The sequence below is a fragment of the Salinicola sp. DM10 genome (assembly GCF_017306975.2).
Lineage (GTDB): Bacteria > Pseudomonadota > Gammaproteobacteria > Pseudomonadales > Halomonadaceae > Salinicola.
Window position 1 is genome coordinate 283,374 of sequence record NZ_JAFLEN020000003.1, and the last position, 57,671, is coordinate 341,044.

The 57,671-nt window shown below is 66.2% G+C and carries 51 protein-coding genes (1 of these 51 only partly in view); 36 read left to right on the forward strand and 15 right to left on the reverse strand.

All coding sequences use genetic code 11. The features are described from left to right. The 3 genes from recF to dnaA form a co-directional block, all read right to left on the reverse strand. Positions 1-629, reverse strand: partial view of a DNA replication/repair protein RecF gene (recF, locus tag J0A90_RS12875; RefSeq protein WP_207036527.1) — the 5' portion only. 457 nt of this gene lie to the left of the window's left edge; 629 of the gene's 1,086 nt are visible here — the first part of the coding sequence; its start codon is at positions 627-629; its stop codon lies off the left edge, out of view. A 220-nt stretch (positions 630-849) separates the two neighbouring features. Further along, positions 850-1,953: a DNA polymerase III subunit beta gene (gene dnaN, locus J0A90_RS12880; protein ID WP_035474961.1), complete on the reverse strand. Its 1,104-nt coding sequence runs from the start codon at positions 1,951-1,953 to the stop codon at positions 850-852. 130 nt (positions 1,954-2,083) lie between these two features. Then, the gene (gene dnaA, locus J0A90_RS12885; RefSeq protein WP_207036528.1) at positions 2,084-3,562 is read right to left on the reverse strand and encodes a chromosomal replication initiator protein DnaA; all 1,479 of its coding nucleotides are present in this window, start codon (positions 3,560-3,562) and stop codon (positions 2,084-2,086) included. 624 nt (positions 3,563-4,186) lie between these two features. Here dnaA and rpmH point away from each other — a divergent pair. The 5 genes from rpmH (at position 4,187) to J0A90_RS12910 (ending at position 8,769) form a co-directional block, all read left to right on the forward strand. Next, on the forward strand, positions 4,187-4,321 hold the full coding sequence (rpmH, locus tag J0A90_RS12890; protein ID WP_035473559.1) for a 50S ribosomal protein L34: 135 nt from the start codon (positions 4,187-4,189) through the stop codon (positions 4,319-4,321). 11 nt (positions 4,322-4,332) lie between these two features. Then, complete coding sequence (rnpA, locus tag J0A90_RS12895; RefSeq protein WP_081919335.1) at positions 4,333-4,716, forward strand: ribonuclease P protein component; 384 nt, start codon at positions 4,333-4,335, stop codon at positions 4,714-4,716. A 105-nt stretch (positions 4,717-4,821) separates the two neighbouring features. Next, the gene (gene yidC / locus J0A90_RS12900) at positions 4,822-6,507 is read left to right on the forward strand and encodes a membrane protein insertase YidC (RefSeq protein WP_207036529.1); all 1,686 of its coding nucleotides are present in this window, start codon (positions 4,822-4,824) and stop codon (positions 6,505-6,507) included. 127 nt (positions 6,508-6,634) lie between these two features. Then, positions 6,635-8,005, forward strand: coding sequence for a tRNA uridine-5-carboxymethylaminomethyl(34) synthesis GTPase MnmE (mnmE, locus tag J0A90_RS12905; protein WP_207036530.1), 1,371 nt, complete (start codon positions 6,635-6,637; stop codon positions 8,003-8,005). Positions 8,006-8,121: 116 nt separating this feature from the next. After that, positions 8,122-8,769, forward strand: coding sequence for an SGNH/GDSL hydrolase family protein (locus tag J0A90_RS12910; protein WP_035473550.1), 648 nt, complete (start codon positions 8,122-8,124; stop codon positions 8,767-8,769). A gap of 49 nt (positions 8,770-8,818) precedes the next feature. Here the strand turns inward: J0A90_RS12910 and J0A90_RS12915 are convergent, their stop codons facing one another. Next, on the reverse strand, positions 8,819-10,261 hold the full coding sequence (locus J0A90_RS12915; protein ID WP_207036531.1) for a PLP-dependent aminotransferase family protein: 1,443 nt from the start codon (positions 10,259-10,261) through the stop codon (positions 8,819-8,821). 209 nt (positions 10,262-10,470) lie between these two features. Between J0A90_RS12915 and J0A90_RS12920 the strand changes: the two genes are divergently transcribed. From J0A90_RS12920 to ggpS, 4 genes are all read left to right on the forward strand, one after another. Next, positions 10,471-10,701, forward strand: coding sequence for a DUF1127 domain-containing protein (locus J0A90_RS12920; protein ID WP_233076757.1), 231 nt, complete (start codon positions 10,471-10,473; stop codon positions 10,699-10,701). Between the two features lie 41 nt (positions 10,702-10,742). Beyond that, positions 10,743-11,675, forward strand: a complete 933-nt coding sequence (locus tag J0A90_RS12925; RefSeq protein ID WP_207036532.1) for a PhzF family phenazine biosynthesis protein — start codon at positions 10,743-10,745, stop codon at positions 11,673-11,675. Positions 11,676-11,880: 205 nt separating this feature from the next. Further along, on the forward strand, positions 11,881-13,176 hold the full coding sequence (locus J0A90_RS12930; RefSeq protein WP_207036533.1) for an MFS transporter: 1,296 nt from the start codon (positions 11,881-11,883) through the stop codon (positions 13,174-13,176). A 61-nt stretch (positions 13,177-13,237) separates the two neighbouring features. Beyond that, the gene (gene ggpS, locus J0A90_RS12935; protein WP_207036534.1) at positions 13,238-15,493 is read left to right on the forward strand and encodes a glucosylglycerol-phosphate synthase; all 2,256 of its coding nucleotides are present in this window, start codon (positions 13,238-13,240) and stop codon (positions 15,491-15,493) included. Between the two features lie 187 nt (positions 15,494-15,680). On the opposite strand, the gene J0A90_RS12940 is transcribed toward ggpS, so the two are convergent. The 4 genes from J0A90_RS12940 to rdgB form a co-directional block, all read right to left on the reverse strand. Continuing rightward, positions 15,681-16,529, reverse strand: coding sequence for a 23S rRNA (adenine(2030)-N(6))-methyltransferase RlmJ (locus J0A90_RS12940; RefSeq protein WP_207036535.1), 849 nt, complete (start codon positions 16,527-16,529; stop codon positions 15,681-15,683). 142 nt (positions 16,530-16,671) lie between these two features. Further along, the gene (locus J0A90_RS12945) at positions 16,672-17,370 is read right to left on the reverse strand and encodes an OmpA family protein (protein WP_233076758.1); all 699 of its coding nucleotides are present in this window, start codon (positions 17,368-17,370) and stop codon (positions 16,672-16,674) included. Positions 17,371-17,446: 76 nt separating this feature from the next. Beyond that, on the reverse strand, positions 17,447-18,640 hold the full coding sequence (gene hemW / locus J0A90_RS12950; protein WP_233076759.1) for a radical SAM family heme chaperone HemW: 1,194 nt from the start codon (positions 18,638-18,640) through the stop codon (positions 17,447-17,449). Positions 18,641-18,642: 2 nt separating this feature from the next. Next, on the reverse strand, positions 18,643-19,245 hold the full coding sequence (rdgB, locus tag J0A90_RS12955) for an RdgB/HAM1 family non-canonical purine NTP pyrophosphatase (RefSeq protein ID WP_207036536.1): 603 nt from the start codon (positions 19,243-19,245) through the stop codon (positions 18,643-18,645). Positions 19,246-19,694: 449 nt separating this feature from the next. Between rdgB and J0A90_RS12960 the strand changes: the two genes are divergently transcribed. Then, positions 19,695-20,372, forward strand: a complete 678-nt coding sequence (locus J0A90_RS12960) for a LuxR C-terminal-related transcriptional regulator (RefSeq protein WP_207036537.1) — start codon at positions 19,695-19,697, stop codon at positions 20,370-20,372. 73 nt (positions 20,373-20,445) lie between these two features. On the opposite strand, the gene J0A90_RS12965 is transcribed toward J0A90_RS12960, so the two are convergent. From J0A90_RS12965 to J0A90_RS12985, 5 genes are all read right to left on the reverse strand, one after another. Beyond that, positions 20,446-22,023, reverse strand: coding sequence for a bifunctional aminoglycoside phosphotransferase/ATP-binding protein (locus J0A90_RS12965; protein WP_207036538.1), 1,578 nt, complete (start codon positions 22,021-22,023; stop codon positions 20,446-20,448). Between the two features lie 34 nt (positions 22,024-22,057). Then, on the reverse strand, positions 22,058-23,344 hold the full coding sequence (hemL, locus tag J0A90_RS12970) for a glutamate-1-semialdehyde 2,1-aminomutase (protein ID WP_233076760.1): 1,287 nt from the start codon (positions 23,342-23,344) through the stop codon (positions 22,058-22,060). 17 nt (positions 23,345-23,361) lie between these two features. After that, entirely contained in the window at positions 23,362-24,048 is a 687-nt protein-coding gene (thiE, locus tag J0A90_RS12975) for a thiamine phosphate synthase (protein WP_207036542.1), read from the reverse strand. 2 nt (positions 24,049-24,050) lie between these two features. Continuing rightward, complete coding sequence (locus J0A90_RS12980; protein ID WP_370635791.1) at positions 24,051-24,875, reverse strand: hydroxymethylpyrimidine/phosphomethylpyrimidine kinase; 825 nt, start codon at positions 24,873-24,875, stop codon at positions 24,051-24,053. Between the two features lie 139 nt (positions 24,876-25,014). Continuing rightward, positions 25,015-26,769 carry a chloride channel protein gene (locus J0A90_RS12985; protein WP_035473528.1) on the reverse strand — a complete coding sequence of 585 codons (1,755 nt, stop codon included), beginning with the start codon at positions 26,767-26,769 and terminating at the stop codon, positions 25,015-25,017. Between the two features lie 295 nt (positions 26,770-27,064). On the opposite strand from J0A90_RS12985, the gene erpA reads away from it, so the two are divergent. From erpA to glmU, 18 genes are all read left to right on the forward strand, one after another. Then, positions 27,065-27,418 carry an iron-sulfur cluster insertion protein ErpA gene (erpA, locus tag J0A90_RS12990; protein WP_035473526.1) on the forward strand — a complete coding sequence of 118 codons (354 nt, stop codon included), beginning with the start codon at positions 27,065-27,067 and terminating at the stop codon, positions 27,416-27,418. Between the two features lie 112 nt (positions 27,419-27,530). Continuing rightward, positions 27,531-28,304 carry a transporter substrate-binding domain-containing protein gene (locus J0A90_RS12995; RefSeq protein ID WP_207036544.1) on the forward strand — a complete coding sequence of 258 codons (774 nt, stop codon included), beginning with the start codon at positions 27,531-27,533 and terminating at the stop codon, positions 28,302-28,304. A 115-nt stretch (positions 28,305-28,419) separates the two neighbouring features. Next, entirely contained in the window at positions 28,420-29,088 is a 669-nt protein-coding gene (locus J0A90_RS13000) for an amino acid ABC transporter permease (RefSeq protein ID WP_035473524.1), read from the forward strand. After that, the gene (locus J0A90_RS13005) at positions 29,085-29,861 is read left to right on the forward strand and encodes an amino acid ABC transporter ATP-binding protein (RefSeq protein WP_304618301.1); all 777 of its coding nucleotides are present in this window, start codon (positions 29,085-29,087) and stop codon (positions 29,859-29,861) included. Before J0A90_RS13000 ends, J0A90_RS13005 begins: the two co-directional genes overlap by 4 nt. 947 nt (positions 29,862-30,808) lie before the next feature. After that, positions 30,809-32,704 carry a tRNA uridine-5-carboxymethylaminomethyl(34) synthesis enzyme MnmG gene (gene mnmG, locus J0A90_RS13010; RefSeq protein WP_207036546.1) on the forward strand — a complete coding sequence of 632 codons (1,896 nt, stop codon included), beginning with the start codon at positions 30,809-30,811 and terminating at the stop codon, positions 32,702-32,704. Beyond that, entirely contained in the window at positions 32,701-33,342 is a 642-nt protein-coding gene (gene rsmG, locus J0A90_RS13015; RefSeq protein WP_207036548.1) for a 16S rRNA (guanine(527)-N(7))-methyltransferase RsmG, read from the forward strand. Before mnmG ends, rsmG begins: the two co-directional genes overlap by 4 nt. A 48-nt stretch (positions 33,343-33,390) precedes the next feature. Then, positions 33,391-34,158, forward strand: a complete 768-nt coding sequence (locus tag J0A90_RS13020; RefSeq protein ID WP_035473520.1) for a ParA family protein — start codon at positions 33,391-33,393, stop codon at positions 34,156-34,158. 25 nt (positions 34,159-34,183) lie between these two features. Continuing rightward, entirely contained in the window at positions 34,184-35,095 is a 912-nt protein-coding gene (locus J0A90_RS13025) for a ParB/RepB/Spo0J family partition protein (RefSeq protein WP_207036550.1), read from the forward strand. Between the two features lie 56 nt (positions 35,096-35,151). Beyond that, complete coding sequence (locus J0A90_RS13030) at positions 35,152-35,727, forward strand: F0F1 ATP synthase subunit I (RefSeq protein ID WP_233076761.1); 576 nt, start codon at positions 35,152-35,154, stop codon at positions 35,725-35,727. A gap of 3 nt (positions 35,728-35,730) precedes the next feature. Beyond that, the gene (gene atpB, locus J0A90_RS13035; protein ID WP_035470106.1) at positions 35,731-36,597 is read left to right on the forward strand and encodes a F0F1 ATP synthase subunit A; all 867 of its coding nucleotides are present in this window, start codon (positions 35,731-35,733) and stop codon (positions 36,595-36,597) included. A gap of 67 nt (positions 36,598-36,664) precedes the next feature. Further along, positions 36,665-36,913, forward strand: coding sequence for a F0F1 ATP synthase subunit C (gene atpE, locus J0A90_RS13040; protein WP_011508579.1), 249 nt, complete (start codon positions 36,665-36,667; stop codon positions 36,911-36,913). A 69-nt stretch (positions 36,914-36,982) separates the two neighbouring features. Beyond that, positions 36,983-37,453 (forward strand): F0F1 ATP synthase subunit B, encoded by a 471-nt coding sequence (locus J0A90_RS13045; protein WP_110673744.1) that lies wholly within the window; start codon positions 36,983-36,985, stop codon positions 37,451-37,453. Positions 37,454-37,464: 11 nt separating this feature from the next. After that, positions 37,465-38,013: a F0F1 ATP synthase subunit delta gene (locus J0A90_RS13050; protein WP_207036551.1), complete on the forward strand. Its 549-nt coding sequence runs from the start codon at positions 37,465-37,467 to the stop codon at positions 38,011-38,013. Positions 38,014-38,029: 16 nt separating this feature from the next. After that, a complete protein-coding gene (gene atpA, locus J0A90_RS13055) occupies positions 38,030-39,574 on the forward strand; it encodes a F0F1 ATP synthase subunit alpha (protein ID WP_035470101.1) in 1,545 nt (514 codons plus the stop codon). Positions 39,575-39,645: 71 nt separating this feature from the next. Next, positions 39,646-40,536 carry a F0F1 ATP synthase subunit gamma gene (gene atpG, locus J0A90_RS13060; protein WP_106418975.1) on the forward strand — a complete coding sequence of 297 codons (891 nt, stop codon included), beginning with the start codon at positions 39,646-39,648 and terminating at the stop codon, positions 40,534-40,536. 78 nt (positions 40,537-40,614) lie between these two features. Next, complete coding sequence (gene atpD, locus J0A90_RS13065; protein ID WP_035470099.1) at positions 40,615-42,006, forward strand: F0F1 ATP synthase subunit beta; 1,392 nt, start codon at positions 40,615-40,617, stop codon at positions 42,004-42,006. Positions 42,007-42,063: 57 nt separating this feature from the next. Next, positions 42,064-42,489 carry a F0F1 ATP synthase subunit epsilon gene (locus J0A90_RS13070; protein ID WP_035470097.1) on the forward strand — a complete coding sequence of 142 codons (426 nt, stop codon included), beginning with the start codon at positions 42,064-42,066 and terminating at the stop codon, positions 42,487-42,489. 135 nt (positions 42,490-42,624) lie between these two features. Then, a complete protein-coding gene (gene glmU / locus J0A90_RS13075; RefSeq protein WP_207036552.1) occupies positions 42,625-43,992 on the forward strand; it encodes a bifunctional UDP-N-acetylglucosamine diphosphorylase/glucosamine-1-phosphate N-acetyltransferase GlmU in 1,368 nt (455 codons plus the stop codon). Positions 43,993-44,308: 316 nt separating this feature from the next. On the opposite strand, the gene J0A90_RS13080 is transcribed toward glmU, so the two are convergent. Then, the gene (locus J0A90_RS13080) at positions 44,309-45,397 is read right to left on the reverse strand and encodes a DUF1615 domain-containing protein (protein WP_233076762.1); all 1,089 of its coding nucleotides are present in this window, start codon (positions 45,395-45,397) and stop codon (positions 44,309-44,311) included. Positions 45,398-45,655: 258 nt separating this feature from the next. Between J0A90_RS13080 and J0A90_RS18770 the strand changes: the two genes are divergently transcribed. The 6 genes from J0A90_RS18770 to J0A90_RS13105 all read left to right on the forward strand — a co-directional run bounded on the left by J0A90_RS18770 (position 45,656) and on the right by J0A90_RS13105 (position 53,680). After that, positions 45,656-45,724 carry a potassium-transporting ATPase subunit F gene (locus J0A90_RS18770; RefSeq protein ID WP_370635792.1) on the forward strand — a complete coding sequence of 23 codons (69 nt, stop codon included), beginning with the start codon at positions 45,656-45,658 and terminating at the stop codon, positions 45,722-45,724. 1 nt (position 45,725) lies between these two features. Continuing rightward, positions 45,726-47,420: a potassium-transporting ATPase subunit KdpA gene (gene kdpA / locus J0A90_RS13085; RefSeq protein WP_207036553.1), complete on the forward strand. Its 1,695-nt coding sequence runs from the start codon at positions 45,726-45,728 to the stop codon at positions 47,418-47,420. Positions 47,421-47,450: 30 nt separating this feature from the next. Next, positions 47,451-49,481 carry a potassium-transporting ATPase subunit KdpB gene (gene kdpB, locus J0A90_RS13090; protein ID WP_207036554.1) on the forward strand — a complete coding sequence of 677 codons (2,031 nt, stop codon included), beginning with the start codon at positions 47,451-47,453 and terminating at the stop codon, positions 49,479-49,481. A gap of 72 nt (positions 49,482-49,553) precedes the next feature. Continuing rightward, positions 49,554-50,210 carry a potassium-transporting ATPase subunit KdpC gene (gene kdpC / locus J0A90_RS13095; RefSeq protein ID WP_233076764.1) on the forward strand — a complete coding sequence of 219 codons (657 nt, stop codon included), beginning with the start codon at positions 49,554-49,556 and terminating at the stop codon, positions 50,208-50,210. A 52-nt stretch (positions 50,211-50,262) separates the two neighbouring features. Then, a complete protein-coding gene (locus J0A90_RS13100; protein WP_233076765.1) occupies positions 50,263-52,983 on the forward strand; it encodes a sensor histidine kinase KdpD in 2,721 nt (906 codons plus the stop codon). Further along, entirely contained in the window at positions 52,976-53,680 is a 705-nt protein-coding gene (locus J0A90_RS13105; RefSeq protein ID WP_207036556.1) for a response regulator, read from the forward strand. Before J0A90_RS13100 ends, J0A90_RS13105 begins: the two co-directional genes overlap by 8 nt. 22 nt (positions 53,681-53,702) lie before the next feature. On the opposite strand, the gene J0A90_RS13110 is transcribed toward J0A90_RS13105, so the two are convergent. Then, the gene (locus J0A90_RS13110; protein ID WP_207036557.1) at positions 53,703-54,773 is read right to left on the reverse strand and encodes an FAD:protein FMN transferase; all 1,071 of its coding nucleotides are present in this window, start codon (positions 54,771-54,773) and stop codon (positions 53,703-53,705) included. Positions 54,774-54,938: 165 nt separating this feature from the next. On the opposite strand from J0A90_RS13110, the gene J0A90_RS13115 reads away from it, so the two are divergent. Together J0A90_RS13115 and glmS are read left to right on the forward strand one after the other, a co-directional pair. Next, on the forward strand, positions 54,939-55,709 hold the full coding sequence (locus J0A90_RS13115; RefSeq protein ID WP_035475430.1) for a DeoR/GlpR family DNA-binding transcription regulator: 771 nt from the start codon (positions 54,939-54,941) through the stop codon (positions 55,707-55,709). A gap of 17 nt (positions 55,710-55,726) precedes the next feature. Beyond that, a complete protein-coding gene (gene glmS / locus J0A90_RS13120) occupies positions 55,727-57,568 on the forward strand; it encodes a glutamine--fructose-6-phosphate transaminase (isomerizing) (protein ID WP_207036559.1) in 1,842 nt (613 codons plus the stop codon). Positions 57,569-57,671: the final 103 nt, after the last annotated feature.

Sequence of the window (57,671 nt, forward strand, 5' to 3'; positions counted from 1 at the left end):
GCCGCCAGGGTCTCCTCGAACACCGGCAGGAAGCGCGTCATGTAGCCGTCGCGCAGCGCGTCCAGCCGCTCGCTCCAGTGGGCCAGTTCCTGCTCCCAGACGCCTATCGACGCGCGGTCGATTCTATCATGCCTGAGCAGGGCGTTCCGATGTTTCAGCGCACGCCGCACGCGCTTCCAGGCGTCGAGGAACACCGGCTCGGCATGGAATACCCCCCAGTCGAGAAACTCGCGTCGCGCCGCCGGCGAGCCCTCCAGCAGGCGGAACGCATCCGGGTTGATCAGCTGCAGCGGCAGCGCCTCGGCGAGCTGGGTCACGCGTGCCGCGCGCTCCCCGCCGATACGGATCTCAAGCTCCTGGGCATCGCGTCGCCGGCGCACCCCCAGCGGGCGCGGCGGGTCGCCGTCGAGGCGCCCGAACAGGGTCATCTCCTCGGCATCGTGGGTGATCAGCGCCTTGAGCTTCTGGGTACGAAAGGAGCGCGCCATGCCCAGCACGTGGAGCCCTTCGAGCAGCGAGGTCTTGCCGCTGCCGTTGGCCCCGCTGATCACATTGATGTGCGGCCCCGGCGTCATCTCGAACGGATGCAGATTGCGCAGGCCGTGAAAACTCAACCGATCGAGCGGCATGGCAGGTAAAGACTCATGACGAGAGACGAGAGGAAACGCCCGGACTGCGGGCAGCGTGGAAAGAAGCACCCGAACATTTAACCGCCGAGATGGAATAAGTTGGCGAGCGACGATCAGGCGCGGCAAAAATCGGCGAACCAGGGGAGCTTATGTGGGTATAAGTGAGCAAGGTTCGCCGGTTTTCAACAAAGCATGATCGAGCGCAGCCACTTCCCTGCACTCAAAGGCGCATCGGCATGACCACGTAACGGGCATCCCCACCGCCCGGCTCTTCCATCAGCGCCGAACTGTTGGCATCCGACAGCGTCATCTGCATGCGATCGGCGTCGAGCACGTTGAGCACATCGATCAGATAGCCGACGTTGAAGCCGATTTCCAGCGCGTCCCCGGCATATTCGATGCCGACGTTCTCCTCGGCCTCTTCCTGCTCGGGGTTGTTGGCCATCACCTTGAGGTTGTTCTCCTCGAGCTGCAGGCGCACGCCGCGATACTTCTCGTTGGAGAGGATGGCGGTACGCGCCAGGATCTGACGCAGCTCGCCGCGCTCGGCGATGAAGGTCTTGTCGCCGCCCTTGGGAATGACCCGGTCGTAGTCGGGGAACTTGCCGTCGACCAGCTTGGAAGTGAAGGTGAATTCGCCGGTATTGGCACGGATATGATTGGCGCCCAGCGCCAGCTCCACCGGCTCCTCGCTGCCGTCGAGCAGCCGCGACAGCTCCAGCACACCCTTGCGCGGGATGATCAGCTTGCGCGAATCGGTAAGTTCGATCTCGGCGCTACGCTCGCATACCGCCAGACGGTGGCCATCGGTGGCCACGGTGCGCACCAAGTGGTTGGCCAGCTCCAGCAGCATGCCGTTCAAGTAGTAGCGCACGTCCTGCTGCGCCATGGCGAAGGAGGTGGCGTCGATCAGATACTTGAGCGTGCCCCGCGGCAGCGACAGCGTGGTGTCGTTTTGACCATCCTCGATATTGGGAAACTCGGCCACCGGCAGGGTGGAAAGGGTGAAGCGCGAGCGTCCGGCGCGCAGCACCACGCGGCCATCCTCCAGGGTGAAGCTGATCTGCGACTGATCCGGCAGCGACTTGCAGATATCCATCAGCTTACGCGCCGGCACGGTGACGGAGCCCGGCTCGTCGACCAGGTCAGCGGTCGCGCGGCCGATCAATTCCACCTCGAGATCGGTGCCGGTCAGCGAGATACCGCCGTCCTGGACTTCGATCAGCACATTGGAGAGCACCGGCAGGGTCTGACGGCGCTCGACCACGCCGGCCACCAGCGTCAGCGGGCGCAGCAGGGCTTCGCGGGAGATGGAAAATTTCATGGGAGCTCCGTGGTTGAATTCGATCCTGAAAGAAACGTCGGCGCCGCGGCGACGCTGCCGGCTGGGGTTCATTCTTGCTGCCCGGGGCGCTACGGGCAATCCCTCCGGCAACAGCCACCGCCAGCCGGGGTCAGCTGGTCAGCAGCCGCATCAGATTCTTGTAGTCCTCGCGGATGTCCGCGCTCTCCTCCTTCAGCGCCACCACCTTGCGGCAGGCATGCAGCACGGTGGTGTGGTCGCGTCCGCCGAAGGCGTCGCCGATCTCGGGCAAGCTGTGGTTGGTCAGCTCCTTGGCCAGCGCCATGGCGACCTGGCGCGGCCGCGCCACCGAGCGCGAGCGGCGCTTGGAGAGTAGATCGGCCATCTTGATCTTGTAGTACTCCGCCACCGTGCGCTGGATGTTCTCGATGCCGACCTGCTTGTCCTGCAGTGCCAGCAGATCCTTGAGCGACTCGCGGATGAAGTCCTGGGTGATCGGCTTGCCCATGAAGTGGGAGTCAGCGATCACCTTCTTCAGCGCCCCCTCCAGCTCGCGCACGTTGGAGCGGATCTTCTGGGCGATGAAGAAGGCGGCGTCATGCGGCAAGTCGACCTTGGCCTGATCGGCCTTCTTCATCAGGATCGCCACCCGGGTCTCCAGCTCCGGCGGCTCGATCGCCACCGTCAGCCCCCAGCCGAAGCGCGACTTGAGACGCTCCTCCACCCCGCTGATCTCCTTGGGATAGCGGTCGGAAGTGAGGATCATCTGCTGGCCGCCCTCGAGCAGGGCGTTGAAGGTGTGGAAGAACTCCTCCTGGGAGCGCTCCTTGCCGGCAAAGAACTGGATATCGTCGATCAGCAGCGCATCGACGCTGCGGTAGAAGCGCTTGAAGTCGTTGATCGCGTTGAGCTGCAGCGCCTTGACCATGTCGGCGACGAAGCGCTCTGAGTGCAGATAGACCACCTTGGCGTTGTCGCGCAGGCCGGCCAGATGATTGCCCACCGCGTGCATCAGGTGGGTCTTGCCCAGCCCCACGCCGCCGTAGAGGAACAGCGGGTTGTAGGCGCCACCGGGGTTTTCCGAGACCTGGCGTGAGGCGGCTCGCGCCAGCTGGTTCGACTTGCCCTCGACGAAGGTTTCGAAGGTGAAGTTGGGGTTCAGCCCGCTCTGGTGCTTGAGACTGCCCTCCACCTGCACCTGGCGTTCACCGCCTCGCCGGCCGCCCTCTTCACGCTCGCGGCTCTGGTCGAGCGCCTGCTCCTCGGCCACCTCGGGCGAGCGCGGCGGGGTCTGCACGCTGGGCGCACTGGGGCGCTGCGGCGGCTGGCTGGGGGCCGACACCGGCGCGCCCAGATCGCGCGGCGACACGGCGGCCGCGCGGCGGCTGCCCACCACCAGGCGCACTTTGGGTGGCTTGCTGCTGGATGCCACTTCGCGCAGCAGCTCGTTGATACGCTTCAGGTACTTATCGCTGACCCAGTCGCGCACGAAGCGGTTGGGCGCCAGCAGACAGAGCTCGTCCGTCTCGCCATCCTCCGCCTGCAGGGGGCGGATCCAGGTGTTGAACTGCTGCGAGCTCAACTCATCCTGAAGCGAATTGAGACATTGTTGCCAGAGAGCGACCGACACACGACCTCACGGGAATTTCGGCAGATGAAAAGAAAACGGCCGCACAGTGTAGCGCCGGCCCGACAGGTTATCCACACGTGGTCGCCAGGTCATCTCTCTGTGGATAAGCGGCAGAGAACCCGTTGACAGCCTTGGGAAAACGATCGCGAGATGGCGCTCTGCCATAGACGCCCAACGCCTCGGGAGTTCTCGCCACACGCAGGATTTTCACCTCTCTTACGCATCTTCCCCACAGCCGAGAAAATCCCATAAGCATATGAAAATATAAGTTTAATGTGAGTTACCCACAAACATTATCCCCATCCTTAACCACATGGTGCGATTGACAAGCCGACAGCTTGGGGATAAGCCGCAGACACGCATGGCCGCCCTCGGCTGCCGATCGCTTCGCTACCTAACGGCGTGCGCGCGTGACCGCCGCGGCGATGTGACGCAAGGGTTTCGCCCACAAACGGGTGTGGATAATTCAGAGAAAAATTGCACCCGATCGCCTGATTCACTAGAATTCCCGCTCTTGAGCCGAGTGAGCCCGGTTTCCGTACGCGTGTCGGGCATCCCGTTTCGAACCAGTTTTTCGAGCTAAATCAATAGCTTAATCACTCAACCAATTGGGAAAAAGCCACCATGAAACGTACTTTTCAGCCGAGCGTCCTGAAGCGCAAGCGCGTCCACGGTTTCCGTGCCCGCATGGCGACCAAGAACGGCCGTCAGGTCATCAATCGTCGTCGTGCCAAAGGTCGCAAGCGTCTCAGCGCCTGATCGGACATCGGGTGTCCGATCAAGGTTTCCCCCGGCAGCTTCGGTTGCTCAACGCCGGGGACTACAAGCACGTTTTCGACCACGCTCCCTTCAAGGTCCACGGTAAAGGCATGCTGGTGTTGGCACGCCCCAACGCGCTTGGCCATCCGCGGATCGGGTTGATCTTCAGCAAGAAGAACGTGCGTCGTGCCGTCGACCGCAATCGCCTCAAACGCCTCGTGCGCGAATCCATCCGTCTGCAGCAGCATCGCCTGCCGCCCGTGGATATCGTTCTTCTCGCTCGGCGAGGCGTACACGAGCTGGACAATGCAAGCGTCGCACGCCAGCTCAACGGCATGTGGCGACGCCTGGAAAAGTCCGCGCGTCAGACGCGCCACGACACCTCGTCGACCTGATCGGACATCCCCGCGCTGCTGGCCGGGGAGCTTCGGCGTCCATCGCCGAATGATCGCCGTTGCCCGGCGCCTACCGAACCACTCCCTCACCGGGCAGACCCCTCTATGGATTTCAAACGACTCCTTTTCGTGATTCCGCTGGCCGTGCTCGCCTATCTGCTGATCATGCAGTGGAATCAGGACTACGGTCAGAACGTCGTGAACAACCCGGCACCGGAAGTCGCCTCCGCCGCCAGTGATGGTGGCAACGAGAGCAACGCCCTCTCCGCCCCCGACAGCAGCGGTAAAGGCAAGACCCAGCCGATCGAGGACGACATGCCCGCGGGCAGTGAACCCGCCAAGGGCAGCAACCTGATCCAGGTCCAGAGCGACGTACTCGATCTGCGCATCAACCCCAACGGCGGCGATATCGTCTACGCCGCGCTGTTCGGCCATGACCAGGTCCTCGACTCCGACAAGCCCTTCGTGCTGCTCAGCGACAACAAGGTGCGCAGCTACGTGGCCAAGTCCGGCCTGCAGATCGAGGGGCACAGCGGGCGTATCGATTTCCGCGCCGACAAGTCGAGCTACACCCTCGGCGAAGGCGAGAAGACGCTCAACGTCGACCTGCACGGCAGCGTCAACGGCGTCGATATCATCAAGCGCTTCGTGATCGACCGCGACAGCTACGCGATCAAGGTCGAGTACCTGCTCGACAACGAAAGCCAGCAGCCGGTCACCGCCCGCTTCATCGGCCAGCTCGCCCGCGACCAGAGCGCCGACCCGACCAGCGGCCAGGGTGTTGGCATGCACTCCTTCCTGGGCGCGGCCTTCTCGTCGCCGGAGGAGAAGTACAGCAAGGTCAGCTTCGAGGACATCCGCAAGGGCAACTTCCAGAACCGCGACGTCAAGGGCGGCTGGGTGGCGATGATCCAGCACTACTTCACCTCCGCGTGGGTGCCCAACCCGGATCAGCAGAACCTCTACTACGGCAGCGTCGACAATCGCGATCGCACCGTGGCGGCGTTCGCCGGCCCCAACGAAACCGTCCAGCCGGGCCAGAAAGAGACGCTCGCCGCGACCCTCTACGTCGGACCCAAGGTCCAGTCGGAGCTGGAAAAAGTGGCTCCGCACCTGGAGCTGACGGTCGACTTCGGCTGGCTGTGGTTCCTCGCCAACCCGCTGTTCTGGCTGCTCGACCATATCCACGACATCGTCGGCAACTGGGGCTGGTCGATCGTCCTGCTCACCGTCTGCGTCAAGATCGTGCTCTTCCCGCTGGCAGCCAAGGCCTACAAGTCGATGGCCCGCATGCGCAAGATGGGCCCGGAGATGCAGCGGCTCAAGGAGCAGTACGGCAACGACCGCCAGAAGATGTCGCAGGAGATGATGAAGTTCTACCAGAAGGAGAAAATCAATCCTCTGGGGGGCTGCCTGCCGATGGTGATCCAGATGCCGGTGTTCATCGCGCTCTACTGGATGCTGATGGAGTCGGTGGAGCTGCGCCACGCACCCTTCATCCTGTGGATCCATGACCTCTCGGCCAAGGACCCCTACTTCATCCTGCCGATCATCATGGGCGGCACCATGCTGCTGCAGCAGTTCCTGAACCCGACCCCGCCGGACCCGATGCAGGCGAAGATCATGAAGATGCTGCCGATCGTCTTCACCTTCTTCTTCCTGTGGTTCCCGGCCGGTTTGGTCATCTACTGGATCGTCAACAACTCGATCTCGATCCTGCAGCAGTGGTTCATCACCCAGCGCGTCCTCAAGGACGACAGCGGTGGCGGCAAGGCGCTCAAGAAGAGCTGATCGCCCTCCGCGAACCCTCCCAGACCCCCGCCCCGGCGGGGGTCTGGCGTTTATGTCCCGCCTTCCTGTACAACTACCCGCGCGCGGCCCCGAGTGTCGCCGTTACCCCGTGCCACCGGAGACCATGATGAACGCACCGCTCTATCGTCAGGACACCATCGCCGCCCTGGCCACGCCCCCGGGACGGGGCGGCGTGGGTATCGTGCGAGTCTCCGGGCCCGCCGCCGGCGTCATGGCGGAACATCTGCTGGGCCACCGTCCCCAGCCGCGTCACGCCCACTACGGCCCCTTCCACGCCGAGATGGGCATCATCGACGAGGGCATCGCCCTCTACTTCCCCGGCCCCCACTCGTTCACCGGCGAGGACGTGCTCGAGCTCCAGGGCCACGGTGGCCCGGTGCTCATGGACATGCTGCTGGAGCGCTGCGTGGCGCTGGGCGCGCGCCTGGCACGGCCGGGCGAGTTCTCCGAGCGCGCCTTTCTCAACGACAAGCTCGACCTGGCCCAGGCCGAGGCGATCGCCGATCTGATCGACGCCAGCTCCCGGGCCGCCGCGGAGAACGCCCTGCGCTCGCTGCAGGGCGAGTTCTCCAGCCGTGTCTCGCAGCTGGTCGCCGAGCTGATCGAACTGCGTCTCTACGTCGAAGCGGCCATCGACTTCCCCGAAGAGGAGATCGACTTCCTCGCCGACGGCGTGGTCGCGGCCAAGCTGGCGGCGCTGCGCGAAACCCTGGCCGCGGTGCGCGCCAGCGCCAACCAGGGCGCGCTGATGCGCGAAGGCATGAGCGTGGTGATCGCCGGGCGCCCCAACGCCGGCAAGTCGAGCCTGCTCAATCGTCTTACCGAGCGCGACAGCGCCATCGTCACCGAGATCGAGGGCACCACCCGCGACGTGCTGCGCGAGCATATCCATATCGACGGCATGCCGCTGCACGTGATCGATACCGCCGGCCTGCGCGATACCCCGGATGCGGTGGAGCAGATCGGCGTCGCCCGCGCCTGGGCCGAGATCGAGAAGGCCGACCGCGTGCTGCTGCTGGTCGATGCCCGCACCACCGCCGAGACCGATCCGAGTGCGATCTGGCCCGAATTCGTCGCCCGCCTGCCTCACCCCGAGCGGCTGACGCTGGTGCGCAACAAGATCGACGAGAGCGGCGAGGGCGATGCCGCCGACTTCGATGCCACGCCGCCTGTGATCCGCCTCTCGGCGCATACCGGCGCGGGGGTGGATGAGCTCAAGACCCATCTCAAGGCGGTAATGGGCTTCGATGCCACCACCGAGGGGCGCTTCTCCGCCCGCCGTCGCCACCTGGATGCCCTCGAACGCGCCAGCCAGGCGCTGGTCAGCGGCACGGCCCAGCTCGAGGGCGCCGCCGCCGGCGAGCTGCTCGCCGAGGATCTGCGCGACGCCCAGCAGGCACTCAACGAGATCACCGGCGAATTCACCGCCGACGATCTGCTCGGCGAGATCTTCGGCAGTTTCTGTATCGGCAAGTAAGCTCGCGCGGGCGGTAGGTGGGCAGCGGAAGATACGTCTACGTGCCCCCGCGGGTGATGCCACATTGAGCGCGCGCGGTCATACTGGTGTCTATTACCCGTCCCCGGAGATCCACGATGACCACGCGTACCCTGCTCTGCTACGGCGACTCCAACACCCACGGTACCGAGCCGGTCAGGGCGCTGGGGCCGCTTTCACGCTATCCCTTCGAGACGCGCTGGACCGGAGTGATGGCCGCGGCCCTCGGCAGCGAGTGGCGGGTGATCGAGGAGGGGCTACCGGCACGCACCACGCTGCACGACGACCCCATCGAAGGGGTGCACCTCAACGGCCTGCGCTATCTGCGCCCGTGTCTGCTCAGCCAGCTGCCGCTGGATGTGATGACGCTGATGCTGGGCACCAACGATCTCAAGGCGCGTTTCTCCGTCACCCCCGACGATATTGCCCTGAGCATGCAGCGGCTGCTGTGGGAGATCGACGCCGTCAGCGCTCAGTTCGGCGTGGCTGCCCCCAAGGTGCTGCTGATCGCGCCGGCGCCGATCCGTGAAATCGGCCCCCTGGCCGGCATCTTCGCCGGCGGCGAGCGCAAGTCGCGCCAGCTGGCGAGCCGCTACCGCAAGATGGCGCGGGAGGCGGGGGTCGGCTTCGTCGACGCCGGCACCCTGATCCAGGTCAGTGAAGTCGACGGCGTGCACTTCGAACCCGATCAGCAGCGTCTGCTGGGCGAAGCGATCGCCGCCGAAGTGACTCGCCTGATCGACTGAGCGCCAAGATCGGGCGCGGCAACCGAGCGGCCTGGTCGAGGGCGGTGGATCAAGCCGTCTCCGGCCGCGCGACGCCAGCCCCCTGGGTCAGCAACTCCGTCACACGCTGCCCAACGCGCCTCACCGCATGGGCAATATCGTCATCGAACACGGCGTGGTTCAAGCGCAGGCAGTGGCGGTACTTGCCGGTGGCGGAGAACACCACTCCGGGGGCGATGCGGATGCCCTCTGCCATCAGGCGCTGATTGAGCGCGACGCTGTCGATGCCCTCAGCGCACTCGAGCCAGAGCATGAAGCCCCCAGCCGGATAGCTGACCCGGGTCGAGACGGGGAAGGCGCGGGCGATCACATCGAGCATGCGGTCGCGGTTGCCCTGATACTGGGCCCGCATCCGCCGCAGGTGCGGCTCGTGGTGCCCCTCGCGGATGAACTCGGCCACCGCCATCTGCCCCTGGGTCGCGGTGGAGCCGGTACCGACGTACTTCATGTGCAGGGCGCGCTCGTGATAGCGGCCCGGGGCGATCCAACCGATGCGCAGCCCCGGCGCCAGGGTCTTGGAGAACGAGCTGCACAGCAGCACCCGGCCATCCTCGTCGAACGACTTGATCGTCGGCGGGCGCGGAAAGCCGTAGCTGAGATCGCCATAGACGTCGTCTTCGATGATCGCCACGTCGAAGCGCCGGGCCAGCGCGTAGAGCGAGCGCTTGCGCGCCTCCGAGAGGGTATAGCCGAGCGGGTTGTTGCAGGTCGGGGTGAGCTGGATGGCGCGAATCGGCCACTGCTCCAGGGCCAGCTCCAGCGCCTCCAGGCTGATGCCGGTCTCGGGGTCGGTGGGAATCTCCATCGCCTTCATGCCGTAAGCACGGATCGACTGCAGCGCGCCGTAGAAGCTGGGGGAGTCCACCGCGATGATGCCGCCGGGCTCGCACACTGCGCGCATGGCGATCGAGATTGCCTCGTGGCAGCCGGTGGTGACCACAATGTCATCGGGATGCAGCCGGCAGCCCTGGCCCACCGCTAGCCGGGCGATCTGCTCGCGCAGCTCGGGGCGCCCGTGCAGGGTGTCGTAGTTGAGTCCGATCAGATCCTGGCGCCGGCTGACCCGGGCCAGCGCACGCAGCAGCGGCTTGAGCGTCGGCGCATCGATATCCGGCATGCCGCGGCCCAGGTTGTGCATGCTGGCGTCCGGCAGCACGCAGGTGCCCTCGCGCACATGCTCCCACTGGGACACCTCCACCGGACGCTGGGCGGTACGCGCGACCGGCGGCGCGGGCAGGCGCTCGCGCCGCGGCGAGACGAAGTAGCCCGACTTGGGCCGCGCCTCGATCAGTTGAGCGTCTTCCAGCTGATGGTAGGCGTGCTGCACGGTGGAAAGACTGACCCCGTGCGCCTGCGCCAGCGCACGCACCGAGGGCAGGCGCTCGTGGACCTGATAGAAGCCGGCCTGGATACGCTCGCGCAAATGATCGGCCAGCCGCTCGTAACGGTGCATCCTCCCCTCCTCACATCGCCTCGGGTGTCACGCCGATCATTGTGTATGCTAGCGCCGGGTGCTTCACGTGACAGATCGCGCACAAAACAGGCATACAGCGCGGAAAAGCGCCTGTCTGTGTTCCGGAGATAGTCGTTTTCTGCCTCTGTGTGGCACCCCGGCGGCTGCCTAAGCTGGACGCTCCCTCATCGACCCCGGGAGCCTCCGCCATGCGCTTCATACCCTTGCATCTGTTCGTCACCACGCTGAATACCGTGGACGGTATCCTGTGGGGCGACATACGCCAACGCCGCCGATCGCTGCGGTATGACTCGCCCAACGTATGGCAGCGTCGGCGCACCCGCCGCCAGTTGGCCGAGCTCGATGCGCACCAGTTGCAGGATATCGGTCTGTTGCCTAGTCAGGTATATCGGGAGACCCATCGCCCGTTCTGGCGCTGAGTCGACCATGGAGATAGCCCAGCCAGCCGGAGAATGAAGCGATGAGTGAGTACACACTATCGACCGATAACACGCCAGAGAAGGGTTCTCTTTTGCCGGCTAGCCAAGCTCGTGGACGCCGTGGCTATCGCTACGTGCTGCTGGATGTCTTCACCGCCACGCCCTTCGCGGGCAATCCGCTGGCCGTGTTTCCTGACGCCGCCGCGCTGACGGACGCGCAGATGGCGCAGTTGGCTCGGGAACTGAACCTTTCCGAGAGTGTGTTCATCACCGCGCGCCGGCCCGGACGTCTCAGTCTGCGTATCTTTACCCCCAGTGGCGAACTGCCCTTCGCCGGGCATCCGAGTGTGGGCACCGCCTGGCTAGCGCAGGCACTGGGCTGGCACGACACGGACACGCCACTGATCCTCGCGGAGGGCGTGGGCGACGTGCCGATCCACTTCGCCGGCACTCAGGCGTGGCTGACCACGGCGCAGTCGCTCGAAGTCAGTGAAGACTCACTGTCGATCGAGCAGGCAGCAGAGATCGTGGGGCTCTCCCGCGAGCGGATCGTTGCCCGGCCGCTCAGCGCCTCCTGCGGGGTTCCCTATCAGTTGATCGAACTCGCCGATCTCGATGCGCTGGCTGCGGTGCGTATCGACAGCAGCGCCCTCGCCCATGCCCTGCCCGCTGCCTCCGAGCGCAGTCTCTACCTCTATGTGCGCGACACGCCGCAGCGGCTGCGCACGCGGATGTTCACGGGAGATGCGAGTCTCTACGAAGACCCCGCCACCGGCAGCGCCGCCGCACCGCTGATCGGCTATCTTTCATGCCAGTCGGGCACCCGAACGCGCAACTGGCAGATCGTCCAGGGGGTGGAGATGGGACGACCGAGCCATATCCACGGCCGCGTGACCTGCACCGAAGCGGGCCAGCAGACGATCCAGATCGGCGGCGAGGCGCTTATCGTCGGTGAGGGCATGCTCTATATCTGAGCTCGCCACGGATGCCCAAGCCCGGACTGCGCACCATCGAGGTGCAAAATATTGCTCTTGAGGTGCAGGATGATGATAACTTCTCACTCCGACATTCCCCTTTTCCGATAACACCGCATTATCGATAGGCGTCTTTAAGCGGCCCACGGCCCGAACGGCACGCTTACTGCATGGTAGAGACAGAGCCTTCCTCGGGAGAGATGCCATGTGGTCGCTGCTTCGCCCGCTCCGTGCCCTGCTCGGCAGTGTCGCCCTGCTGCTGCTGGGCAACGGTCTGATCAACACCCTGCTGACCCTGCGCGGCGCCAGCGAAGGGTTCCCGACCGCGCTGATCGGTCTGATCATGTCCGGCTACTTCGTCGGCTTCGTCTGCGGCACCTGGGTCAGCGGGCGCCTGATCCGGCGCATGGGCCATATCCGCACCTTCGCCTTCTGCGCCAGCCTGTGCGCCTCGACCGCCCTGCTGCACCTGATCTTCATCGACCCCTGGGTCTGGCTCGCGCTGCGTGTGCTCTACGGGCTCAGCTTCATCACCGTGATGACCGTGATCGAGAGCTGGCTCAACGCCCAGGCCGCCAGCCACGAGCGCGGCCGTGTCTTCGCCCTCTACATGGTGATCAACCTCGGCGCTCTGACGCTGGCCCAGCAGATGTTGCGGCTGGATACCCCCGAGGGCCATCTGCTGTTCCTGATGACCACCATCTTCATCTGCTGGGCCCTGCTGCCGATCACCATGACCAAGCGCAGCCAGCCGGTGATCACGGCACGCCCCAAGAGCCGGCTCAAGGCGCTGCTCGGCTTCGCCCCGCTGTCGGTGGCCGCCGCCGCGCTCTCGGGGCTGGCGATGGGTGCATTCTGGGCGCTGACGCCGGTTTACGCCCGCGCCCAGGGCTTCGATGTCGGTGGTGTCGGCCTGGTGATGAGCGCGGCGATTCTGGGTGGCGCGCTGTTGCAGATTCCCATCGGGCGCTTCTCCGACCGCCACGATCGCGCTCGGGTGATGACCTGGGTCGTCCTGCTCGCCGCCCTGTGCGCCGCGGTGATGCCTCTGGTGCCTGACCCCAGGGCGCTATTGGGTCTATTCTTTATCTGGGGCGGTTTGGCATTTTCCCTCTATCCCCTGGCGGTGGCGCAGTTGATCGATCAGTTGAACCCCGATGAGATCGTCTCAGGCTCGGCCGACATGCTGGTGGTTCAGGGCGCCGGTAGCGCCCTGGCGCCGATTCTCGCCGGCGCCGTGATGAGCCTGTTCGGCAACCAGGGGCTGCCACTCTATATCGCCGGCGTGCTGGCCCTGCTGGGGCTCTACGCGCTCTATCGCCGCCGCCGCGTCTCGACCCTGGTCAGCGGCGACAGCGCACATTTCGAGCCGATGACACCGACCAGCAGCCAGGCGCTGGAGATGATGTACGACGACGTGCAGCAGGATCTATTCGCCGACCCCAGTTTTTACGCAGAGCACGAACGCCGGCGGATCGTCGACACGGCCGCAAAGGCCTGAGGCGCACCCCGGCCGACGTTGCAGGGAACCACACCCCGGCCATGCCGGGCAGGAGAAGAACATGCTACTCGCGACCGATCTCGACGGTACCTTTCTCGGTGGCGCCCCGGAGGACCGCCTGAGCCTCTACCAGACCATCGCCGCGCATCCGGACATCCAGTTGGCCTACGTCAGCGGGCGCAGCCTCGAGGCGATCCTGCCGCTGCTCTCCGACCCCACGCTGCCGCAGCCCGACTATATCGTCGCCGACGTCGGTGCCAGCCTCTATCACGGCGATACCCTGCAGCCGATCCAGGCGCTGCAGAACCCTATCGACGCGTGCTGGCCGGGTGAGTCGCGCATCGCCAGCGCCATGACCCGCTTCCCCGAGATCGTGCGCCAGGACGAGCCGCAGATCCGGCGCTGCTCCTACTACTGCGCGCCGGAGCAGGCCGAGAGCCCTGAGCTCGCCGCGCTGGCCGACGAGCTCGGCTGCGAGATGCTCTACTCCGCCGGACGCTATCTCGACTTCCTGCCACAGGGCGTCAACAAGGGCTCCAGCCTGCAGAAGCTGGTCGAATGGCTGGGCATCGCCCACGACGAAGTGCTGGTGGCCGGCGACACCATGAACGACCTGGCGATGCTGAGCGCCGGCTTCAAGGCGGTGTGCGTGGGCGACGCCGAGCCCGAACTGCTCGAGCGCACCCGCCAACTGCCCAAGGTGATGCACGCCAGCGCTATCGGCTGCGGCGGCATCATCGAAGCCTTCGCGCACTTCGGCTTCCTGGGCGCGCGCGGGCTGGCGGCGGAGAATCGCCGCGACATCCCCCATGCCGGCAAGGCCGAGCTGGTGATGGTCTACCACCGTCTGCCCTATGAAGAGTATCGCGTCGACGGCAAGATCCGCCGCCGCCGCCCGACCTCGCCCAACGGCATCATCCCGACGCTGCAGAGCTTTTTCGCCAACCAGCGCGGCTCGTGGATCGCCTGGTCGATCTACGAAGGCGACGAGGAGCCCGAGGACTTCGTCACCCATACCAGCGTCGACGCCAAGCAGTATCCGCTGCTCACCGCGGCCCGCGTGGCACTGACCAAGGCGCAGGTGGACATCTTCTACAAGCGCTTCTCCAAGGAGGCGTTCTGGCCCACGCTGCACACCTTCTGGGAGCGTGCCCGCTTCCGCGAGGAGGACTGGGACACCTACTGCGAAGTCAACCGCGCCTTTGCCGAGCGCACCGCCGAGGAGGCCGCCGAGGGCGCGCTGGTCTGGATCCACGACTACAACCTGTGGTTGGTGCCGGCCTATCTGCGCGAGCTGCGCCCGGACCTGCGCATCGCCTTCTTCCACCACACCTACTTCCCCTCCGCGGACGTCTTCAACGTACTGCCGTGGCGACGCGAGATCGTCGGCAGCCTGCTGCAGTGCGACTACGTCGCCTTCCACATTCCGCGCCAGGTGGAGAACTTCGTCGATGTCGCCCGCGGCGTGGTGCCGCTGACCACCCTGTCACGCCAGAATTGCGCCCCGCGTTTCCTCACCTACGGCTGCGCGGTGGGGCTGGAGACCATGACCACGGCGATCGACACCGGCTCACGCGTGGTCAGGCTGGGCGCGCATCCAGTGGGTCTGGATATCGGGCGTATCCGCAACGCGCTGGAACACGACGGCGCCGAGGCGCGCATGGCCGAACTGCGCGACGAATTCGAGGGCATGAAGCTGATCCTCTCGGTCGAACGCCTCGACTACACCAAGGGGGTCCTCGAGAAGCTCAAGGCCTACGAACTGCTGCTCGACGAGAACCCCGAGCTGCGCGGCAAGGTCACGCTGGTCAGCATCTGCGTGCCGGCGGCGCGCGAGATGACCATCTATGACGAGCTGCAGACCCAGATCGAGCAGACCATCGGCCATATCAACGGCCGCTTCGCCGATGTCGGCTGGACCCCAGTGCAGTTCTACTTCCGCGGCTTCCCGTTCGAGGAGCTGATGGCGTGGTACGCCATGGCCGACGTGATGTGGATCACCCCGCTGCGCGACGGGCTCAATCTGGTGGCCAAGGAGTTCGTCGCCACCCAGGGGCTGACCCAGGGCTGCGGCGTACTGGTGCTGTCGGAGTTCACCGGCGCCGCGGCGGAGCTCAAGGGCGCGATCCTGACCAACCCCCACGACCTGCACGATCTGGCACGCACCTGCTATCTGGGGCTCAACCTGCCCCGCGCCGAGGCCCAGGCACGCCTGCGCCAGCTCAACGATATCGTCGAGTACAACGATATCCGGCGCTGGGGCGACGAGTTCATCGCCGCGATCAAGGATGACAGCGAACCCAGCGCCAGCGCTTAAGCACTGCCATCTTGCCGAGCCCGCCGATTGGCGGGCCTGGTGTTTTAGGATCTGTACGAAAAGTCGGCGAGCGAAGGCAAGACAAGGCAAAAATCGACGAAAAAGCGGAGTTTACGAAGTGTAAATGAGCATTTTGAGCCGATTTTTAACGCCGTATTACCGAGCGCAGCCAGTTTTCGTACAGGGCCTAGCGCTCTGCGGTCCACCACTCCCCATGATGCACCGCCCGCTCGGCGAGCAGCGGTGCCAGCGTGGCGAAGGCGTTGTCCAGGGTCTGATCGAGCTGCCACGGCGGGTTGAGCAGTACCAGCCCGCTGCCGTACATACCGCGCTCGGCATTGGCCTCGCGCAGGGTGATCTCGCTGCGCCACAGCTTGGGAATGCGCGCCTCGCGCAGCCCCTCCAGAAGCGTCAGGTGACGCCCGGCCGGCAACAGCGGATACCAAATCATGACCACCGCGTGGCGCACCTTGCGCACCACCTGGACGAGCGTGTCGACCACCTCGCGGTACTCCTCCTTGCGCTCGTAACTGGGGTCGATCAGCGCGCACAGCCGCGGCGTGGGTACCGGCAGCCGCTGACACAGCCCCTTGAGACCGTCGGCATGCAGCCGCTGGGCATTGGCATGGATCGGCGCCTGCGCGTCGAGGTGCTGATGCTCACCGGGGTGCAGCTCATACAGCGTCAGCCGATCCTGCGGGCGCAGCGCGTCGCCGAGCCACCACGGCGAGCCCGGATAGCACTCCAGCACCGGGCCGGCCTGCAGCGTGGCCAGCCGCGCCAGCCAGGCGCCCAGGGCAGGCTCGGCGGCCAGCGCCTGGCGCCGCCGCCACAGCCGCTCGACACCCTCGCGATACTCGGCGAGCTTCTGCGTCTCCGTCGCTGCCAGCGGATAGAGCCCGCGCCCGGCATGGGTGTCGACGAAACTGATCGCAGAGGACTTGCGCGTCAGCGCCTCGAGCAGGTGGAAGAGCCCCAGGTGCTTGTGTACATCGGCGAAGTTGCCGGCATGATAGGCGTGCTGATAGGCCAGCATCGGCGGCTACCCCTCGCAGTGAGACGCTTCGCGGTGAAGCGCCTGGAAATGTAATGTCTGCTGATGAAGCGTTCAGCCGTGAAACGCGCGAACGTGAAACGCGGCCCCGAGAGGCCGCGTCATCCCACCAATCAATACGTGATCAGGACTGTTGCGTCGGCGTCAGCGTGATCTCGACGCGACGGTTCTGAGCCCGCCCGGCATCGGTGTCGTTGCTCGCCACCGGATGGCTCTCGCCATAGCCCACCGCGCTGATGCGCCCGGACTCGACGCCGCCCTGTTCGAGGTAGCTCGCCACCGCCTGGGCGCGGCGCTCGGAGAGCTTCTGGTTATAGCTCTCGGCGCCGGTGCTGTCGGTATAGCCGGCAACACCGATGCGCGTGTCCGGATAAGCACGCAGCACCGCGTTGACGTCGTTGAGCGCCTGACGCGCCGGCGTCTGCAGCTCGCTCGAATCGAAGCCGAAGGTGACACTGCTGGGCATGTTGAGGATCAGGTTGTTGCCGTTACGCTCGACCCCAATACCGGTGCCGTCGAGGCGATTGCGCAGCTCTTTCTCCTGGGAGTCCATGTAAGCGCCGACGCCGCCACCGATCGCGGCACCGGCAGCGGCACCGATCAGCGCACGGTCGCGAGTACTGCTGCCACCGTGACCCGTAAGAGCCCCAGCCACCGCCCCAGCTACGGCACCAATACCCGCGCCGCCCCAGGTGTTGGTGTTGCCGCTCTCCTGCTGGGAAGATTGCTGCTGATAGCCGTCGTTACTGGCACAGCCGCTGACACCCACGGCCACGGCGAGCGGTACGGCCAGCCACCAGGTCTTGTTCATCATCGTTTTCATGCGCGAATCGCTCCTTGCCCTGTGTCGCCGGATCGAACCGACGACGACGTTATGCCGTGACACGGCTCGCGAGGGGTCACGCCTCGTCGAGCAGTGCCAGCAGATCATTCAAGAATAACAGTCCTTGCGGCGTCGCCTGCAGCCGCGACGGCGAGTCCACCAGCAGGCCTCGCTGCCGCGCTACGGCGAGACGCGGCGTCAACTCAGACAGCGCGCGCCCGGTATGGTTTTGCCAGTCGGCGAGATCGACACCTTGCGTCAGCCGCAGCGCGTTCATCAGAAACTCCAGCGGCAGCGTCTCCTCATCGACCGTACGCCCGCCGGCGACGAAGCCGCGCGGGTCGTTGGCTCGGCGCAGATAGGCCTGTGGCTGACGCGTCTTCCAGCGTCGCTCGATCTGCAGCCCGCCATGACCATCAGGCCGGCTCAGCTTGGCGTGGGCGCCGGCGCCGATCCCCAGATAGTCGCCAAAGCGCCAGTAGTTGAGATTGTGCCGTGCTGCGCGCCCGGGCCGCGCATAGGCGGAGATCTCGTAGCGCGAGAAGCCGGCCGCCTCGAGCAGCGCATGGCCAGCATCCTGGATGTCCCACAGCCGCTCCTCGTCGGGCAGCGGCGGCGGCTGCGAGAAGAATTCGGTATTCGGCTCCAGGGTCAGCTGATACCAGGAGAGATGCGTCGGCCCCAGCGCCAGCGCCTGCTCGATGTCGGCCAGCGCCAGCGCGGTGTCCTGCCCCGGCAGCCCGTGCATCAGATCGAGATTGACGTTGTCGAACCCGGCGTCGCGCGCCAGCTGCATCGCCTGTACCGCCTCATCGCCGCTATGGATGCGCCCGAGTGCGGTCAACTGCGCGGGCTGGAAGCTCTGCACACCCAGCGACAGGCGATTGATTCCCGCATCGCGGTAGCCGGCGAAACGCCCGTGCTCGGTGGTCCCGGGGTTGGCCTCGAGGGTGATCTCGATATCCGCGGCAAAAACCAGCCGCTGGCGCAGCCCGGCGAACAGCTGCTGGTAGGCCTCGGGGGAAAACAGGCTGGGGGTACCGCCACCGATGAAGATGCTGACGATCTCGCGCCCCTGCACCCACGCCAGGTCGGCGTCGAGATCCTCGAGCAGCGCAGCCACATAGGCCGCTTCCGGCAGGGCAGCGCCGTAGCCGACCCCGTGCGAGTTGAAATCGCAGTAGGGGCACTTGCGCACGCACCAGGGCACGTGGATATAGAGCGCCAGCGGCGGCAGCCCGCCGGGCGCCGCCGCATCACAGAAATCCAAATTCACGTCTTCAGCCGCGCGATCAGCGCCTGTAGGGCGCGGCCGCGGTGACTCAGGCGGTTTTTCTCCTCGGCGCTCAGCTCGGCGACGCTCGCACCGCACTCCGGCACCCAGAACAGCGGGTCATAGCCGAAACCGCCCTCGCCCCGCGGGTAGGCGAGAATATCTCCCGGCCAATCCTGCTGGACGATGATCGGCACCGGGTCGTCGGCGTGGCGCAGGTAGACCAGTACGCACCAGTAGCGCGCCCCGCGCTGTCCCTCGGGCACTTCGCGCAGCGCGGCCAACAGCTTGTCGTTGTTGGCGCGGTCGCTCTTGGGCTCCCCGGCGTAGCGCGCGGAGTAGATACCCGGGGCGCCGCCCAGCGCATCCACTGCCAGGCCGGAGTCGTCCGCCAGGGCCGGGCCGCCGCTGGCGCGGGCCGCAGCGCGCGCCTTGAGCAGGGCATTTTCGACGAAGGTCAGGCCGGTCTCCTCGACGTCATCGACGCCGAACTCGGCCTGGGCCCGGACACGAAACCCCAACGGCCCGAGAAGCTGTTGAAACTCGGCCAGTTTTCCCGGGTTACCGCTGGCGACAACGAGATCTTGTGGGGTGGCGGTCATGCGCGTCTTCCTGCCAAAAGCCCCATTCTACGGGCCGCACGGAAGCGGGTATAGCGTTGGAGAGGGGCCGTATGAGCACGTCCCCACCCGGCGCCGAGCGGGTTACCTGGGGATGATGAGAAAGCTCATCGATTGGCGTGCACACCCTCATTTTGCCGACAGCAAACTCGGCTGTTTTTTCTCCACCAGCGAACAGTAAATTCTCCAATACCTGCCAAAAAACACCTACAAGCCATTGTATTTATTGATTTTTTAAAAAAATTAAGAATTTCTTAAAAAATACCAGGGTGTCACGGTTCGAAAACCTCAATGCCCTATATTTACAAGGCAAAGGTTTTATTAACACTATTGTGGTCCGGTACTAAGAGACCGGCCATGAGCCTATTGCCCACGGATCACAACTAAACCTGTAGAAGACTAATTAGAAACCCGATACAAGGGATCAGACCATGAACGCTGACACCACAGACATCGTACTTGTAACTGACTGTAACTCACAGTCCGTTCTATTCCTAGACTATATCCACCAAAAGACCGGCTGCAGGGTCTCTGCGCTCAACCCTCAGGAGCGTTTCCTGATGACAGAGGGCAGGCGCGCCCTGGTGCTGCTCGATGGCGACCACGTCAACGAGAAGGATCTGCTGGTGTGGAACACCCGTGCCGAAGAGAACAAGGCCATCGTGCTGTCGGCCTTCAACGTGCGCGATAACAAGCAGGTCATGGAGCTGCTGATCGGCATCCACCTGCGCGGGGTGTTTTATCGGCAGGACAATCTCGAGCTGATCTGTAAAGGTATTGTCAAACTTCTCGAGGGCGAGCTGTGGATTTCACGCCCGCTCTCGGCGATGCTGATCGACTTTTACCGCCGTCAGCAGGTCAATACCTATCGCCCGGTCTGCGGGCTGACCCGACGCGAACTCGAAATCGTGACACTGCTGGTCTCCGGCGCCAGCAATACCGAGATCGCCGAAAAGCTCTTCGTCAGCGAGCACACGGTGAAGTCGCATCTCTACAATCTGTTCCGCAAGATCAACGTCCACAACCGTATCCAGGCCACCAACTGGGCGCGCCAGAACCTGGGCACGATTCCGGTGATGGCCTCGCGCTACGCCAACGGACGGCGCTGACCTCCCGATACACCCGCACGAAACGCCGGGACGTGGCAACTGCCACGCCCCGGCGGACTTCGCTCTTTCGGGTTCAATTGAGCCGCATGCGTTCCTGAATCAGCGAGGCCAGGGTCAGGTTGGCGTCGGCTGCCGTGGTGTCCAGATGCACCAGGTAGCTAGCCTCATCGTCGGCGAACGGCTCGAAGCGCTCGAGCTGGCGGTCGAGGATTGCCAGGCTGGTTTCGGATGGCTCGCCGCTACGACGGGCGCGCTTGACGATGCGCGCGCGCAGGGTGGCGTGATCGGCCTCGAAGCTCACCATCAACACCGGCAGCCCGCGGCGCTCGGCCTCGAAGCGCAGCAGCTTGCGCTGTTCGCGAAGCAGGCAGGTGGCGTCGATGCACGCCGGTAGCCCCGCCTCCAGTACGCTGCCAGCCAGCTCGGCCAGGCGCTGGTAGGTCTGCGCCGTGGCGGCCTCGCCATAGACTTCGTCGGCGTCTGCGGGCAGCGCGCTGAAGTCGAACAGGCGCTTGCGCTCGACGTCGGAGCGGATGCGTACCCCGCCCAGACGGCGCACGATCTCCTCGGTGAAGCGGCTCTTGCCGCTGCCCGACACGCCCACGGCGAGGATCAGATAGGGAAAGCGAAATTCGCTGTACTCCCGAGCCATCGCCAGATAGCGCCGGAACACCTCTAGCGGCTCCCCCTCTGGCAGATCGTCGATGCGCCCGGCGTCATGGTCGCGGATCAGCTCGATGCGCGCCCGCAAAAGCGCCCGGTAGCGCTTGTAGAAGTCGAGCAGGCGCACCACGGGGTAGTCGCCAGAGAGTTCGAGATAGCGGTTGAGCGCGTGGTGGGCGAACTCGCGCTCGCCGCGCGCCTCCAGATCCATGATCAGAAACGCCAGCTCGCAGGCGACATCGCACCAGCGCAGGCGCTCGTTGAACTCGATGCCGTTGAACAGGATCGCCTTGCCCTCGAAGCGCACCGCGTTGCCGAGATGGATATCACCATGGCTTTCGCGGATGAAGCCGTCATGGCGGCGCGCCGCAAGCAGCGGCTCGAGCCGGGCGAAGCTCTCCAGCGTCAGCGTCTTGACGCACTCGAGCTCGGCGCGGTCCTCGGTCTGGCCGATCGCTTGCTGATCGAGCAGCGACTCGATCAGCTCGAACTCCTCCACCAGCATCTGCCGGGTATGCGCCGGCGAGCCGTAGGGGCTGTCGTCAGCGATGCGGGGCGCCGACTCGTGCAGCGCCACCAGCTGGTCGATCAGATCGTCGAGCAGCTCCAGCGACAGCTCGCCGCTGGCCTGCAGCGAGCTCAGCAGATGGCGGTTGCTGAACTGGCGCATCTTGACCGCGTACTCGATCGGCGCGCTGTCGTCGTTGACCCGCGGCGCCTCCTCGCTGCCGGAGATGGCGACACAGCCCAGATAGAGCGCCGGCGCCACACGCCGGTTGAGCTCGACCTCCTGCTCGCACAGCCGCCGACGCTTGTCGAGGCTGGAGAAGTCGAGGAAGGTGCCATAATCCAGCGACTTCTTGATCTTGTAGGCGTAATCGCCGGTCAGCACCACCCAGGAGATGGGGGTCTCGAATACGTCGATGGCACCGACCGGATGGTCGAAGCAGTCACTCTCCTTGAGTGCCTGGATCAGCGCTCGGCTCATGCCGGATCTCCCTGTCGATGGCGGCGCGGTCGGCTCACCGGGCCATGGCCGCGAACGCACGCTCGCTGGCCAGCAAAGTGGTCTGGATGTCGTCGTGCGTATGCGCGCTCGACATGAAGCCGGCCTCGAAGGCCGACGGCGCCAGATAGACGCCTGACTCCAGCATATGGGCGAAGAAGTCGCGGAACGCCTGGGCGTCGCAGGCCATGGTCTGGCCGAAGTTGTCGACCCGCTGCTGGGCGGTGAAGAAGAGCCCGAACATGCCACCGGCACGCTGGGTGATCAATCCCACCCCGGCTTCTCTGGCCCGCGCCTCGAGCCCGTCGCAGAGGGTCTCGACGCGGGTCGCCAGGGCCTCGTGGAAGCCCGGCTGACGCACCTTCTCGAGCAGCGCGATGCCCGCCGCCATGGCCAGCGGATTACCCGACAACGTACCCGCCTGGTAGACCGGCCCCAGCGGCGAGATCTGGCTCATGATCTCACGCTTGCCGCCGAACGCGCCCACCGGCATGCCGCCGCCGACGATCTTGCCCAGGCAGGTGAGGTCCGGGGTCACGCCGAAGTGCGCCTGGGCCCCGCCGAGGGCGACACGGAAGCCGGTCATCACCTCATCGAAGATCAGCACGCTGGCATAGCGATCGCACACCTCGCGCAGCGCCTCGAGGAAGCCAGGACGCGGCGGGATCAGGTTCATGTTGCCGGCCACCGGCTCGACGATGATGCAGGCGATCTCGTCGCCCAGCGACTCGAAACACTCGTGCACCGCCTCGATGTCGTTGTAGGGAAGCGTCAGGGTGTGCTCGGCGAGCGCTGCCGGTACCCCGGGCGAACTCGGCTCGCCGTGGGTCAGCGCACCGGAGCCGGCCTTGACCAGCAGCGAGTCGGAGTGGCCATGGTAGTTGCCCTCGAACTTGACGATCTTGTCACGCCCGGTAAAACCGCGCGCCAAGCGGATCGCCGACATGGTCGCCTCGGTGCCCGAATTGACCATGCGCACCATATCGATGGACGGCATGATCTCGCAGATCAGATCGGCCATGGTGGTCTCGATCGCGGTCGGCGTGCCGAAGGAGAGCCCGTTGTCGAGACGCTCGCGCACCGCACCGAGCACGTCCGGGTCGGCGTGGCCAGTGATCATCGGCCCCCAGGAGCCGACGTAGTCGATGTAGCGCTTGCCCTCGACATCGAACAGATAGGCCCCCTGGGCACGCTCGACGAAGATCGGCGCGCGTGACATCCCCTTGAAGGCACGCACGGGAGAATTGACGCCGCCCGGAATATGGCGGCAGGCACGTTCGAAGAGTTCGGCGGAGGTCGTCATGAGGTCATTTCTACCCATCAACAGTTACGGAATTCAGAAATCGGTGCCAGACGCGCATCCAGCGCGCGTACCGCGGCGGCGATATCGGGGCTGGCGAAAATGGCGTTGACCACCGCCAGCAGCTCGGCGCCGGCTTCCCGCGCGGCGCCAATGGTAGCCGCCTCGATGCCGCCGATCGCCACCCGCGGCAGGCCGAAACGGGCGGCCTCGGCGAGCACGGATAGCGGCGCCGGCGGCGCCTCGGGCTTGGTGCGCGAGGCGAAGAAGCGGCCGAAGGCGAGATAGCTGGCGCCGGCATCGGCGGCCTGCGCGGCCAGCGTCAGCGAGGCGTGGCAGGTGGCGCCGATGATCGCGCTATCGCCCAGGCGCTGGCGGGCCAGCGCCAACGGGGTGTCCTGCTGGCCCAGATGCAGCCCGACCCGCTCGCCCCAGCGCTGCTGCAGACGTTCGGCCAGGGCCAGGTCGTCATTGACGATCAGCGTCACGCCGAAGCGCTCGCCGAGCGCCGCCAGCGCCGTGGCCTGGCGCCAGCGGCGCTCGGCATCCGCCGACTTGTCGCGGTACTGCAGCAGCACCACCCCGGCCGCCAGCGCCTGTTCGCAGGCCGTAAGCAGCGTATGGTCGTCCGCCAGCAGCTGGCTGTCGGTGATCGCATAGAGCCCTCGGGGCAGTGCCCCTGGCCTGCCGTCAGGTGGTGTCGGCATCGTCACTCCAGCGTGGCATCGAAGTCGGGCGCCCGCCACACCCGGTCGGGCAGAAACTGCCCCCGGCCCAGCGCCAGACCGTGATCGAGGGTATCCCAGGTAAAGCGCTGCGCCTGGGCGCAAGCGGCGGCCAGCCCTTCACCGGCGGCGAGCCGGGTAGCCAGCGCCGAGGCCAGGGTGCAGCCGGAGCCGTGATAGTCGGCGGGCAGCCGCGGCCACTGCCACTGGCGGTTGAGCTCCGGGGTATGCAGCGTATGCACCACATGCCCGGCGGTCGGCTCGCCCTCCAGCGGGTCGGTGCCGGTGACCAGCACCGCGGCACAGCCGAGCGACATCACCTCGACCACCTGGGCGACCTCGTCCGCCGCCGGCTGGGTGGCCAGCAGCGAGAGCTCGCGGCGGTTGGGGGTCAAGATATCCACAAGGGGTAAGAGGCGATTGCGGATGTCAGCGGCCAGACCGGGTGTGGATAACTCAGAACCACTGCCGCTGGCGATCACCGGGTCGACGATCAGTGGAATGCCCGGGCGCATGCGCGCCACATCGATGATCGCCGCCAGTACCTCGGCGTCGGGGATCAGACCCACCTTGATCGCGGCGATGCGAAAATCCTCGAACAGCGCGCGGGCGGCGCGGCGGATGAAGTCGCCGCTGCACGGCTCGACCGCATGCACGTCGCGGGTCGACTGCACGGTCATCGCGGTGGGGATGGTGACCGGCCAGCCGCCGCAGCCGCGCACCGCCTCGGCATCCGCCACCAGCCCGGCGCCGCCGCTGGGATCGTGCCCCGCCAGCACCAGTACCACCGGCTTGTCTTCATAACGGATCATCTGCCCCTCCCGCACCCGCTCATGGGGGCCATTGCCGTGGTGTCGAGGTAGCCTGTCAGTCGTCGCATGCGTGCTTTCCTCTTCACTCGCTGTCCGTCTAGGCGTTATCTACTCGCTATCGGTAACGAGCCTGCGCTCAGCGCTTGCGCCGATAATAATTCTCGATCGCCTCGCGGGTGATGATACCGGAAATCTTGCGGATCATCGGCGCCGTGGTGTGCTCGACGTAGAGCGCCTCTACCCCGGATTCGTTGAGGGTATCGTAGGCTTCCGACAGCGTCGCCTCCAGGTGCACCGGGGCCAGCTCCAGACGCTGCCCGGGCACCTCCTCGAGATCGATCTGCGGATGCTCGGCGAGCCAGGCATCGTCATGCAGCACGCGGGCCAGGTTGGCCGCCTTCATCGCCAGCGGCGGCTTCTCCTTGTCGTCCTGCATGATGATCAGCCAGGTCGGCTTGGCATCGAGCAGCGACTTGGCGCGCTCGTGGTCGATCACCCGCGGCGTGCGCGCCAGATTGCGCTCCATCACCGCGGGCACCGCCACCCGCGACAGCGCCTGCATCAGTGGCTGCTGCAACGGATGCAGCCCCTGCTGAGCCAGATGCGACATGAAAAAGCCCTGACAGCCGCAGAGCTGGCGCGCGGTCATCACCGCCACCACCACTGCCAGCATGCCGGGCAGCATGATCTCGGTATTGCGGGTCAACTCCAGCAGCGCCAGCAGCGCCGCCAGCGGTGCCTGCAGCGCGGCTGCCATCATCGCCGCCATGCCCAGCACCGCGTAGAGCGCCGGGGTATCGACCACGCTCGGCCACAGCATCGCGCCCAGCGCCCCCATCAGCGCACCGGTCGCCGCCCCCGAGACCAGCAGCGGGCCGATGATGCCCACCGAGACGCCGCCGGCCATGCAGATCGCGGTCAGCGCCAGCTTGACCACGGCGAGAGCCAGCAGCACATCGAGGGTCATGCTGGCATTGAGCATGCGGTCGATGCTGTCGTAGCCGATCCCCTGGACCTGTGGATACCACCAGGCGGCGAGCGCCGTCAGCCCGCCGATCAGCGCCAGACGCAGAGCGAACGGCAGCCGGGTCACCGCCGGATGGCCCTGGGCGAGTCGCACGAAGCCCCCCGCCAGCAGCCCCACCACCAGCGCGGTGAGCACGATGCCGGGCAGATCCATCAGCGAGGAGAGCTGCAACGGGGGAACGCTGAACGCCGGTTCGGCGCCGTAGACCGCCCACGACACCAGCGCGCCCATGGTCGAGGCGAGAATCACCGGCATGAAGCCGGCAATGGTGTACTCCATCATCACCACTTCCATGGCGAAGATGACCCCGGCGATGGGGGTGTTGAAAGACGCCGCGATGCCCGCCGCAGTGCCGCAGGCCACCAGCACGCGCAGGCTGTTGTGGGGCAGACGCAGACGCGAGCCGATCCAGCTCGAGGCCGCCGAGCCGAGGTGGATCGCCGGCCCCTCACGGCCGGCGGAGAGGCCGCCGATGACCGAGATCACCCCGACCCACCACTGGTTGATCCAGTTGCGCAGCGGCATCTTGCCCTGCTGATAGGCAAGGCGTTCGATCACATGACCGATCCCCATCTTCAGCGCACGGCTGGGCTGCGGCCACAGCCAGACGCCGATCAGGCAAACCGCGATCAGCGGCAGTAGCGCGCGAATCGGCGGCGGCAACGCCTCGAACGCCTCCGGGTTGCCATCGGGCATGAAGAACCAGGCGCCGAGCTTGAGCAGCAGACGGAACAGCACCATCACGCTGCCGGTGAGAATGCCGGCGAAGATGCCCAGCAGGCACAGCTGAGGCATGGCATCGACGCTCGCCAACTGGCTGCGGAAACGATCGAGACTCAGACGTCGCAGAGCGAACCTCGGCATGCGTGAACCGCCCTCCTGGATTGCCCGATGGCCAGCATCCGCCTTTTGTGGGATACGCCGCGGCCACCGAGCGAGCGTGAAACGGTCATGACATCATACACGCTCGGCGACCCGCCCGGGCCCGGGTGACTTCCACGCGCGAGCGGCGGGCGTGGTCATATCCCCCTATGGCGACCGCGCCAAAGTTGACCCTTTTACTGGGTATTAACGATAATGGCCCCATCGACAGGCGATCCGGCCTGCGCAACCCTTCCACCGACGAGGTCGGCACCCCCGACACTCAGGGAACGTGACGATGAGTACAGTGGAGTCCTTCGCTCCGACCCCGATGTTCTTCACCGATGCCGCCGCCCGCCGGGTCAAGGCGCTGATCGCGGCGGAGAACAACCCCGACCTCAAGCTGCGGGTCTACGTCACCGGCGGCGGCTGTTCCGGCTTTCAGTACGGCTTCGATCTCGCCGATCAGCTCGCCGAAGATGACACCGTGATCGACAACGACGGCGTAAGCCTAGTGGTGGATGCGCTCTCCTATCAGTATCTGGTCGGCTCCACCGTCGACTATGAAGAGGGCCTGGCCGGCGCCCGCTTCCTGGTCAAGAATCCCAACGCTCAGTCCACCTGCGGCTGCGGCGCTTCTTTCTCGGTGTGACCCGGCGCGGCGGGTCTCGCCGCCGCGCGCCCATCGTCTCTCTTGACGCTAGCCCCGGACCTCCTCAAGGTAGTGAGTGATTGTTTTGCTCAATCAACCACTTGAGGTCTACATGAAAAACAACGCTCGCCTCCGCAAGACACTGGCCCTCTCCGCCCTGGCGCTCTGCCTGGGCGTCGGCGGTGTGGCCAACGCCCAACAGACCACGCTCAAGGCCGTCACCGATCCCAGCTTCGTCCCGTTCGAGATGATGGATCAGGACAGCGGCAAGATGGTCGGGTTCGACATGGATATCCTGCAGGAAGTCGCCGATCGCGCCGGCTTCGACGTCGATCTCAAGACCATGGATTTCAACGGCATCATCCCCGCGGTACAGACCGGCAACGTCGATCTGGCCATCGCCGGCATCACCATCACCGACGAGCGCCAGAAGATCGTCGACTTCAGCGATCCCTACTACGACTCCGGCCTGCGCATCCTGGTCAAGGATGGTAGCGAGGTGAAGACGCTCGATGACCTCGCCGGCAAGCGCATCGGCACCAAGATCGGCTCCACCAGCTACGACTTCCTCCAGAAGCAGCTCGGCGACAAGGCCGAGATCACGCCCTACCCGGGCAGCTCCGACATGTACATGGCGCTGATGGGCGGCAACGTCGATGCCGTGTTCTACGACGCCCCCAATGTCGGCTACTTCGCCCAGACCAAGGGCAAGGGCAAGGTCGAGACGGTCGGCCCGCTCTACGAAGGCCAGCAGTACGGCATCGCCCTGGCCAAGGGCAGCGACTGGGTCGAACCGGTCAATCAGGCGCTCGCCGCGATGCACAAGGACGGCAGCTACGACGAGATCTACGAGAAGTGGTTCGGCAAGGCGCCGGACGCCAAGTAACGCTGCATCCCGAGCGGGCCGGAGACACCTCCGGCCCGCTGCCTTCGGGCCCTGATATCGCGGCGTGGCGACGGCGTCGGTCGTCGCTGGCGTCCGCTCGACGGAGACCTCCTTCGTGGACCTGCATTTTCAGTTCGACTGGCAGGCGGCGATCGCCTCCCTGCCCTATCTGCTCAAGGGTGTGCCCTACACCCTGCTGATCTCCTTCGGTGGCCTGGCCATCGGTTTCGTCATCGGCATGCTCTTCGGTCTGATGCGTATCGCCCCCAGCCGCTGGCTGCGCTATCCCGCCGTCTTCTATATCGAAGTGTTCCGCGGTACCCCGGTACTGGTCCAGGTGCTGTTCATCTTCTACGGGCTGCCGACCCTGCTGGGCGGGCCGATCGATGCGCTCACCGCAGGGATCGCTGCCATCGCGCTCAACGCCGGGGCCTATATCTCGGAGATCGTGCGCGGCGGCGTGCAGTCGATCGAGCGCGGCCAGCGCGAGGCGGGGCTGTCGCTGGGCCTCTCCGCGACCCAGACCTTCCAGTACATCATCTGGCCCCAGGCGCTGCGGCGCATGATCCCGGCCCTCGGCAACCAGGGCATCGTCAGCATCAAGGACACCTCGCTGTTCTCGGTGATCGGGGTAGGAGAGCTGGTGCGCCAGGGTCAGGTCTACATCGCCCAGACCTTCACCGCGCTGGAGGTCTACTTCATGATCGCGCTGCTCTATCTGGCGATCACCCTGAGCCTGTCGATGGCTCTGAGTCTGCTCGAACGCAAGGGGCTGGTGGGATGAAAGACGACAAGCAGATCCAGCGCGACGCGACGCCGATCGTGCGCCTCGACAAGGTCAACAAGCACTTCGGCGAGCTGCACGTGATGCGCGACATCGACCTCAGCGTGGCCCCGGGCGAGGTGGTGGTGATCATCGGTGCCAGCGGTTCGGGCAAGTCGACCCTGATCCGCTGCGTCAACGGGCTGGAGCCGTTCCAGTCCGGACGTATCGAGGTCGACGGCAAGACCCTGGCCCCCCACGGCGCCAGCGGCAAGTCGCTGCAGGCGGTACGCACCGAGGTCGGCATGGTGTTCCAGCAGTTCAACCTGTTCCCTCACCTGTCGATTCGCGACAACGTGACCCTGGCCCCGCGCAAGGTGCGTGGCTGGTCGCGCCGGCAGGCCAACACCACCGCCGAGCGCCTGCTGGAGCGCGTGGGAATCGCCGATCAGGCCGACAAGTACCCCAGCCAGCTCTCCGGCGGCCAGCAGCAGCGCGTGGCGCTGGCCCGGGCGCTGGCCATGGAGCCGCGGCTGATGCTGTTCGACGAGCCCACCTCGGCGCTGGATCCGGAGATGATCGGCGAAGTCCTGGATGCCATGCGCGAACTGGCCAAGGATGGCATGACCATGATGATCGTGACCCATGAAATGGGCTTCGCGCGTGAAGTCGCCGACCGCGTGGTGTTCGTGCACGGCGGCGAGATCGTCGAGCAGGGAACGCCGGAAGCGGTCTTCGACGACCCCCAGCATGAGCGCACCCGCGCTTTCCTTTCCCGCGTGCTGAAACACTGAACCCTCTCCCACCCGGCAAGAACGTGGCCACCCCAGCGGTGGCCCGTTCTCGCTAGCTTCGACCGTCTATCATGAGCCCCTGGCTGGCTGCAGCTCCTGTCGCCGCTCTGTCTTCGCGTCATGCCCCTACCCCTGAAGCCCATTGCCAAACCCGCTGACGCTGGGCGCCGGGGGCAGGACAAAGCGAGGGTCCTTTGTCAGGGATGGCAAAGGTAGCGCCCAGGAAAGGGTTCACAGCGCCCTCGCGACGACCCGCCCCCGGATAAGCCCATATCGTCCAGCGGTTGTGAAAGACGCTCTTACCCCCTCCCTGGGCACCGGATTCCTCTCGGTATCACCCTCGAATCACCTTGGAATCGTCTCGAGATCTGCACGCGATAGCGCCAGAAAGGTTATCCCGAGCGGTTTTTTCCGCCTGTGGATAGTTTTTCGCCCTATCTGGACCCAGCCCGCGTCGGGCGCGTCTTCCAGCGCGATATTCATGCTGGGGACCGTCACGGTGACAGCAGGCGTATGTAGCGGTGGACAAGCGCTGAGTCGCTGACGCTGTGTATAAAGCCGCTTTTCGTCCACAGCTTGAGCGCTGCCTGTCAGCAGCCTCATCAGTGCTTTTCAATGTTTTCGATAACAATCCAAGAGCATGTTTTATATAGAGAAAATCTGCTTGTCCACAAAATATGCCCACACCAGTAGTAACCATCACTACAGAACTTCTTTTCTATTTTTCTTTATTTTTTTAGTAATGACTCTGTGCTCTGGCTGACACCGCCACGCGGTGTGGAAAACCCCTGACGGTTACCCACAGGACGTTTATACTGGGCGGCTTTCGCGACTCCGGTCGCCGCTGCTGGTGGGATCCTTGACTCCGAGTCAACAATCCCGCCGGGTAGCCATTTCGAGATTCATTCACTGTCGGGTGCCGGTTCGAGCACTCAACGAGGTGGACTGTGGAGTACCCAGACCGCTTTCAGGTCATCGTCATCGGTGGCGGCCACGCCGGCACCGAAGCCGCGTTGGCAGCGGCCCGCAGCGGCGCACGCACGCTGCTGCTGACACACAACATCGAGACGCTGGGCCAGATGTCGTGCAATCCGGCCATCGGTGGCATCGGCAAGAGTCATCTGGTCAAGGAGATCGATGCGCTCGGCGGCGCCATGGCCACCGCGACCGATCTCGCCGGGATCCAGTTCCGCGTGCTCAACTCACGCAAGGGTCCGGCGGTGCGGGCGACCCGTGCTCAGGCTGACCGTGTGCGCTACAAGGCCGCCATTCGCTCGCTGCTGGAAAACCAGGCGAACCTGACGCTGTTCCAGCAGGGGGTCGACGATCTGGTTGTGGATAACGACCGGGTCACCGGTGTGGTCACCCAGACCGGCATCCGCTTCATGGCCGATACCGTGGTGCTGTGTACCGGGACCTTCCTCGGCGGGGTGATCCATATCGGTCTCGACCACCACGCTGGCGGCCGTGCCGGCGATCCGCCGGCCAACGCCCTGGCCCAGCGGCTACGCGCGCTGCCGTTCCGGGTCGATCGGCTGAAGACCGGCACGCCGCCGCGGATCGACGCCAAGAGCGTCGATTTCAGCCGGCTCGAGCCGCAGCCGGGCGATACGCCGCTGCCGGTGATGTCCTATCTGGGGTCGCGCGAGCAGCATCCGCGTCAGGTCGATTGCTACATCGCCCACACCAACGCCCGGACCCACGAGATCATCTTCGCCAATCTCGATCGCTCACCGATGTACTCCGGGGTGATCGAAGGCGTCGGCCCGCGCTACTGCCCGTCGATCGAGGACAAGGTCCATCGCTTCGCCGACAAGTCGAGCCACCAGATCTTTCTCGAGCCCGAGGGGCTCGATACCCACGAGCTCTACCCCAACGGTATCTCGACCTCACTGCCGTTCGACGTTCAGCTGCAGGTAGTGCGCTCGATCGAGGGGCTGGAGAACGCGCATATCACGCGTCCCGGCTACGCCATCGAGTACGACTTCTTCGATCCGCGGGATCTCAAGCACTCGCTGGAAACCAAATTTATCCACAACCTGTTTTTCGCCGGCCAGATCAACGGCACCACGGGTTACGAGGAGGCCGGCGCTCAGGGGCTGCTGGCGGGCATCAACGCGGCACGGCGGGCACGCGGTGAATCCGCCTGGTGGCCGCGCCGCGACGAGGCCTACCTCGGCGTGCTGGTGGATGACCTGATCACCCTGGGCACCCAGGAGCCCTACCGCATGTTCACCTCGCGCGCCGAGTACCGGCTGCTGCTGCGCGAGGACAATGCCGACCTGCGCCTGACCGCCGCCGGACGCGAGCTCGGGCTGGTCGACGACCAGCGCTGGGCGGCGTTCGAGGCCAAGCGCGAGCGCATCGCCCGCGAGAGCGAGCGCCTGCGCACGACCTGGATCCAGCCCGGCACCCCGGGCGCCGATACCCTCGCGGCCAAGCTCGGGCAACCGCTGGCGCGGGAGTACAACCTGATGGATCTGCTCAAGCGTCCGGAACTCACCTACGCCGACGTGGCATCGCTCAAGGGCGAAGCGGAGTGCGACGAGACGGTCGCCGAGCAGGTCCAGATCGAGGCCAAGTACGCCGGTTACATCGCGCGCCAGCAGGAAGAGATCGAGCGGCTCAAGCGCCACGAGGCGACCCCGCTGCCGGAGGCGCTGGATTACGCCAAGGTCGAGGGGCTCTCCCACGAGATTCGCCAGAAGCTCGAGCAGGCGCGGCCGCAGACCCTGGGTCAGGCCGGACGCATCTCCGGGGTCACCCCGGCGGCAGTCTCGATTCTGCTGATCCATCTCAAGAAACGTCGCCTGATCGACGACAGCCAGGCGCTGCGTGCATGACCCCGGCCTGCGAACGCATTCTCGACCAGGGTCTGGCGGCGCTCGAAGTGGCCATCGACGCCGCCCAGCGCCAGCGGCTGCTGGCGCTGCTGGGGCTGTTGCACAAGTGGAACCGCGCCTATAACCTCACCGCAGTGCGCGAGCCCGAGGCCATGGTCGCACGGCATCTGCTCGACAGCGCCAGCGTGGCCTTCGCGGTGCGCGGTCCGCGGCTTCTGGATGTCGGTGCCGGCCCCGGTTTTCCCGGTCTGGTGCTGGCCATTCTCGACCCGCAGCTGGCGGTCACACTGCTCGACAGCAACGGCAAGAAGGTTCGCTTCCAGCGCCAGGCAGTGATGGAGCTGGGGCTCGACAACGTCACCTGCGCGCAGCATCGGGTGGAGGCCTTCAGCGGCGAGTACGACCAGATCATCTCGCGCGCCTTCGCCGCACTGGGCGATTTCGTCGGCCTGACCGAGCCGCTGCTGGCGGCCGACGGCGAATGGCTGGCGATGAAGGGGGGCCTCGAGGCGGACGAGCGCGAGGCGCTGCCCGCCGGGGTGAGCATCGAGACCCGCCAGGCGCTCGAGGTGCCGGGGCTCGACGGGGCCGAACGCCAGCTTTTGCGGCTGCGCCGCACCGCGGGCGGCGATCGATAGCGACGGCGCATCGCCGTTGCGCTGCAGTTTCGACGAAGGGAGTCGCCAGTGACCAGAATCATCGCCTTGACCAACCAGAAGGGCGGCGTCGGCAAGACCACCACCGCGGTCAATCTGGCGGCCTGCCTGGCGGCGCTCGACCGCCGCGTGCTGCTGATCGATCTCGATCCGCAGGGCCACGCCACCATGGGTAGCGGCGTCGACAAGCACGATCTCGACGGCAGCGTGCTCGACGTGCTGCTGGGCGACAAGAGCGCCGCCGAGGTGATCGTCGACTGCGCCGTGGCCGGCTATGCGTTGCTGCCGGGCAACGGCGATCTCACCGCCGCCGAGGTCGACCTGCTCGACCGCGACGGCCGGGAGCGGGTGCTGACCCGGGCGATCGACAGCGTGGCCGCGGACTACGACGTGGTGATCATCGACTGCCCGCCGTCGCTCAACATGCTCACCGTCAACGCCCTGACCGCGGCCAACGGCGTGCTGATTCCGGTGCAGTGCGAGTTCTATGCCCTCGAAGGGCTCTCGGCGCTGCTCGATACCGTCGAGCAGATCCAGGAGAGCGTGAACCCCAATCTCGAGATCTTCGGCATCGTGCGTACCATGTTCGACCCGCGCAACAGCCTGACGCGGGACGTCAGCAAGCAGCTCGGTCAATATTTCGGCGACTCGCTGCTCAAGGCCACCATCCCGCGCAACGTGCGCGTCGCCGAAGCGCCCAGCCACGGGCTGCCGGTCACCAAGTACGCCCGCCTGTCGCGGGGCAGCCAGGCGCATCGCGTGCTGGCCAAGGAACTGATTCGCCGCCTGGCGCTGTAATGATGATCTCTGCGAGGAACACGCCATGACGACGCGCAAACGTCCGCTGGGACGCGGGCTCGATGCCCTGATCGGTTCGGGGGCCCGGCGCCGCGACGGCAGCGTGACCGAGAGCGCCGCCGACGCCGCGCCGGCCCAGGCGCTGCCGGCGGGCGAGGGCGGTGGTGACCGGCTCGAACGCCTGCCGCTGCGTCAGCTCAGCCGGGGCAAGTATCAGCCGCGCCGCGATATCCAGCCGGAAGCGCTCGAAGAGCTGGCCGATTCGATCCGTGCCCAGGGCGTGATGCAGCCGATCGTGGTGCGTCAGATCGGTGCCGAGCGCTACGAGATCATTGCCGGTGAGCGCCGCTGGCGCGCCTCCCAGCTGGCCGAGCTGGAGACCATCCCGGCGGTGATCCGCGAGGTCAGCGACGAGGTCGCGCTGGCGCTGGCGCTGATCGAGAACATCCAGCGCGAGAATCTCAATCCGGTCGAGGAGGCGATGGCGCTCAAGCGTCTGCTCGACGAATTCGAGCTGACCCAGCAGCAGGTCGCCGATGCGGTCGGCCGCTCGCGCGCCCAGGTCGCCAACCTGTTGCGTCTGCTGGCGCTGGACCCGCACGTGCAGACGCTGCTCGAGCGTGGCGATCTCGACATGGGTCATGCCCGGGCCCTGCTCAGCCTGTCCGCGGCCAAGCAGCGCCAGGCCGCCCACGAGGTGGTGTCGCGGGAGCTCACCGTGCGTCAGACCGAGGCGCTGGTGAAGCAGATCGCCGAGGGGCGCAAGAAGCCCGACGACAAGCGCCCGCCGGCGGACGTGGGGCGGCTCGAGAATCGCCTCGCCGACCTGCTCGGTGCGCCGGTCAAGATTCATCACAACGCCTCGGGCAAGGGGCGGGTCACCATTCGCTACACCAGCCTCGACGAGCTCGACGGCATTCTCGGGCACATCCGCTGAGGCCTGCGCGCTGGCAAGGCGCTTCGGGGCGAAAACGTTTAGCGCGATAATGGAATTTGCGCACTTTTCGTGATCGTTTTTCGCGCAGGACGCCTCAGATCGGTGCAGGTTCGGTTGATGCGGCATGGCCGCTTCTCTATAATCCGCCGAGGTTTGCCAGGCGCACGCCGAACGCAGCGACGACAAAATACGCATTCAGAATCAACGGCGAGACCGACGCCATGCAACCAAGGGCACCGGCCAGGCTTCCTAGACCGCGCATCGCGGCGATGATTCTCGTGCAGTTCGGCGGCGTGATGGGCATGGCCCTGATCGCCTGGGGCGTCCTGGGGCAGGGCGTGGCGCTATCGCTTTTGTGCGGTGGGCTCGTCGCGGCCGTGCCCAGTGCCTTCTTCGCTTGGCGCGCCTTCCGCTACCAGGGAGCGGGGCAGGCGCGATACATCGTCAAGAGCTTCTACCACGCCGAGGCCGGCAAGTTCGGTTTGACGGCGGCACTGTTCACGCTGGTGTTCGTGGCCGTGCCCCCCTCAAACCCCGCTTTCTTCTTTGGCGCTTATGTGCTGACGCTGCTGCTGCAGTGGCTGGGGCCCTGGCTGCTGCGCCGTCCGTCACACATTCAATCTCGAGGCTGAACCATGGCTGGCAACAACCCGACGAGTACGGAGTACATTCAGCACCACCTGCAGAACATGACCTTCGGTCTGCATCCGGAGCATGGCTGGTCGCTGGCGCACTCTGCCGCAGAGGCCCGTGAAATGGGCTTCTGGGCGATCCATGTCGACACCATGGGATGGTCCATCGGGTTGGGGGTGCTGTTCCTGTATCTGTTCCGCCTGGTTGCCAAGCGCGCTTCCACCGGTGTGCCCACCGGTCTGCAGAACTTCGTCGAAATGATGGTCGAGTTCGTCGACGGTTCGGTGCGCGAGACCTTCCACGGCAAGAGCAAGCTGGTCGCCCCGCTGGCGCTGACCATCTTCTGCTGGATCTTCTTGATGAACCTGATGGACCTGGTGCCGGTGGACTTCCTGCCGATGCTGGCCCAGAAGGTCGGTGCCTGGTTCGGTGCCGATCCGGCGCACGTCTACTTCAAGGTCGTGCCGACCACCGACGTCAACGCCACCTTCGGCATGTCGCTGTCGGTCTTCGCGCTGATCATTTTCTATTCGATTCGTACCAAGGGCCTCTCCGGCTTCCTCGCCGAGCTGACCCTGCATCCGTTCAACACGCCCAACAAATTCGCCCAGATCCTGTTGATTCCGGTCAATCTTCTGCTTGAGCTCGTCACCCTTCTGGCCAAACCGGTCTCTCTGGCGTTGCGACTCTTCGGTAACCTCTACGCCGGTGAGTTGATCTTCATCCTGATCGCGATGATCGGACTGTGGCAGCTGCCGCTGCACTTCCCGTGGGCGGTGTTCCACATCCTGATCATCACGCTGCAGGCATTCATCTTCATGATGCTCACCATCGTCTATCTCAGCATGGCGACCGAAGAGCAGCATTGAGACGCGTTTCCTTCAACCCCTAACCCGTAAACTCGACTGCAAGACTGACTGAAAACTGGAGACAACCATGGAAGCACAAGTTCTGGGCATGACCGCGATTGCCGTTTCTCTGCTGATCGGCCTCGGCGCACTGGGTACCGCCATCGGTTTCGGTATTCTGGGTGGCAAGTTCCTGGAAGGCGCCGCGCGTCAGCCGGAGATGATCCCGCAGCTACAGGTCAAGATGTTCATCGTCGCTGGTCTGCTCGACGCCGTGACCATGATCGGCGTGGGTATCGCTCTGTTCTTCACCTTCGCCAACCCGTTTGTCGGTTAACGTCGCCGTCTACGGCCCGTGTGGCCGCGGTGACCTTAACCCCAAACTTGTGACGCGAGAGGTGCTGGCGTGAATCTGAACCTTACACTGATTGGTCAGGCCATTGCCTTTGCGGTCTTCGTCTGGTTCTGCATGAAGTATGTATGGCCGCCGGTCATGCAGGCGCTGCAGGAACGACAGAAGAAGATCGCCGACGGTCTGGATGCGGCCAGCCGTGCTACCCGCGATCTCGAAGTGGCTCAGGAAAAAGCCGAAGAGACGCTCAAGGAGAGCAAGGAGCAGGCGCAGCAGATCCTCGAACAGGCCAACAAGCGGGCCAATCAGATCGTCGAAGAGGCCCGTGACAACGCGCGGGCGGAAGGCGAGCGCATCATTGCAGGCGCTCGCAGCGAAATCGATCAGGAGATCAATCGCGCGAAGGAAGAGCTGCGTGCCCAGGTGGCGCTGCTGGCCGTGGCCGGCGCCGAGCGCATCCTGGAATCCTCCATCGACGAATCGAAGCATCGTGAACTCGTCGACAAGCTCGCTGCCGAGCTCTAAGGAGGCGCACCATGGCTCAAACGTCTAGCGAAACCGTTGCACGACCCTACGCCAAGGCGGCGTTCGAGTTCGCGCGCGACAAGCAGGCGCTTCAAGCGTGGTCTCAGAGTCTTGCCCTGGCCGCGCAGGTGGCCGGGAACGCGGATGTGGGCGAGCGTGTGCTGGGCAATCCGCGGCTGACCGCCGCGGACAAGACCCGGCTGCTGCTGGAAGTGTGCGGCGACGACCTGAACGACACGAGCGTGCAGAACTTTCTGCACCTCGTCGGCGAGAAGGGGCGTCTGGCTGCACTGCCCGACATCTTCGAGGAGTTCGAGGCGCTGCGCGCCCAGGAAGAGAAGCGGGTCGACGTCACCATCGTCTCCGCCTTCGACCTGGACGAGGCGCAGCAGAACGTCCTCGCCGAGGCTCTGAAGAAGCGTCTGAATCGTGAAATCTCCATTACCACTCAGGTGGACCGCGAGCTGTTGGGCGGCGTGATCCTGCGTACCGGCGACACCGTCATCGACGGGTCGGTACGCGGTCGATTGCAGCGTCTGCGCGAAGCGCTCACCGCTTGAGTTCGAGGGACATGGCATGCAGCAACTGAATCCTTCCGAGATCAGCGACATCATCAAACAGCGTATCGACAAGCTGGATGTCGCCTCCGAAGCCCGTAATCAGGGCACCGTCGTCAGCGTCGCTGACGGCATCGTCCGCATCCACGGCCTGGCCGATGCGATGCTCGGCGAAATGATCGAATTCCCCGGTGGCGTCTACGGCATGGCGCTCAACCTCGAGCGCGACAGCGTCGGCGCCGTGGTCCTGGGTGACTATCTCGAGCTCGAAGAGGGCATGACCGCGCAGTGCACCGGTCGTATCCTCGAAGTGCCGGTAGGTCCGGAGCTGGTCGGCCGCGTGGTCGATGCGCTGGGCAACCCGATCGATGGCAAGGGCGACATCGAGACCACCCAGACCGACGCGATCGAGAAGGTCGCTCCGGGCGTCATCACCCGTCAGTCGGTCGACCAGCCGGTGCAGACCGGCCTCAAGTCGATCGACGCCATGGTGCCGATCGGCCGCGGCCAGCGTGAGCTGATCATCGGTGACCGTCAGATCGGTAAGTCCGCGGTGGCGATCGACACGATCATCAACCAGAAGGGCACCGGGGTCACCTGTATCTACGTCGCGATCGGTCAGAAGCAGTCGACCATCGCCAATGTGGTGCGCAAGCTCGAAGAGCACGGCGCCATGGACCACACCATCGTGGTCGCCGCCGGCGCCGCCGATCCGGCCGCCATGCAGTACCTGGCGCCCTACGCCGGCTGCACCATGGGCGAGTACTTCCGCGACCGTGGCGAAGATGCGCTGATCGTCTACGACGACCTCTCCAAGCAGGCCGTCGCCTACCGTCAGATCTCGCTGCTGCTGCGCCGTCCGCCGGGCCGTGAAGCCTATCCGGGTGACGTCTTCTACCTCCACTCGCGTCTGCTCGAGCGCGCCGCGCGCGTCAACGCCGAGTACGTCGAGAAGTTCACCAACGGTGAAGTGAAGGGCAAGACCGGCTCGCTGACCGCGCTGCCGATCATCGAGACCCAGGGTGGCGACGTCTCGGCGTTCGTTCCCACCAACGTGATCTCGATCACCGACGGCCAGATCTTCCTCGAGACCGGCCTGTTCAACTCGGGTATCCGTCCGGCCATCAACGCCGGTCTCTCGGTCTCCCGTGTGGGTGGTTCGGCCCAGACCAAGATCATCAAGAAGCTCGGCGGCGGTGTGCGTCTGGCGCTGGCTCAGTACCGTGAGCTGGCGGCGTTCTCGCAGTTCGCGTCCGACCTAGACGAGGCGACCCGCAAGCAGCTCGAGCACGGTCAGCGTGTCACCGAGCTGATGAAGCAGAAGCAGTACTCGCCGATGTCCGTGGCTCAGATGGCGCTGACGCTGTACGCCGCCAACGAAGGCTATCTGGACGATGTCGCGGTCGACAAGGTCCTCGATTTCGAGCGTGCCCTGCAGGACTACATGAAGTCCGAGCACGCCGACCTGCTCGACAAGATCAACTCAAGCGGCGGCTACGACGACGAGATCCAGAAGGGTCTTAAGTCGGGTCTCGAGTCGTTCAAGTCCACTCAGACCTGGTAAGCGGTGCGGCCCGCCCCCTCCGGGAGCGGGCCGCCTCGCCCAGCTGAGCGGCAGGAATCAGGTGATCCGCGATGGCAGCTGCAAAAGAGATCAAATCCCAGATCGGGAGCATCAAGAACACGCAGAAAATCACCAGCGCCATGGAAATGGTCGCTGCGTCGAAGATGCGTCGGGCCCAGGACCGCATGGCGGCCAGCCAGCCCTATGCCAACCTGATCCGCCGGGTGGTCGGCCACGTCGCCAAGGCCAATCCGGAGTACCGTCACGAATATACCCTCGAGCGTGAGGTCAAGCGCGTGGGCTATATCGTGGTCTCCAGTGATCGGGGCCTGGCCGGCGGCTTGAACGTCAATCTGTTCAAGGCCGTGGTCAACCACGCCCGCGACTGGCACGACAAGGGTGTCGGCGCCGACTTCGCGGCCATCGGCAGCAAGGCCGGCGGCTTCTTCCGCAAGCGTGGCGGCAACCTGCTGGCGGCCAAGAAAGGGCTCGGCGATGCGCCGGAAGTCCAGGATCTGGTCGGCAGCATCAAGGTGATGCTCGATGCCTTCGACGAAGGCAGTCTGGATCGGCTCTACGTGGTGTACAACGAGTTCGTCAACACCATGAGCCAGAAACCCGTGGTGCGTCAGCTCCTGCCGCTCGAGGCGGTCGAGGACGACACCCAGGGCGATGAACAACCCAGTCCCGGTACGAATCAGGGTAATTGGGACTACCTGTATGAGCCGGATGCCAAGACCCTGCTCGATCACCTGCTGGTTCGCTACGTCGAATCCCAGGTGTATCAGGCCGTGGTCGAGAACGCGGCCTGCGAGCAGGCTGCGCGCATGATCGCGATGAAGAACGCGACCGACAACGCTGGCAATCTGATTGACGATCTGCAACTGGTGTACAACAAGGCGCGTCAGGCGGCCATTACCCAGGAAATTTCGGAAATCGTCGGTGGTGCCGCGGCGGTATGACGACGTCGCCCCGCGGGGCGACGCTCGCGAGTACGGCTTGGCCTACAGGTTTCATTTGCAGGTTTACGAGGAACCACTATGAGCGGACGTATCGTACAAATCATCGGCGCGGTGGTTGACGTAGAGTTTCCGCGGGACAATGTCCCCAAGGTCTACGACGCGCTGACGGTCTCGGGCAAAGAGGCCATTCTCGAAGTGCAACAGCAGCTCGGCGACGGCGTGGTGCGCGCCATCGTCATGGGCTCCAGTGAAGGTCTGCAGCGCGGCATCGACGTGGCCAACACCGGTGCCCCGATCTCCGTGCCGGTGGGCAAGGAGACGCTGGGCCGCATCATGAACGTGCTCGGCGAGCCGATCGACGAAGCCGGCGACATCGGTGGCAGTGCCAGCGCCGACGTCGAGCGCATGCCGATCCACCGTCAGGCACCGACCTACGCCGAGCAGGCCGCGTCGAGCGAACTGCTCGAGACCGGCATCAAGGTCATCGACCTGGTCTGCCCGTTCGCCAAGGGCGGCAAGGTCGGCCTGTTCGGCGGCGCCGGCGTGGGCAAGACCGTCAACATGATGGAGCTGATCCGTAACATCGCCACCGAGCACAGCGGTTACTCGGTGTTTGCCGGTGTCGGTGAGCGTACGCGTGAAGGTAACGACTTCTACCACGAGATGCAGGAGTCGAACGTTCTCGACAAGGTCGCACTCGTCTACGGCCAGATGAACGAGCCGCCGGGCAACCGTCTGCGCGTGGCCCTGACCGGCCTGACCATCGCCGAGAAGTTCCGTGACGAAGGTCGCGACGTACTGCTGTTCGTCGACAACATCTACCGCTACACCCTGGCCGGTACCGAAGTGTCGGCCCTGCTGGGTCGTATGCCGTCGGCGGTGGGCTACCAGCCGACCCTGGCCGAAGAGATGGGCGCCCTGCAGGAGCGTATCACCTCGACCAAGACCGGCTCGATCACCTCCGTGCAGGCCGTCTACGTGCCCGCGGACGACCTGACCGACCCGTCGCCGGCGACCACCTTCGCCCACCTCGACTCCACCGTGACGCTGTCGCGCTCGATCGCCGAGCTGGGTATCTACCCGGCCGTCGACCCGCTCGACTCCACCTCGCGTCAGCTCGACCCGCTGGTGGTCGGCGAGGAGCACTACGACACCGCGCGCGGCGTGCAGAACGTGCTCCAGCGTTACAAGGAGCTCAAGGACATCATCGCCATCCTGGGGATGGACGAGCTCTCCGACGAGGACAAGCTGGCGGTATCGCGGGCGCGTAAGATCCAGCGCTTCCTGTCGCAGCCGTTCTTCGTCGCCGAGGTGTTCACCGGCGCGCCCGGCAAGTACGTCTCGCTCAAGGAGACCATCCGTGGCTTCCAGGGCATCCTCAACGGTGACTACGACGACATGCCCGAGCAGGCTTTCTACATGGTCGGCACCATCGACGAAGCGGTCGAGAAAGCCAAGAGCATGAAGTAAGTCAGCCTGGTTCCGGGGTATCGTACCCCGGGGCCTCTGGCACAAGAGGATAGCGCTATGGCTACATTTCAGTGCGATATCGTCAGCGCCGAGAAGGAGATCTTCTCGGGCAGCGCGGAGCAGCTCATCGCTGCCGGCGTGGCTGGCGATCTGGGTATCCTGCGCGGTCACGCGCCGCTTCTGACCGAGCTCAAGCCCGGTCCGGTGCGCGTCATCCAGGAGAGCGGCGAAGAAGAGCTCTACTACGTCACCGGCGGCTTCCTCGAAGTCCAGCCGGACGTGGTCTCGGTGCTGGCGGATACCGCCATTCGCGCCAGCGACCTGGACGAAGCCGAAGCCGAGCAGGCGCGCCAGCACGCGCTGCAGTCGCTCAACGACCAGCAGTCGGAGCTCGACTACACGCGTGCCGCCGCCGAGCTGGCCGAAGCCGCCGCCCAGCTGCGTACGCTGCAGCAGCTGCGGCGCAAGGGCGGGCGCGGCTGATCCTGCGCATCTGCGCAGGTGCCGACCCCGCTGGCAGGACCCGAAAAAGGCGACTCTCCGGAGTCGCCTTTTTCATGCGGTGCCGTTATCTAGATAATGGCACCGACCCGATACCGAACAGGAAAGGATGATCCCATGTCACTCGACGTCGTGATTCTGGCCGCCGGCCAGGGAACCCGCATGCGCTCCAAGACCCCCAAGGTACTGCACCGCCTGGCGGGCAGACCGCTGGTGCAGCATGTCGTGGACACCGCCGCGGGGCTCGAGGAGGCGCGTCTGCACGTGGTGGTCGGTCATGGCGGTGAGGCGGTGCGCGAAGTCCTCGACGTACGCGGCCTGAACTTCTGCGAGCAGGCCGAGCAGAAGGGGACCGGCCATGCCGTGGCCCAGGCCCTCGACGACCTCGGCGATGGCAAGGTGCTGGTGCTCTACGGCGACGTGCCGCTGATCCAGGCCAAGACCCTCAAGGCGCTGCTGGAGGGAGTCGACGAGCAGCACATGGGGCTTCTGACCGTGACTCTCGACGACCCCAGCGGCTACGGGCGCATCGTGCGCAACGACAAGCAGGCGGTGGTGGCGATCGTCGAGCACAAGGATGCCACCAGTGCGCAGCGCGCCATTCGCGAGTGCAATACCGGGATCATGGCGATGACCGCGGCCCAGCTCAAGCGCTGGCTGCCCGAGCTCTCCGCCGAGAACGCCCAGGGCGAGTACTACCTGACCGACGTCATCGCCATGGCCGCCGGCGATGGGGTCGAGATCAAGGCTGCCCAGCCGGCGTCGCCGATCGAGGTCGAAGGGGTCAACGAGCGCCGCCAGCTCGCCACCCTGGAGCGCGCCTTCCAGCGCCGCCAGGCCGAACGGCTGATGGCCGCCGGGGTGACCCTGGCCGACCCGGCACGCTTCGATCTACGCGGCGACGTCACCGTGGGGCGCGATATCGAGATCGATGTCGGGGTGATCCTCGAAGGCCATGTCATTCTCGAGGATGACGTGGTGATCGGCCCCCACTGTGTGATCAAGGACAGCGTCATCCGCCGCGGGGCGGTGATCAAGGCGCACAGCCATCTCGACGGCGCCGAGATGGGCGAGGAGAGCGACTGCGGGCCCTTCGCGCGTCTGCGCCCGGGGACGCGTCTCGGCGCCCGCGCCCATATCGGCAACTTCGTCGAGACCAAGAACGCCACCCTCGGCGAGGGCGTCAAGGCGGGGCATCTCAGCTATCTGGGGGATGCCGAGATCGGCCGCGACACCAACGTCGGCGCCGGCACTATCACCTGCAACTACGACGGTGCCAACAAGCACCTCACCCGGATCGGCGAGCGGGTCTTCGTCGGCTCCAACACCGCCCTGGTCGCGCCGCTGGCGATCGCTGACGACGCCACCATCGCCGCCGGCTCCACCATCACCCGCGAGGTGGCGCAGGGCGAGCTGGCGCTGGCCCGGAGTCGACAGACCGCCAAGCCCGGCTGGCAGCGCCCGGTGAAAAAGCCAAAAAACTGACTCTAGGCATCGCCAACTTCACCAGCGCTGGGATTAGCCACCCGATAGCGCCTATCGAGCGCACGCTGCGTATCACTCGCCAAGCTGGGTCTTGCGACATGGATGTCGCAAGAGGCGCGTTGGGACAGGGATGTCCTTACGCGCCGACCCAAAGCGTGGGCGCGTGATACGCAGGGTTTCGTGCGCTTGTGGCGCGAAAAAGGGGAGCGCGAGGGGCTTGCCCCTCGCATTCACGAGCAGAAGGCTGGTCAATGAGCCCACAGTGGTAAGCGCTCGGCATTGAATCCAATCCGATACCTCCTCAAAGAGAATCTCCTCAACGACGCATACACTGCTGCCAGCGCGTTTCGACCCGCTGGGCGAACCAGGCGGTGGTCAGGTCGCGGGTGATCTTGGGACTTTCGAGCTTGATCCCCGGCAGGCGCGCATAGGGGGGCGGATGACCCGCCTGCCGCGCCGCCAGTGCGCGGACCTTGTCATAGAGCGCGGTACGCTCGAAGTCGAGAGAGTCTTCCTGCTCGAGGGCGTCGCGGATCTCGCCGTTATCCATCCCCAGCCGCGGTTTCAGCGTGCGTACCGCGAGTTCGGTCTGTCCGGCCTGGCGTGAGCCGGGAATGATCAGGTCGCCGTCGAGGGCCAGCGGAATGCCGGAGAGCTGGCTCACCGCAGCCTGAAAGGCCGCATTGCGGCTGGCGTACCAGCCCGCGTTGTAGTCGGCGAAGCGGTAGATCGGCTCAGCGTAGTGGGCGGTGTAGCCGAGCAGATGCGCGATGCCGAAGTAGACGCCGCCGCGCCGGGTGAACACCTCGTGACGGATCGAGCCGTCGATCGGGTACGGGTAGTCGACGGCGTGCTTTTCGGCGAAGGCCACGCTGACCTGCATCGGCCCACCGGTATGCACCGGGTTGAGACCGCCGAACAGTTCCCGCCCCAGCGGCGCCATGCCGATGAAATCCTCGTACAGCTCGCTCAGTTGGCGCTCGCTGCGCACCTGGTCGAGGCGTTCGGCATAGGTCTCGCCGGTGGGCGAGGTCAGCTTCAGCCCCGCCGCGAGCAGAAAACCGGGCACATGCAGCGCCGCGGCGCGGCGTTCGATCTCCTCGCGGGCGATACGACCCAGGTGGGGCACCTGCGGGTCAGCGTCGAAGGTCGACTCCTGGCCGATCACCGCCAGCGTGGCGCACAGGTTTTCGCGCGTGGCCGGCAGGTTCTGGGCCGCGAACGCCGCGGTGATGTCCGTGGCCCAGCCGTCGCGGTCGTGAGTGCCGGCAGGCATCAGCGTGACCAACTGCTGCTTGACGCTCGCCGGGGGCTGCTCGAAGCCGGGCTGCGGCGCCTGCGAGCTGCAGCCGGCGAGCAGGGCCAGCAGCGCCACGCCCAGCCAGCGGCGGGGCGGGCGCCTCACGCGGTCGCGGTGACGAGCCTTCGGACGAGGACGCCCGGCAGGCAGGGCCGGGGCAAAGGGCGATAGCAGGGAAGTCGGCACGCGGGTCTCCATGGGCGAGAAGGGGTGATGATGCCCAGCCCGCGACGGCTTGACCATGACATGGGACATTTTTACGCCCTCTTTACGCCTCACGGCGCTTTTCGATCTCGAATTTTTACGCCGCCGGCATCGAGACTGAGCCTCCCCTGACCTGGAGTGCTCGGCATGTCCTACCTGATGCTGGCGATCGCCGCCGCCACCGCGCTGTATCTGGGAGTCGCCCTGTGGCGGCCGGAGCGGTTCTGAGATGAGTGCGCTGACGCTCTGCTATGCGCTGCTCATCGGCCTGGCGCTGCCCCTGGGCCTCTACATGGGCCGTGCGCTGGATACGCATCGCCCCAGTGCGCTGGATCGCCTGTTCGGGCCGCTGGAGGCGGCCCTGATGCGCCTGGCCGGTGTCGACCGACGCGCGTCGATGACCTGGTCGGCCTATCTGCTCGCGGTGTTGAAACTCCACCTGCTGCTGATCGTGCTGGCCTGGCTCGTCTTCATGGGCCAGGGAGTGTTGCCGCTCAACCCCGATGGAATTCCCGGCATGCACTGGGATACGGCACTGCATACGGCCGTCTCGTTCGCCACCAACACCAATCAGCAGCACTACTCGGGCCAGGCCCAGCTCTCCTACCTGAGCCAGACCCTGGCCATCGTCACCCTGCAATTCCTGACCCCGGCCACCGGGCTTGCGGTGCTGCTGGCGATCACCCGCAGCCTGCTGCGCCGCCCCGCAGCCGCGGACAGCGCGGCCGCCGGCGTGGGCAACTACTACCTCGACCTGACCCGCATCGTGATCCGGGTACTGCTGCCGCTGGCGCTGGTGACCGCCCTGGTCCTGGTATGGCAGGGCGTGCCGGCGACCTACCAGGGCGCCCAGCGGGTGACGATGCTCGAGGGTGGCGCGCTGCAGACGATCCCGCGCGGGCCGGTGGCAGCGATGGTGGCGATCAAGCAGTTGGGTACCAATGGCGGAGGTTGGTACGGGCCCAATTCGAGCGTGCCGCTGGAGAACCCCACCGCGCTCGCCGACGTGGTCGAGAGCGTGGCCCTGCTGCTGATTCCGCTGGCCTCGCTGATCGCGGTGGCGATGATCAGCGGGCGCCGTCGGCTCCTGCTGGGGATCGGCGGGGTGATGCTGGCACTGTCGCTGTCGAGCACCACCCTGGTGATGTTCTCCGAGCGCCTGCCCAATGCCGCGCTTCACGGCCTGGCGCTGGCCGGGCCCAACCTGGAGGGCAAGGAGCTGCGCTTCGGCAGCGACCTCTCGGCGCTGTGGGGTAGCTGGACCACCCAGACCTCCAACGGCTCGGTCAACGCGATGCTCGACAGCTTCAATCCACTCGGCGGGTTGGGGCTGTTGATGGACATGTTCGTCAACGTCACCTTCGGCGGTATCGGGGTCGGCCTGATCGGCTATCTGCTCTACCTGATGCTGGCGGCCTTCATCGGCTCGCTGATGGTGGGGCGGGCGCCGGAGCTGTTCGGCAAGCCCCTGGAGACTCGTGAGATGCGCTGGATCTCGCTGGCGATCCTGGCTCAGCCGCTCAGCGTGCTCGGCCTGAGCGCCCTGGCGGTGAGCTTCCCCGGCCTCGCCGGCACCAGCAACCCGGGCTATCACGGGCTCTCCCAGGTGCTCTACGAATACACCTCGGCGTTCGCCAACAACGGCTCGGGCTTCGAAGGTCTCGCCGACGCCACGCCGTGGTGGAACCTGAGCTGCGTGGTGGCGCTGGCGCTCGGGCGCTTCCTGCCCATGCTGGTGCCGCTGGCGGTCGCCGGCTGGCTGGCCGGCAAGCGCACGGCGCCGCAGGGGCGCGGCAGCCTGGATCTGGAGAGCGGCGCCTGCGTCGGGCTCACCGCCGGGGTCATCGTCATCGTCAATCTGCTGGGGTTTCTGCCCGTGCTGGTGCTGGGCCCCATCGCCGAACAGTTGAGCCTGGCCGGCTGAGCCCGTGCCCGGACATCACGAGGAGCTCCCATGACTCTGCTTGCCTCTGATACTGCCGCGCGCCGCGCGCGCCCGGCACCGCTGTGGCTGGTGGGCGAGGCCCTGCGCCGGCTCGATCCGCGCAGTCTGGCGCGCAACCCGGTAATGGCGGTGGTCGCCATCGGCACCCTGGTGTGCGCGCTCTACACCGCGCTGACCTTCGCCCGCGGCGAGAGCGGTACCGGCTTCGCCCTCGCCGTCAGCCTGATCCTGCTCGCCACGCTGCTGTTCGCCAATGCCGCCGAGGCCCTGGCCGAGTCGCGCGGCAAGGCCCACGCCGGTGCCCTGCGTGCCACCCGCGGCGAGTTGCAGGCACGCCGTCTGACCCAGAACGGCGAGGAGATCGTCGCCGCCGAGCGGCTGCGCCGGGGGGACCGCGTGCGGGTGGTCGCCGGCGAGCTGATCCCCGCCGACGGCGAGATCGTCGACGGGGCCGGCTCGATCAACGAATCCGCGGTCACCGGTGAATCGGCCCCGGTACTGCGCGAGGCGGGCACCGACAACAGCGGCGTCAGTGCCGGCACCAAGCTGCTCTCCGACGAACTGCTCGTCGAGGTCAGCATCGACCCCGGTGAGTCGCTGCTCGATCGCATGATCGCCCTGGTCGAGGGCGCCAGCCGCCAGAAGACCCCCAGCGAGCTGGCGCTCTCCGTGCTGCTGTCGACGCTCACCCTGATCTTTCTGATCGTCGTCGTCACGCTGGTACCGCTGGCCCAGTTCGTGGGTATCTCGGCTTCGCCGGTGATGCTGGTGGCGCTGCTGGTATGCCTGATTCCGACCACCATCGGCGGGCTTTTGCCGGCCATCGGTATCGCCGGGATGGAGCGCGCCATGCGTGCCAATCTGGTCGCCAAGTCGGGCAAGGCGGTGGAGATCGCCGGCAGCATCGACACCCTGCTGCTCGACAAGACCGGCACGATCACGCTCGGTGACCGCCGTGCCACCGAGTTCGCCGCCTGCCACGGGGTCGACCCGGCGCGCCTGCGCGAGGTCGCCGCGCTCTGCTCACTCGAGGACCCCACGCCGGAAGGCCGCTCGATCGTGGTGCTGGCGAGAGCGCAGGGTGCGGCGCTGGTGCCCGTCGAAGACGCCGACGTGGTGCCGTTCAGCGCCGCCAGCCGGGTCTCCGGGCTCGACTTCGCCGATGGCCGGCGTTGGCGCAAGGGCGCGCCCAACGCCATCGCCCGGCAGATACAGGAAGCCGGTGGTCGCGTGCCGGAGGAGTTCGAAGCGCTGGTCGAGCGCATCTCGCGCCACGGTGCCACCCCCCTGGCGGTGGCCGAAGAGGCGCGCCTGCTGGGCGTAATCGCGCTCTCCGATGTGATCAAGCAGGGCATCGCCGAGCGTTTCGCGCAGCTGCGCCAGATGGGCGTGAAGACGCTGATGATCACCGGCGACAACCCGATCACCGCCGCGGCGATCGCCGCCGAAGCGGGGGTCGACGACTACGTTGCCGAGGCGACGCCCGAGCGCAAGCTCGCGCTGATCCGCGAAGAGCAGGCCGCCGGGCGGCTGGTGGCGATGATGGGCGACGGCACCAACGACGCCCCGGCGCTGGCCCAGGCCGATCTCGGCCTGGCGATGAACTCGGGCACCCAGGCCGCGCGCGAGGCGGCCAACATGGTCGATCTCGACTCCGACCCCGGCAAGCTGCTCAGCGCGGTGGAGATCGGCAAGCAGCTGCTGATCACCCGCGGCGCGCTGACCACCTTCTCGCTGGCCAACGATGTGGCCAAGTACTTCGTCATCCTGCCGGCGATCTTTGCCGCCAGCGCGCCGGCGCTGGGCAGCCTCGACGTGCTCGATCTGCACTCGCCGCAGTCGGCGGTGCTGGCGGCGGTCATCTTCAACGCCCTGGTGATCCCCGCGCTGATCCCGTTCGCCCTGCGGGGCGTACGCGTACACGCGGCCTCGGCCAGCGCCATGCTGCGGCGCAACCTGCTGATCTACGGCGTCGGCGGCCTGCTGCTGCCGTTCCCGGCGATCAAGCTGATCGATCTGGCACTCGGCACCCTGATGTGACGCCCTGCCGCCGGAGTTAGGAAAGACGTTCTCAGAAAAGATCGTGAAAGACGCTCCGAGAGGGACAAGACGATGAGCAACGAGACGATGAGTGATGTGGCGATGAGTGATGTGCAGAGGGGCGATGAGACTGGCGCGGCCGCCGCGCCGGCCCGAGCTGGCGCCGGCTGGGGCTCGGCGCTGCGTTTCACGCTCGCCATGGCGCTGCTGCTGGGCCTGCTCTACCCGCTGGCCGTGGTCGGGCTGGGGCAGTGGCTGTTTCCCCATCAGGCCAACGCCAGTCTGTTGGCCGACCCCGAGGGGCGGGTGCTCGGCTCGACGCTGGTGGGGCAGGCGTTCACCGGCGAGCGCTACTTCCAGGGCCGGCCCTCGGCGGTGGATTACGCCGCCGACACCCTCGGCGGCTCCAATCTGGCGCCGAGCAATCCGGCGCTGCGTCAGCGCGTCGAAGCCGATGCCAAGCGCATCACGGCCCGTGACGGTGTGGCGCCGGGCCGGATACCGGGGGATCTGCTGACCGCCTCGGGCTCCGGGGTCGACCCGCACATCAGCCCTCAGGCGGCGGCGATCCAGATCGCCCGGGTGGCCCGCGCCCGCGGCCTGCGCGAGGCGGATGTCCGCGCGCTGGTGGCGCGCTATAGTGACAGCGGCGGGTTCGGCCAGCCGCGGGTAGCGGTGCTGCCGCTCAATCTGGCCCTCGATGGCATCGCCACGCGGCCGCTGCCGTGAGCCTGCGCCGGGTATCTGCCGGTGTACCGTGCCGCCCCTGTCGGAGCCCTGTGTGAACCAAACCCAAGACCCCCCGCGTCCGGACCCGGATGCGCTGTTGGCCACCACCCAGCATGGCGCTGCGCTACGCATCTTTCTGGGTGCCGCGCCGGGGGTGGGCAAGACCAGCGCCATGCTGCGTACCGCCCGCGAGCGTCACGAGCGCGGCGAGGAGGTGGTACTGGGGGTGATCGAAGCCCACGGGCGCGCCGAGACCGAGCAGCTGTGCGTCGGGCTCGAGCAACTGCCATCGGTGACGCGCGACTACCGCGGCCGTGGCTACTCGGAGTTCGATCTCGACGCAGCGCTGGCCCGGCGTCCGGCGATCCTGCTGGTCGATGAGCTGGCCCACCGCAATATTCCCGGCGGGCGCCACGCGCGGCGCTGGCAGGATATCGAGGAGCTGCTCGATGCGGGCATCGAGGTGTGGACCACGCTCAATGTCCAGCACGTCGAGCGGCTCAACGACGACGTCGCCCGGATCACCGGCGTGCGCATGCGCGAAACGGTGCCCGACGCGCTGATCGCCCGGGCCCGCGACCTGTCGCTGATCGACCTCACCCCGCAGGAGCTGATCGAGCGGCTCAAGCAGGGCAAGGTGTACGTCCCCGAGCAGGCCCGCGCGGCGCTGGCGCGCTACTTTTCCCCGGGCAACCTGACCGCGCTGCGTGAGTTGGCGCTGCAAGTGATGGCGGAGCGCCTCGATAGCGACGTGCGCCGGGTAATGGATGCCGGCGGTGTCGCCGGGCCCTGGCCGGTGCGCGTGCGTCTGCTGGTGGCGGTGGAGGGGCGGCGCGGCGACCAGGCGCTGCTGCGCGCCGCCAGCCGCTGGGCGCAGCGCCATCAGGCGCCGTGGGTGGTGGTGCTGGTGACACCGCTGCGCGAGCTCGATGCCGCGGCGGCCGGCGAGGTGGGCACGCTGCGTCAGCAGAGCGAACAGCTCGGCGGCCGCTGGGAGACCCTGCGTGGTGACGATCCGCTGGCCGAGCTGCTCGAATACGCCACGCGCCACAATGTCACTACGCTGATGCTCGGACGCACCCCGCTCAAGTGGCGCTGGTGGCAGGCGCCGCTGGTCGATCGTCTGCTCGCCCGGCGTCCGCCGTTCGATCTGATCCTGCTTGCCGAGGCGCCCGCGGCACCGTCGCGGCGTACCCGGCAGTGGCGCTGGCCGCGCTGGCGCGAAGGGCTATGGCCGCTGGCCAGCGTGGCCCTGGCGGCAGCGGTGGCGGCGGGGCTGTCGAGCCTGCTCGATCTGGCCAACCTGTCGCTGGTGTTCCTCGCCGCGGTGCTGGCCTGTGCGCTCAAGGCGGGGACCCGCGCGGCGATGCTGGCGGTGGCGCTGAGCGCGCTGGTCTACAACTTCCTGTTCACCGAGCCGCGCTTCAGTCTGGCGATGATCCATCAGGATCAGGTGCTCACGGTGCTCGTGTTCTGCCTGGTCGCGGCGGTGGCCGGGCAGCTGGCTGGCAAGGTGCGGCGCCAGCTGCTGCTGCTGCGCCAGAGCCGGCATCAGATTCAGGAGATGCTGTCGATCTCGCGCGCATTGGCGGCGGCGGCGGACCGCGAGCGGGTCCGCGAGATCGCGGTCAAGGTGCTGGCGGACCAGCTCGAGTTGCCGTGCGTATTCGTCGACAGCCCCGAGGCCGAGGCGCCGCCGCGGGTCAGCGCCTCGCACCCCGGCACCCTCTCACTCGATGCCGCGACGCTGCAGGCGGCGCACTGGAGCCAGCGCCACGCCCGTCCCAGTGGCCACGGCACCCAGACCCTGGCCGCGCAGCGCTGGCGCTTCGTGCCGATCCTCGAGCAGGGCGCCAGCGAGGGGCCGGTGCCGGCGGTGCTGGGGCTGGCGCTCGGCGAGCGCGGGGCGGGACTCGACGAAGCCGAGGAGGCGCTGGTGGCCAATCTGGTCAATCAACTGGGTGCCGCGCTGGCGCGCACTCGGCTGGTCGAGGAGCTTGGCGCGGCCAGGCTGGCGGAAGAGAACGAACGCCTGCGCTCGGCGCTGCTGTCGTCGGTCTCCCACGACCTGCGTACGCCGCTGGCGGCGATCATCGGCTCCGCCAGCGCGCTGCGCGACCTGTGGGCCGAACTGGCGGAAAGCGACCGCCGCGAGCTGCTCGACGGCGTGCTCGGCGAGAGCGAACGTCTCAACCGCTATATCCAGAACCTGCTCGACATGACCCGGCTCGGACACGGCGGGCTCAAACTCGAGCGCGACTGGGTCGCCCTCGCCGATATCTTCCACTCGGCGCTCACGCGCCTGGGCTCGGTGGTCGAGCCGCTGCGCATCGAGCGTCACCTCGACCCCCAGTTGCCACTGCTCTACGTGCATCCGGCGCTCATCGAGCAGGCGCTGATCAACGTGATCGAGAATGCCGCGCGTTTCTCGCCGCCGGGCGGGCGACTGCGGCTGGTGGGCGAACGGGAAGGGGAGTGGATCGTTATTCGGGTCGCCGATCAGGGGCCGGGTATTCCGGAAGCGCTGCGTGAGCGTATCTTCGACATGTTCTTCAGCGGTGGCGACGGCGACCGGAGCCCCCAGGGCAGCGGTCTGGGTCTGGCCATCTGCCGCGGCATGGTCGGCGCCCACGGTGGCGAGATCCGTGCCCGCGCGGCGGACTGGGGCAGCGGCAGCGAGATCGTGATCCGGCTGCCGCTGTGGGCGCTGCCCGAGACCGACACGACTTCCGAGATCGATATCAAGAGGGAGAGCCAACCCCGCCATGACTGATGTCTCCCCCGAGCGCGGGCCGCGCCTGCTGGTGATCGAGGATGACCGCCAGATTCGGCGCTTTCTACGCATCAGTCTCCGCTCCCAGGGCTTCGAGGTGGAGGAGTGTGAGAGCGGTGCCGCCGGGGTGGCGGCGTTCAACCGCCAGCCGCCGGCGCTGGTGCTGCTCGATCTCGGCCTGCCCGACGTCGACGGCATGGAGGTGCTCGACGCCCTGCGCGCCCAGAGCGAGGTGCCGGTGCTGGTGGTCTCGGCCCGCGGCAGCGAGCGCGAGAAGGTCGCCGCGCTGGATGCCGGCGCCAATGACTACGTGACCAAGCCGTTCGGTATCCAGGAACTGCTGGCGCGGGTGCGTGTGGCGCTGCGCGCGCCTGCCACCGGTGCCACCCCCACGCTTTATCATCTGGGCGAGCTGACGCTGGATATCGCCGGGCACCGTGTCACCCGGCGCGGCGAAGCGCTGCACCTGACACCGCGCGAGTTCAGCGTGCTGGCGATGCTGGCGCGCCAGCCGGACCGGGTGGTCACCCAGCATCAGCTGCTGGCCGAGATCTGGGGCCCGGTGCATGTCCACGACACCCACTATCTGCGCATCGTCATCAGCCGCTTGCGCCACAAGCTGGGCGACGACCCCGAGGCCCCACGGCTGATCCAGACCGAGCCGGGGGTCGGCTACCGTCTGGTGGCGACCCCCTGAATCGAGCCTTTCGTCGCGCCGCTCAGGGCAGCGCCTTCACCAGGTCGGAGCCGGCGAGCGCCGGGCTCTGGCTCTCGTGCAGCTTGCCATCGCCATCCTCCTGGATGAACAGCACCGCCAGATGCTGGGCCCGCGCCACCGCCATGCCCGCCTGCTGACCCAGGCAGAGCATCGCCGTGGCCCAGGCGTCGCCCAGGCGCGGGTCGCTGCCGATCACGCTCGCCGAGACCAGATCGTGGGTCACCGGGGCGCCGGTGCGCGGATCGAGGATATGCGAGTAGCGCCGGCCCGCGTCATCGAAGAAGTGGTGATAAGTGCCCGAGGTATTGATCGACACCCCCGATTTACCAGTGATCTCCAGTACCCGCTCGACCGCCATGCGATCCGGCGAGGGGCGCTCGATCGCCACCTTCCAGGTGCTGCCATCCGGCTTGCGCCCGCGCGCCAGCATGTCGCCACCGAACTCGATCAGATAGGCCTGGATGCCGGCGTTCTCCAGCACCTGACGCAGACGCCACAGGGTGTAGCCTTCACCCATCGAGGACATGTCCACCGATAGCTCGGGCAGCGTCTTGCGGACCCGGTTCTGCGCCGGGTCGAGCTGCAGATGATCGAAGCCGATCTCGTCCAGGGTCGCCGTGATGCGCGCCGGGCTCGGCGGCTGGAAGTGGTCGGCGCGAAAGCCCCACAGATCGAACAGCGGCGCGATGGTGGGGTCGTAGCAGCCCCGCGATTCGCGGTGCACCGTCTGCGCGATCGACAGCAACTGGACGACATCGCTGGGGAGCGTCTGCCACTGGGTGGACGACCCGCGGTCGAAGCGCTCGATCAGGGAGTCGTCGCGGTAGTTGGAGATCCACAGATCGACCTGCTGCAACGCCTGATCGATGTTCTTTTCGAGCGCTTCGGGGTCGACCTCGCGCTGCGACCACCAACTGATGTGATAGGTCGTGCCCTCGGCCGCCCCCGCCAGCTTGTGGATCTCCGGCGGGCGCGAACAGCCCCCCAGCAGCATGGCGAACAGCGTGACGATGGTGATGAGCCAGCCGGGGTAGCGGCGACAGAGGGCAGTGGGCGAGGAAAGAGGAAGCATCGCGAGGTGACCTGAGATGAGCAACGGTAAACGGCGTTCATTATCGCAGATCGGCTGACGACCGGGCTGTCCGTGCGCGGAAGAGGGCGAATCCTAGACCTCTCGCTTGACATGAGACGCGCTTTAAGTTTCGATTCGATCTGAATTATCTTTCGAAGTGAAAGAATGCCGAAACGCGATACCGCCCAGCGACGCCATGCCATCCTCGCCTACGTCAACGCCCACGGCGAGACACCGGTGGAGGCGCTGGCATCGCGCTTCGCCATCTCCGAGGTCACGGTGCGCAAGGATCTCGCCACCCTGGAGAGCAGCGGCCTGCTATTGCGCCGCTATGGCGGAGCGGCGCCGCTGCCGCAGGAGATGCTGGCCGAACCGGCGCAGACGCTCTCGCCCCACAAGCGTGCCATCGCCCGCGCCGCCCGGGCGCGTATCCGTGAGCACAATCGCATCATCGTCGACAGCGGCACCACCACGGCGGCGCTGATCGGTGAGCTCGGCGGCCTGCGCGGGCTGGTGGTGATGACCAACTCCCTCGCCGTGGCCGGCGCCCTGCGCGAACTCGAACCCGAGCCGGCGCTGCTGATGACCGGCGGCACCTGGGACCCGCACTCCGAATCCTTCCAGGGGCAGGTCGCCGAACAGGTGCTGCGCGCCTACGACTTCGATCAGCTCTTCGTCGGTGCCGACGGCATCGACATCGACCGCGGCACCACCACCTACAACGAGCTGTTCGGCCTCACCCGGGTGATGGCGGAGGTCGCGCGTGAAGTGGTGGTGATGGTCGAGGCTGATAAGCTCGGCCGCCGTATTCCCAATCTGGAACTCCCCTGGGCACGTATCGACACCCTGGTGACCGACTGGCGCCTCGCGACGGCGGATGCCGCCGCCATCGAGGCCCAGGGCGTGACGCTGGTGGTCGCCGACGCGCCCCAATAATCTCGAGGACATCGAACATGTGTGGAATCGTCGCCGCGCTGGCAGCGCGCAACGTGCAGGGCATCCTGCTGGAAGGGCTCAAGCGGCTCGAATATCGCGGCTACGACAGCGCCGGCATGGCGGTGCTGGGCGGCGATGGTGGGCTGGCACGCCGGCGCGCGCTGGGCAAGGTCGCGGCGCTGGAGGAGAAGCTCGCCGCGGAGGATCTCAAGGGGCATATCGGTATCGCCCACACCCGCTGGGCGACCCACGGCAAACCCTCCGAGGCCAACGCCCACCCGCACGTCGCCGGACGCCGTCTGGCGCTGGTGCACAACGGCATCATCGAGAACTATGAACCGCTCAAGCGCGATCTCGAGGCCGAAGGCGTGACCTTCCACTCCGAGACCGACACCGAGGTGGTGGCGCATCTGCTCGAACGCGCCTTCGACGCCCACGGTGATCTGCTCGCCGCGGTGCAGGCGACCCTGGCCCGGATCGACGGCGCCTACGCGCTGGCGGTGATGCACGTGGAGGCGCCGCGCGAGATCGTCGGCGCGCGCAAGGGCAGCCCGCTGGTGGTCGGCGTAGGGATCGACGAGCACTTCCTCGCCTCCGACGCCCTGGCGCTTTTGCAGGTCACCGACCGCTTCATCTATCTGCAGGAGGGCGACGTGGTGCGCCTCTCCGACGCCCACGGTATCGAGATCCACAGTGCCGGCGGCGAACGCGTCGAGCGCGAAGCTCATGTCTTCGAGCATGGTGACGGCGCCGCCAGCCGCGGCGAGTATCGCCACTTCATGCTCAAGGAGATCCATGAGCAACCGGCGGTGGTCGCCGCCACCCTGGAGGGGCGCCTCAGCGGTAGCCGGGTACTGGAGAACAGCTTCGGGGTCGACGCCAAGGCACTGTTCGCGCGCGTCGAGCAGATCCATATCATCGCCTGCGGCACCAGCTATCACGCGGGGCTGGTGGCGCGCTACTGGCTGGAAAAGCTGGCCGGCATCCCGACCCAGGTGGAGGTTGCCTCGGAGTATCGCTACCGCGAGGTGGTGGTGCCGAAGAATACCCTTTTCGTCACCCTCTCCCAGTCCGGGGAGACCGCCGACACCCTGGCCGCGCTGCGCTACGCCAAGGGCCGCACGGACGGCCAGCGCTATCTCGGCGCGCTGGCGATCTGCAACGTACCGGGCAGCTCGCTGACCCGTGAATCGGATCTGGCGCTGATGACCCAGGCCGGCCCGGAGATCGGCGTCGCCTCGACCAAGGCGTTCACCACCCAGCTGGTGGCGCTGTTGCTGCTGACTCTGGCGCTGCGCCGCGAGCGCGGCGATGCCCGCGAGACGGCGCTGGTCCAGGCCCTGCGCGGGCTGCCGGCGCTGCTCGAACAGGCGCTGGAGATGGATGGCCCGATCGCCGAGCTTTCGGAGGCCTTCGCCGAAAAGCACCATGCGCTGTTCCTGGGTCGTGGCACCCAGTTCCCGATCGCCCTGGAGGGCGCGCTCAAGCTCAAGGAGATCTCCTACATCCACGCCGAGGCCTATCCGGCGGGCGAGCTCAAGCACGGCCCGCTGGCGCTGGTCGATGCCGATATGCCGGTGATCGCGGTGGCGCCCAACGACGAGCTGCTGGAGAAGCTCAAGTCCAACCTGCAGGAAGTGCGCGCCCGCGGCGGTGAACTGTTCGTCTTCGCCGACGCCGACGTCGGGCTGACTGCCGCTGACGACCTGCGCGTACTGCACCTGCCGCAGATCGATGAAGTGCTCGCGCCGATTCTCTACACCCTGCCGCTGCAGCTGCTCTCCTACCATGTCGCCGTGCTCAAGGGCACCGACGTGGATCAGCCGCGCAACCTGGCCAAGAGCGTGACGGTGGAATAGATCGCGACGGCGCGACGGGGACCAAGCGGTGCCCGTCGTGCCAACCGTTGTATCGAGTCATCTCTGCTGCCAGACAGCCTCACCCATCACCCGCGCGTACCGT

Coding starts and splice junctions, on each gene's coding strand:
- dnaN (WP_035474961.1), bottom strand. CDS start 1,953: ATGAAATTTTCCATCTCCCGCGAAGCCCTGCTGCGCCCGCTGACGCTG.
- kdpB (WP_207036554.1), top strand. CDS start 47,451: ATGACTCTGCTTGCCTCTGATACTGCCGCGCGCCGCGCGCGCCCGGCA.
- kdpA (WP_207036553.1), top strand. CDS start 45,726: ATGAGTGCGCTGACGCTCTGCTATGCGCTGCTCATCGGCCTGGCGCTG.
- J0A90_RS12930 (WP_207036533.1), top strand. CDS start 11,881: ATGTGGTCGCTGCTTCGCCCGCTCCGTGCCCTGCTCGGCAGTGTCGCC.
- kdpC (WP_233076764.1), top strand. CDS start 49,554: ATGAGCAACGAGACGATGAGTGATGTGGCGATGAGTGATGTGCAGAGG.
- atpE (WP_011508579.1), top strand. CDS start 36,665: ATGGAAGCACAAGTTCTGGGCATGACCGCGATTGCCGTTTCTCTGCTG.
- atpB (WP_035470106.1), top strand. CDS start 35,731: ATGGCTGGCAACAACCCGACGAGTACGGAGTACATTCAGCACCACCTG.
- atpG (WP_106418975.1), top strand. CDS start 39,646: ATGGCAGCTGCAAAAGAGATCAAATCCCAGATCGGGAGCATCAAGAAC.
- erpA (WP_035473526.1), top strand. CDS start 27,065: ATGAGTACAGTGGAGTCCTTCGCTCCGACCCCGATGTTCTTCACCGAT.
- hemL (WP_233076760.1), bottom strand. CDS start 23,344: ATGACGACCTCCGCCGAACTCTTCGAACGTGCCTGCCGCCATATTCCG.
- J0A90_RS13050 (WP_207036551.1), top strand. CDS start 37,465: ATGGCTCAAACGTCTAGCGAAACCGTTGCACGACCCTACGCCAAGGCG.
- J0A90_RS12965 (WP_207036538.1), bottom strand. CDS start 22,023: ATGAGCCGAGCGCTGATCCAGGCACTCAAGGAGAGTGACTGCTTCGAC.
- J0A90_RS12915 (WP_207036531.1), bottom strand. CDS start 10,261: ATGCACCGTTACGAGCGGCTGGCCGATCATTTGCGCGAGCGTATCCAG.
- J0A90_RS12945 (WP_233076758.1), bottom strand. CDS start 17,370: ATGAAAACGATGATGAACAAGACCTGGTGGCTGGCCGTACCGCTCGCC.
- J0A90_RS12920 (WP_233076757.1), top strand. CDS start 10,471: ATGCGCTTCATACCCTTGCATCTGTTCGTCACCACGCTGAATACCGTG.
- J0A90_RS12925 (WP_207036532.1), top strand. CDS start 10,743: ATGAGTGAGTACACACTATCGACCGATAACACGCCAGAGAAGGGTTCT.
- J0A90_RS13005 (WP_304618301.1), top strand. CDS start 29,085: ATGAAAGACGACAAGCAGATCCAGCGCGACGCGACGCCGATCGTGCGC.
- J0A90_RS13070 (WP_035470097.1), top strand. CDS start 42,064: ATGGCTACATTTCAGTGCGATATCGTCAGCGCCGAGAAGGAGATCTTC.
- yidC (WP_207036529.1), top strand. CDS start 4,822: ATGGATTTCAAACGACTCCTTTTCGTGATTCCGCTGGCCGTGCTCGCC.
- glmU (WP_207036552.1), top strand. CDS start 42,625: ATGTCACTCGACGTCGTGATTCTGGCCGCCGGCCAGGGAACCCGCATG.
- ggpS (WP_207036534.1), top strand. CDS start 13,238: ATGCTACTCGCGACCGATCTCGACGGTACCTTTCTCGGTGGCGCCCCG.
- atpA (WP_035470101.1), top strand. CDS start 38,030: ATGCAGCAACTGAATCCTTCCGAGATCAGCGACATCATCAAACAGCGT.
- rpmH (WP_035473559.1), top strand. CDS start 4,187: ATGAAACGTACTTTTCAGCCGAGCGTCCTGAAGCGCAAGCGCGTCCAC.
- mnmE (WP_207036530.1), top strand. CDS start 6,635: ATGAACGCACCGCTCTATCGTCAGGACACCATCGCCGCCCTGGCCACG.
- atpD (WP_035470099.1), top strand. CDS start 40,615: ATGAGCGGACGTATCGTACAAATCATCGGCGCGGTGGTTGACGTAGAG.
- J0A90_RS13110 (WP_207036557.1), bottom strand. CDS start 54,773: ATGCTTCCTCTTTCCTCGCCCACTGCCCTCTGTCGCCGCTACCCCGGC.
- J0A90_RS12995 (WP_207036544.1), top strand. CDS start 27,531: ATGAAAAACAACGCTCGCCTCCGCAAGACACTGGCCCTCTCCGCCCTG.
- J0A90_RS12960 (WP_207036537.1), top strand. CDS start 19,695: ATGAACGCTGACACCACAGACATCGTACTTGTAACTGACTGTAACTCA.
- glmS (WP_207036559.1), top strand. CDS start 55,727: ATGTGTGGAATCGTCGCCGCGCTGGCAGCGCGCAACGTGCAGGGCATC.
- J0A90_RS13105 (WP_207036556.1), top strand. CDS start 52,976: ATGACTGATGTCTCCCCCGAGCGCGGGCCGCGCCTGCTGGTGATCGAG.
- J0A90_RS13115 (WP_035475430.1), top strand. CDS start 54,939: ATGCCGAAACGCGATACCGCCCAGCGACGCCATGCCATCCTCGCCTAC.
- J0A90_RS12940 (WP_207036535.1), bottom strand. CDS start 16,529: ATGCTGGCCTATCAGCACGCCTATCATGCCGGCAACTTCGCCGATGTA.
- J0A90_RS12985 (WP_035473528.1), bottom strand. CDS start 26,769: ATGCCGAGGTTCGCTCTGCGACGTCTGAGTCTCGATCGTTTCCGCAGC.
- rdgB (WP_207036536.1), bottom strand. CDS start 19,245: ATGACCGCCACCCCACAAGATCTCGTTGTCGCCAGCGGTAACCCGGGA.
- thiE (WP_207036542.1), bottom strand. CDS start 24,048: ATGCCGACACCACCTGACGGCAGGCCAGGGGCACTGCCCCGAGGGCTC.
- rsmG (WP_207036548.1), top strand. CDS start 32,701: ATGACCCCGGCCTGCGAACGCATTCTCGACCAGGGTCTGGCGGCGCTC.
- J0A90_RS13025 (WP_207036550.1), top strand. CDS start 34,184: ATGACGACGCGCAAACGTCCGCTGGGACGCGGGCTCGATGCCCTGATC.
- J0A90_RS12910 (WP_035473550.1), top strand. CDS start 8,122: ATGACCACGCGTACCCTGCTCTGCTACGGCGACTCCAACACCCACGGT.